The organism is Burkholderia sp. L-4 (assembly GCF_056856535.1).
In genome coordinates this window covers 1,695,724-1,753,394 of record NZ_JBXEOX010000002.1, presented here as the reverse complement: position 1 = coordinate 1,753,394, position 57,671 = coordinate 1,695,724, and the positions used below count along the sequence as shown (strand labels likewise).

The window sequence follows — 57,671 nt, the reverse complement described above, 5'->3', positions numbered from 1 at the left end:
CGCACTCGGCGAAATCGCCCCGCACGTGCGTATCCGCTTCGTATCGAAACCCGACCGCGATCCGCAGGCGCTGCGCGACGGCACGGTCGACCTCGAAATCGGCAAGCGCGGCGACGATGCGCCCGAGCTGCACACGCGCATGCTCTTTCACGACTGGCACGTCGCGGTGGCGCGCGCCGGGCACCCGCTGTTCGCGTCGGCGCGGATCACGCCGGCGCGCTACGCGGCCTGCCGTCACGTCATCTCGGCCCAGCTCGGCGATTTCAGCGGGCCGGCCGGCGATTCGGCCGATCGAACCGGCTCGGGCCCGCCCGTGCACGTCGTGGTGCCCGGCTACCCCGACGCGATGCGCGTCGCGGCCAGCACCGACCTGATCGCGCTCGTGCCGCGCTCGTGTCTCGGCAACGCCTTCTCGCCGGGGCTCACGGATGCCCTCGGGCTGCGCAGCTTCGAGATCCCGGTTCGCCTGCCGGCCATCCTCGTGTCCGCGCTGTGGCATCCGCGCATGCACGGCGACCCGGTGCAGCGCCGTCTGCGCGACGCGGTCATTGCGGTCTGCCAGCGTGCGTATCCGGATTCCCGGGCGCCGCGCGCGACGGCGCGCGGCGCCGGCACCCGCAAGGCCGGCTGACGCGCGGCCAACCCGCTGACCGCCCGGCGCCGATCCAGCCCCTTTCCTCGCTCCGCCGAATCCCCACCAGCGCAGCGCGCGCCGGCGGCGCGGGCGGGGCCTTCGGCTAAAATGCCGCACTTTCCACCTTGTCCGGCCCGCTCGCCATGCAACCCGCCTCCTCCGCCCAACCCGTCGCCCACGGCGCCGACGCCGCCGATGCGGCCCGCGACCTCGTTTACGGCCCGAACGACCGGCCGGCGCCGATGGTCGCGTTCGTCGCCGCGCTACAGCACCTGCTGGCGATCATCGTGCCGATCGTCACGCCCGGCCTGCTGATCTGCCAGGCGCTCGGCGTGCCCAGCCGCGATACGACCCTGATCGTGTCGATGTCGCTGGTGATTTCCGGCATCGCCACCTTCGTCCAGTGCAAGCGCTTCGGCCCGCTGGGCGCCGGCCTGCTGATCGTCCAGGGCACCAGCTTCAACTTCGTCGGCCCGCTGATCGCGGGCGGCAGCCTGATGGTCAAGCAAGGCACGCCGGTCGAGACCGTGATGGCCGCGATCTTCGGCGTCGTGATCGCCGGTTCGTTCGTCGAGATGGGCGTGTCGCGCATCCTGCCGTTCGTGAAGCGCCTGATCACGCCGCTCGTCACCGGCATCGTCGTGCTGCTGATCGGCCTCACGCTGATCAAGGTCGGCCTCATCAGCATGGGCGGCGGCTACGGCGCGATGGCCAAGGGCACGTTCGCGAGCGCGGAGAACCTGACGCTGTCGGGGCTCGTGCTCGGCACGATCATCCTGCTGAACCGCGTGCCGGTCGTCTGGGTACGCAGTACCGCGCTCGTCATCGCGCTCGTGATCGGCTACCTCGCGGCCGCGTTCCTCGGCCGCCTCGACTTCACGGGCATGCACCAGGCCGCGCTGTTCCAGGTGCCGACGCCGCTGCACTTCGGCATCGGCTTCTCGTGGTCGCTGTTCGTGCCGATGCTGATCATCTATCTCGTCACGTCGCTCGAGGCGATCGGCGACGTCACGGCCACCAGCAAGATCTCGAACGAGCCGGTCGAAGGCCCGGTGTGGATGCAGCGCATCAAGGGCGGCGTGCTCGTCAACGGCGCGAACTCGCTGCTGGCCGGCGTGTTCAACACGTTCCCGAGCTCGGTGTTCGCGCAGAACAACGGCGTGATCCAGATCACCGGCGTCGCGAGCCGCCACGTCGGCATCTGGATCGCGGGGATGCTTGTGGTGCTCGGCCTGTTCCCGGTCGTCGCCGGCGTGCTGCAGGCCGTGCCGGAGCCCGTGCTCGGCGGCGCGGCGATGGTGATGTTCGGCGCGGTGGCCGCCTCGGGCATCAACATCCTCGCGGGTGTCCAGCTCGATCGTCGCGCGCTGCTGATCATCGCGGTGTCGCTGGCGCTCGGCCTCGGCGTGTCGCAGGTGCCGGACATCCTCAACAGCCTGCCGCACGCGCTGAAGAACGTGCTGGAATCGGGGGTGGCGACGGGCGGCATCTGCGCGCTCGTGATGAACTGGTTCCTGCCGGAAAAGAAATGACCGGACGCGCCGCAGGGCGACGCGGCGTGCCTGACAGGCGGCGCCGCTGCGCGCGAACCTCGACGCGCCGAACGCGACGTCCGGCCGCCCGCTCTGCCGAAGCGCTGACGTGGAACCGGTCAGGATGACTTGCGGCCTGGCCGGTTGCAGCACGCGCGGCACCCGATGCTTGAGCCGCAGCCGGGTAGCCGGCGCGGCATGGCCCCGACGGCGCCTGGGCGCGCCGGCCAGGACAATCAAAAGTCAAACCCGGTCAGGCCACCTTGGTCGATCGATTCGTGCTGGTTAGAATCACGGTATGCCCCAAGTCCCCGCCCCCAACAACGCCCCCGCGGCAACGACCGTCCAGGTCAAGGAACGCGCGACCATCGTCTGCTACCGCGACGCGCGCGTGCTGCTCGTTGCGCGCACGGCGTCGCGCTGGGCCTTGCCCGGCGGCACCATCAAACGCGGGGAAACGCCGCTCGAGGCCGCGCATCGCGAGCTGTGCGAAGAAACCGGCATGACCGGCCAGGACCTGACGTATTCGATGCAGTTCACCGGGCTCGCGAAGATCCATCACGTGTTCTTCGCGGAAGTCGGCCCGGACCAGACGCCGCAAGCGAGCAACGAGATCGAGAAATGCAAGTGGTTTCCGATCGACGGTGTCGACGGGCTGCGCGCCAGTATTCCGACGAAGCGAATCGTCGAACTCGTCTACAACCACGAAATCCGCAAGGCGTAAGCGCACCGCGCGCGAGCGTGCGGTCGCCCCGCTCGGGTCGTCGTTCGTGGATCGGCGGCGCGCGAACGCTCAGTGCGTGCGCTGTCTTCGCAATTCGTGCGTGGAATAAACGACGAGAAAGATGCCGAGCATCGCGATGCCGGACGCCATGAAGTCGTTTGCGCTTCCCGCGCCGCGCAGCGACGCCGGGAGAATGCCCAGACTCAATCCTGCCCCAGCAAGAAGCAATCCTGCTGCTACGCCCCAGATCGGTCCGGTGATCTTGTCGGTTTTATTTTTCATACAGCACCCGTCTACAGTCGTGACCTGAACGGCATCGGCAAAAGGCGCCGCGTCTACCCTCAGTGGTTTCACTATAGCCGGAAAATAATTCACTGCGCGTCCGGACATTTACCGATCAAGTTTTACCGGTCGCGACCGCTTGACCGGGAAAATCGTGCCCCGTTCGGCCCGGGGGTCGACAAACGATCCGCGCGCCACCCGGCGCGCCCCTTCCGGTTCATTCCCGGCGCCAACCAGGCGGCCGCCCGCGGCCCACGTTCCTCGCCCGGCACCGATCGGTCTCACGCCATCGCGCCAGGTGTAATTGCCTGTAATTGCACCGTCGCACCAGACTGCCTAATTTCCACCTGTACCTTCGGCGCATCGATACGGGAAGCCCGCCCGAAGGGTCCGTGAGCGTTTGACCTCGAACCGGCACATGTCCGGCGTAACGCGGTTCGGAAACCCCGCACCTCGACCCGGCCCCCGGTCCGGGGGCGGGGATTCGGGCCGCACCGCGCGCGAATTTCCGCCGGACTCGCATGAAACACCACACGTTCTCAACTGGAGATGGAAATGATCAATATTCAGGACTCCCGAGTCATCAAGTACGACAACGACAGGAAGAGCGTCACCGTCTATCGCGATTTCGCGAACACGAATCTCTGGTACATCGTGCCGAAACCCCAGCTCGCCACCCAGACCGTCGACGGCATCACCCTTCCGGCGTTCGCGCTGACCGAGTTCAGGACGAACAGCGGCTCGGCCGGCACGGTGACGTTTACGGCCGAACTCGTGATCGACCCGGAGGCCTACCAGGCCGTGAAGAACGTCCTGGGCCAGGGCATCGAATTCGGCCAGTTCGTGTGGAACGACGCCCAGGCGTTCCTGACGCTGACGCTTCCGTCCACGGCGCCCGATACGCAGCTCAACGTCACGCCGTCCAATTTCGGCAGCAACGCGGCGACGTTCATCATCGACCTGAAGACCGCCGCCGACGTCAAGGCGATTCGCGACATCTTCGACTCGGGCGTCGGCCTGTCGACCTGGTCGATCCAGTATGTCGCCACGACGCTGAGCCAGCTGCCGGCCGTCAAGGCCACCGTGACCTACGACTGCGCGATCGCCGCCAGCTACCAGAAGACCGTCCACATCGACCGCAACGTCTGGGGCAGCGAGACCGGACGGCGCACCACGATCCGCGAATACATGCAGAAGTCCGATTCCGGCAAGGTCGACCTGGCGTGGTCGGTCCAGCCATCGGACGAGTTCCGGCAACGCGTCCACGACTGGGCGTTCACGACGCTCGAGGGGCTGGTCCAGGCCGCCGCCGACGATGTCGCGCGCCGCCTCGGCGCGAGCGCGGCCGACGATTTCAGCATCAACTCGATCGGCTCGTTCCAGCGCGTCTACCAGGAAAACGAGGTCATCGACTGGACGATCATGCCGCAGGGCTTCCTGCCGACCTTCGACAAGACGGTCTGGAGCCGGCTGGACAAGACGGTCGACAACCGCACGCTGGATGTGTCCGTGACGATGTCGGCCGACCTGAAGAACGCGGGCATCAGGAAGGTCACCGTGACGATCGACTATCCGGGCAAGGGCCAGCCGGAATCCAACGCATTCACCGCCGACACGGCCAATACCTGGCATTACGAATCCAACGGTTTCTTCGGCGCGAACAAGCAATTCGTATCGGAATACACGTACTGGTACCAGGTCGAGCCCGAAGACGGCGATGCCTTCACGTCGCCGCCATTCAAGAGCAGCAGCGACCAGCTCCAGATTTCCAACACCGACCTCGGCTACCAGCAAGCCGAGTTCATCTGCTCGAACATCGCATTCGCATCGGAAAAACCGGGCAACAACGTCGACTTCGTGCTGATCGACTTCACGTACCTGCCGACCGCCGGCTCCAAGCTGTTCGTCGATCAACGCAAGGTCACCAAGAACGCCCAGGCCGTGCAGTTCCGCAGCCACAGCTATCAGCCGAGCGGCGCGAACTACAGCTATGCGGTCACCTACGTGCTGACGAACGGCGACATCATCGTCAACCAGCCGCAGTCGGTGTACCCGGTGGTGAACAGCCAGACCCTGACCGTCTACAGCATGATCGCCCCCGCCGACTTCACGGTCACCGTCATGAACGACACGATTCCGGGGGGCAGTATCGCGCTGCCGGCGATCACCGGCGTCTCGCTGACGACCGGCTACACCGACCAGCCGGACAGCCCGGATCGCCAGACGCACAAGTTCCACGAACTGGGGATCGAGGACTACTACACCGGCACGTGGGAATACCAGGCCGTCAAGCGCAGCACCTCGACCGTCCAGGTCGACGGCACGGTCTATTACCGCGACAAGAACAACACGCGCAAATCCGTCGCGGTCCGCAAGGTGCGCTACGGCAACACGCCGTCGTTCGCACTGGACGTGTTCCCGGTCCAGTTGCCCTTCACGGTGACGTTCGATCCGTCGCTGGTCGACTGGAAGACGTACATCCAGGTCGAAGTCCAGATGTACCGCGCGTCGGGGTCGGGCAAGACCGACATCGACTCCTGCATCTTCAAGCCCACGACGCTGTCGAACGGCACCACGATCCTCCCGTCGCCCTACTACTACACGTTCGCGCGCGAAGTCGATGCGTCGACGGAATTCCAGTACGCGACGACCTACTTCGAAGCCGGGACCAACCGCGGCGTCGAAGGGCCGCAGGGCAGTTACGACAACAACACGCTGGTGCTGCCCCACGATACCAAGGGCGGGACGAAGCCGGTCTATTCGGTACGGCTGCCGGCAAGCGACGTCCTGACCCGCGACCTCGACGAGACCGACAAGGCCGACGAGACCGACCTGGTCTGACCGCCCTCCCGACCGACCCAAGCGCGCGACCATGACAACGCTCACCTACACCGTCAAGCTGGCGACCGAATCCGGCCCCGCATCGCCTCCCGCCCCCCGGCGGGCGACGCTGCTGCTCGAGTTCAAGGATCCGGTACGCAACGCTTACCAGCAAGCGACGCTCGTCCTCGACACCGACACGCCGCGGCGCACGTGGCAGATCGACGTGGCCGCGGCCGACACGGGACAGGCGTTCTACGCCTCGGTGCTCGATTACGAGGCCGGCGAACAGGTCGCGCGCGCTCCGGTCCCCTTCGTCGGCACCGAGGCCACGATCGGCGGCGCCGCCGAACCCGTCTCCGTCACGGCGCTGCTCGACGCGCTCGACTGGACGGCCGTGTCCTCGGTACAGGTCGCCGTCGGGGGACAGTCCCACACCTTCACCCGCGAGCGGCCGTATGCGTGGTGCTTCGCGCTGCCCGGCCCGGGCATCGTCGAATGGGCCGCCGACTACGCGATGACGGACGGCACCCGGCGATCCGGCACGGGCGTGGCCACGCAAGGCATCGCCATCATCCCCGCGCCGCCGGCCGACGTTCGCTTCTCGATCGCCGCCGCCGACGTCGACGCATTCGCGGTGGCCGCCGTCGCGTTGCGCGTGACCGGCTACGACGGCGTGGTCAGGACTGCAGAACTCGCCAAGACGCACCCGAGCGTGACGCTCTCGCTGCCGTTCGCGCCGCCGGAACAGGCATGGTTCGTCTACGACTGGACGGTCACCTATACCGACGGCACGCCTGCGTGGACCGCGCCGGGCCGCGCGAGCGACGGCGCGCGGTCGATCGTGCTCGACGATTTCGGCCGCATCCTGCTGGCCAGCGACGCCATCGACTTCGACGTGGTCGAGAAAGTGACGCTGACCTGGCAGTACGACAACCAACCCAAGACGGCCGAGTTGTCCCGCGCGCAACGGTCGGTCCTGCTGCGCCCCGGCCAGGACTACGATCTCGCGCGGCCGCTGGTGGCCGGCCTGACCTATGTGCTGTCCAGCGGATCGACGAACCTCGAGGGCGAGGCCGTGCCGCAGGGCCGCTTCGAGGTGCCCTATCCGCTCAGCACGCGGCTGGTGCGCGTCTTTGCGCCCGGCATGCTGACCACGCCGCCGCTCTACAGCGCGATGCGCCTCACGTCGGTCCAGACGCTCGAACTGGGCTCCGGCTGGCAACTCCAGACCGGCCTGCCGCAGATCAACCTCACCCCGAGCGCGCCGACCTGGGAAACGCGCGTCGCCGCGGTCGAGCCGGAGCGGGTCGTGCTGAGCTTCGCGGGCACGGCAACGCCCGACGGCGGCGGCAGGCCGAAGCCGATCGCGCTGACCCGATCGCCATTCGAGCTGACGCCCGCCGGGCCGGAGATCGCGCTCGCGACGGTCCAGGTATCGGCGCAGTCCGTCTCCTGGGAGCGCTACGTGCGCGTGGAAGCGAGCCTGTGGACCGGCAGCGATGCCGCACGTGAAAACGAACAGACGATCTCGTTCGACCGCAACAGCGCCGATGCGTGGTGGGCCTACCTGCCGCCATCGGGAACCTACGGCCCGTCGTTCCGATGGTCGGCGACCTACTATCCGGCCGACGGCACGTCGCCGCGGCACAAGGCACCGACGTCCAGCGACAACCCGCGCCTGTCGCTGCCGCCGACGCTGTCCTGAGCGCGGCCTTCACGCACGAACGCCCACCATGCCCATGGCCGAACTCCACCCGGCAGTGCAGCGAGCGCTGGCGCTGGCGTCCTCGCACGGGACGCCCGCACGCCAGGCCGCGGCGCCCGCGCCGGACACCGCGCTGCGGCACCTGCTGCGCGACCGTTCGCCGGCGGAACCCGCCGCCTGGAACGACAGCAAACTGGGACGCAGCGGCTTTCCGGTGGAAATCTCCATCGCGTTCGGCCGCCCGGAACTGCGCTATACCGTCGAGCCCGCCGGCCCCGACACGCCGCCCGCGCGCCGGTTGAGTCGCGCGGGTGCCGCGATCGCCGCCCTGTCGGACGAGTCGATCGAACCCGCGGACCTCGCGACGATCGCGTCGTTCCAGGACAACGCGGCGCTCGCCTACGGCGCATGGATCGGCGGCCGGCACGGCGACGGCAAGCCCCGCTTCAAGCTCTATGCGGAGGTGCCCGGGCGCGGCGCCGAGCACGCGCTGGCCTGGGGCACCCGCCATCTCGGCGACCTGTCGGGCATCGTCCGGCGCGGCGCGTGGCCCGTCATGGCCGGCTGGCAACCGGCGGGCCGGCGCGCCGAGCTCTACCTCCGCACGCGCCGGCTGTTCCGCGCGGATGTGCCGCTGCTGATGGCGGCGGCACGACTCGAGCACCGCGCAGACGAAGTGCTCGGCCTGCTGCAGGATGCCTGCTGCAGCGCGATCGAGGCCGCGCTGCCGGCGGCCGATTTCGGCGTCAGCATCGGTGCCGGCCCGGACGGCGCGTCGACGTTCACGCTGTATGCGGTCGCCAACGACCTGTTCGGCGGCGACGGCCGCATCCGCGAAACGGTGCTGCGCGTGGCCGCCGCCCGCGGATGGGACACGCACTTCTATCGCGCGCTCAGCGAACCGCTGGCCGGCGCGAGCGGCTTCGTGACCCGGCACGGGATGTTCGGCATCGTCGTGGCATCGGACCAGCCGGCGACCGTGGCCATCGGACTGACACCGGACCATCCCGAGACGTCGTCATGAGCGCCGCGTTGCCCGCCCGCGCGAGCCGCGCCCCGGTCCACGCGCTCGATGCGCTCCTCTCCGCGCAGGCGCCCGGCGGCGCGTTCCCGTCGCGCGTGACCGTCGGCGACCGGCGCTACGCGGACGAGAACGCCTTCGTCACGGCCCTGATCCTCGACGCGCTTGCGCGCCTGCCGGCCGGGGCGGCCGATCGCGCGATCGCCCGCGGCCTCGACTTCCTCGAAAGCTGCGCCTCGCTCACCTGCCCGGGCGCGTTCCATTTCTATCCGCCCGGCCGGATGCCGTCCTGGCTGGGCGTCGACCTGCCCGCGGATGCCGACGATACCGCGCTCGCGCTGACGCTGCTTGCCCGCTTCGGACGGCGCACCGCGGCCGAGGCCTGCGACGCGCTGGAGCGTGTGCTGCATCCGTGGCGGCTGCACCACCGCCCGGAGTCCGCCGATCCGTGGATCGCGCAAGGGGCGTGCCGGACCTGGCTCGACCGCCGTGCGGCCCCCAATCCGGTGGATGCATGCGTGAACGCGAACGTCGCGACGGCGCTGACCTCGCTGGGCGGCGCCGGCCACGCCGCCTGCCGCGCGGCGCGCGACACCGTGCTGGACGCCATCGCGTTCGTCGCGGAGAACCCCGCGCATCGCGCGCGGCTGACCGCCTTTTACCCCGACCTGTGGGAACTCGTGCATGCGCTGCGCCGCGGCGCCCGGCACGGCGTCACCGGTTTCGCGCGCGCGGCCGCGCAGCTGGCCGGGATGCTCGGCCCCCACGCCGGCGCGCAGGCCACGGTCTGCTCGTCCACCGACATGCGCTGGCGCTGGACAGCGCCCCTGTTGCAAACGGCGCGCACGCTCACGCGTGACACGCCCTAGCCGTCACCGCCCACCCTTTCACTGGAGAGATCCCATGCCTGGCGTTCATACCGTCCCACCGTCGCTGTCCGCTTCGCTCTACGGCAACGCACCCGATCCGAAATCGGGCCTGCAGGTCAGCACCCGTCTGATGGAAAGCTACGAGATCATCCGCCCGGTCACCGGCGCGAGCGACATCTCGACGTTCCTCAATGCCGCCGGGCGCCTCGATATCTATTCGTCCGGCACCGCGCAGAAGGTCTACCGGATCCGCGCGGACAACCAGTCGGACACCGGCTGGACCGAAACCGACCTCGGCGTCACCGCGAGCCAGATCAGCCCCTGTCTCGCGCGCAGCAACGACTACGACAACCCGAATCTCCTCGGCATCGGCGCCAGCGGCAAGCTGACGCTGAGCCGATGGCAGGACGGCCGCTACGCGCAGGCCGACTGCCAGCCCGCCGGCGCGAAACGCCCGCTCAAGCAGATGCTGTCGACCCGGAATTTCGGCAACGTCTACGTCAACGTCGTGCTCGACAACGACGAAGTCGGCAGCAGCTATCTGCGGCCGGACGGCACCTGGGGGTCGACCGACTGGGTACCGATCCGCAAGAGCCAGGGCAGCCCGGACAACGCCACGGTCAAGCGCATCGCGATGTGCGCGAACGATCCGGTGCAGCAGTCGCTGTTCGCCATCGGTCCGGACAACGCCGTGCTGTTCGCGCAGAGCGACTTCCGCTTCTCCTACTTCACGACGCTCGGCTACAAGAAGGCGATCGACCTCGCCGTCGTGGCCGACCAGGAGAAGCGCCTGAACATCTTCATCGTCGATACCGACTTCGGCATCTGGCAAAAGCGCGAGAAGAAATACAGCACGTCGGGCATCCAGTTCGACGACTGGGTGCTGGTCAGCAACGCGGCGCCGGTCACGGGCCTGCGGGCGGTCATCAACGCAGGCGGCCTGCTCGAGGTCTTCGCGATCGGCAAGGATCAGCGGCTCTACCATACGCGGCAGATCAGCAGCGGGCTCAACAAGGTGAGCTGGTCGAGCTTGTTCGAACTCGGCAACCCGGTGCCCAACACGAAATTCACCGTCGGCCGCAACGCCGCCGGCTACTCGGAAGCGTATTCCGTGTCGTCGGACAGCAGGCTGTACCGCTTCTGGCAGGACCCGAAGACGACCCAGTGGACCAACGAGGAAATCCGCCTGCAGGGCACGGGCGAGATGACGTCGGTGCCGACCCATGCCACCGAGATCACGGTGCTGGACGACGCCGGCCAGCTTGCCGTCAACGCCCGGGTGCAGATCGATGCCGCGTCGATGGTGCCGCTGCGCATCAACGGCCTCTACTACCAGGCGAGCCCGGACTACACGATCCCGGTGCTGTCGGGCGGCGGCGGCAAGGTGGTGATCGAGCGCTTCACCAACAGCCTCGCGAGCCCCAGCTACCACGTCCGCACGCAGTTCATGCAGCCGGGCGAAGGCGTCACCGTGGAGCCGAACGGCGCGCTGCAGGAGAAGATGCACGCGGTCGACACCGACGCCGTCTGGAACGCGAAGACCGCCTCCGGCGCCTACCTGCTGGCCGGGGATTTCCGGACCCGCGAAAACGCCGAGAACGTGGCGAAGATCATGCGCCAGTCGATGTCGTTCGGCATGCCGGCCAACGCGTCGGCCCGGAGCCTGCGCTACCTCGGCGCCAACCGCTCGCTCGTCGGGCTGCGGCATACGACGCGTGGCACGGCCGACCCGTTCGCGCTCGTGCCGGAAGACGTGCCCGCCCAGCACTGGCGGGTGTCGTTCACCGATACCGGCGTGCACTACGACGACCTGACCGCGGACCAGGCCGGCGCCTACCTGTTGCGCTCCCGCGCGCTCGCGTCGTCTGGCGACGAAACCCTGGCGAATGCCGGCTTTCTCGGCATCGACTGGGGCGACATCTGGAACGCGATCAAGAACGGCGTCGGCCGCATCATCGACGGCCTGAAGGAATTCGTCGTGACGACCATCGTCGATCCGGTCACGCGCCTCGTCAACGAGATCAAGGTCGTCTTCAACTTCCTCATCGACGGCGTGACGTACCTGATCGACAAGACCATCAAGCTCTTCCAGCAGGCGTTCGACATCGTCGAGGGCATCTGGAACAAGCTCAAGGTGTTCTTCAAGGAACTGTACGAGTGGCTGGCCTTCTTCTTCGCGTGGGGCGACATCAAGCGATCGGCGGAGGCCACCCGCCATACGTTCGACGCGACCTTCGACTACCTGCTCCTGGCGGTCGAGGCGGTGAAAGGCCAGGTGGCGGCCGGTTTCGACCACCTGCAGACGGAGATCGACAAGGCCGTCAACACGTTCCTCGCGCAACTCGACCCGAAGCTCGGGATCGGCCAGTACGCGGACGACGTCGATCGCCCGGACCCGCGCATCGGCGAGTCGACCAGCCACAACGTGCTGCTCAATGCCTTTTCGGATAACTACAAATCGACCCGCGTGTTGTCCCGTGGCGATGCGCTGGCCGTCGCCGCCGATCCGCTCCAGGGCCTGTGCGAAAAGCTGAAGGCAGTCGCCGACAACTTCGAGTTCGGCCAGGGCAAGAACGCGTTCCACGACGCCGCCGCCTACTTCGAACAGATCGGCCGCACGCCCGATCGCGTGCTCGACCTGCTGTTCGCCGGCACCGTCAAGGTGATGGAGGCCGTCACCCAGTTCGCGTTGAGCGCGGCCAAGGGCCTGGTCCTGACGATTCTCGACCTGGTCGCCGACGTGATCGGCGCGGTCAAGGACCTGTTCGACACCGAATGGGAAATCCCGTTCGTGTCGCAGCTTTACAAGCTGATCACCGGCTCGTCGCTGAGCTTCAAGGTGCGCGACCTGTTCTCGTACGTCGTCGCCATCCCCGGCACGTTGCTGTACAAGCTCGTGAAGCATGAAGCGCCGTTCCCCGACGCCGCGAGCGTCACCCGCTTCAAGTCGTCGTTCACCGCGCAGTGGCTCGCCGAGCAGAGCGGAATCGCGCCGAAGTCCGAGGTTTCGCTGATGGTCAGCGCCGAGCAGAAATCGGCCATCGCGGTCTTCTTCGGCGTATCGGCGTCGGTCTGCATCTTTGCCGCGACCATTCTCGACACCATCGAGATCGCGCTGCAGACCGAGGAGGTCGAGGTCGAGGCGATCGGCACCGGCTCGCTGTTCATGGGCTTCGGCTCCGCGTTCTTCAGCGTGCCATGGATGATCGCGAGCGACGCGGGCGGCTTCTCGTGCAACGACGGCAAGGGGCTCAACAACCTGCTCTGGCTGTTGAACACCGTCGTCGGGTACGGACGGGCCGCGGCGCTCAAGATCGCCGGCAAGAAGTACAAGATCCCCGCGGAAGTGGATCAGGTCACGGTGAATCTGTGGGGCTGCGCGCGGCTGGCCCTGACGATCGTGTGGGCCGTGAAGAGCGGCGAGGAACTGGATGGCGTCGAAGCGGCGGAGGCGTTCGTCGACACGATCACCGGTCAGGTGTTCCGCTTCCTGGGCGTCAAGGCGGTGGTCGCCGCGACCGAGGGCATCTCGCTCCTCGCGCTGCTCGTGATCGTCGGCCTGGGCGGCATGACGACGACCGCGCTGCATCTGGCCGCGTCGCTGAAATCCGACGAGGCCGTCGCGCGGCGCCTGCCCGCCCAGGCGCTGGCGTGACGCCGGCCGGTCGTCGCGGCACGATCGGGCAGCGCGACGGCATGAAAGCGGCCGCGCGCGGCGGCATCCGGTCCGGCGGGCCGAGGCCGCCGCGCGGCCGCGGTCGACGCAGTGGCGGGCCGTCGTGCCGCGGCGACCGGCCCGTCAGAGAAACAGCAGCGCCTCGTTCAACTCCGTCTCGCGGCTCGGCTGGCCCCGCCAACCCAGTCGAACGGGAACCGAATAGAGCCGTTGCGCGCCGAAGCGCGGCCAGAAATGGCACAGCCCCGGCGCGATCACCTGCACGACGGACAGGCCGAGGTCGGGTCGCGTCTTGTCGACGACGAGCACGTCCATGCCGGCCGCCGCGATGCGCCCGACACCCTGCGCGATCGCAGCCGGCAGCGACGCGGCGCCGATCGGCTGCCACGTCGAGCGGCTCGTGCGGGGCAAATCGGCCGCCGGATACAGGAATCCGGTGTCCGCCAGCTTGCCGCGATCCCACGGGTCCGGCGCATCCGCGGCGACATCGAGCAACTGGTTGACTTCGGTCAGCGCCCGGTTCACTGCGATGGCGCCGTCCGGATGGCAGCCGAAGCCGATCGAGAAGCGCCCGTCCTGCGGATTTTCCGCGAGCGCGGCCACGGTCGGCACCCCGAGGTCGGCGGTGATGTCGAGCGCCCACAAACGCCATCCGAGCGTCGCGTATTCGCGCACGAGCGCGTCGAAATACGGATCATCGAAACTCGACAATTCGATGCCGGGCCGCGCGATCCGGTTGTACCACCAGATCGCGACCGCATCGCGCTCGATCAATTCGAGCATGCCTTGCAGGATCGCCTCGTCGAGGCTCGAGCCCGCCGCGCAGCCGTTGGGGTTGTGCACGCACGCGGCCGGCGCCCGCGCGCTGTCCGGCGTTTCCGCATAGCAGTAACTCAGCGGCACGAGGTGGCGCCGGCCGGTCACGAGCGACCAGGCCGGCGTCCAGTCGATGACGTCGTGCGCCGTGAAGCGCGGCGGCACCTGTTTCCGGACATCGCGGGTCAACGCGTTGATCGCGTCGCGCGCGTCGAATTGCCGTTCGCTGAACTGCTGAAGGGCGTTCACGTGGATCGGGGCGGCGTCGTATGCGGGATCGGCGAGCAGGCTTTCGAGGCTTCCCGTCAGCGTCGCCTCGTCCCCCTGGTACACGCTGCTGAATCGCTCGAGCGCCTCGCACAGCGCGCTCGCGCGGGCCTGATCGTCGGTACGGCCCTTGCCGGCGCAGATCCTGTCGAAGCGGTTGCTGCCCGGCACGGCCGCCGGGCACACGAGAAAGCCCGACGCGTAGACCTTGCGCAGGCCCGCGTGCCGCTTCGGCATCGGATGCAGGTAAGCGATCGCGCCGCTGACCGGCGAGACCAGATGGGCATGACGCGCGAACACCTGCTGCGGATCGGCGATGCGGTAGCCGCCGTCGGCGCGCGCCAGCGGTTCATGATCGGCGAGACGCGGCGCGCGCGCCGCCTGTTCGCGCATCCACCCGGGATTGCCGCAGCACGGGCATTGCGGACGTTTCAGCACGCGGTGACGCTCGGCGGCCAGCGTGTCGATGCGCTGCGCCACGATATGGGTCTGCGCCCGTGCCGACGCCGCGGGGTTGACGGCGATCTGCTCGACCGTCGCCGCCACGAGCGCCGCCGCGGCAAAGGCCGCCGCACGCGACGCCGCCGGCGGCAGACGCGCCGCGTCGCGGCCGTGATGGCGCGCGAGCAGCGCTTCGACGGGCCGGTTGATGCGAATCCAGTAGCGCACGCATTCGATGCACGGCGCGTCGGCGAGCGCGTCGCCGCCGGCCAGCAACGGTCCGATCAGCGTCTGCACGCCGCCCGTCGTCACGACGAGCAACGCCCCGCCGCGCGCCGCGACGCGGGCGGCGCACGCGGCGAGATCGTCGCGATCGTGCGTATCGGCGATCGCGACGGTCAGCCCGGCCTCCGTCACGACGTCGATGCCGGCTGCGTCGAGCGCGCGCCCGAGCGCCGTATCGGCGACACCGAACCGCTCGATCGCGACACGCAGTTGCGCGACGTGCCCGCAAGCCGCGTCGCCGTCGAGCCCCGCACGCTCGAAGAAGCCGCGCGCCGCATCGTCGTCGTGCGGCAGGTCCGCGCGCACGTACCCGCGACGCACCAGTTGATCGAGACGCGCGAGCACGTCCCATTCGCCGAACGCACCGGCAAGCGACGTCACGGTCTCCGCGATCGTCATCCGCGCCCGCAGGCACGCCGCGATCCGCACGAAAATCGCGCCGGACAGCATCACGCGCTTGAATTCGTCGACGACGAACAAGGTCTCGGGCCCGGCATCGAGCACGAGCAAATGCGGCTTGAAGCGCAACACGCGCGAAGGGTCATCGAGCATCGTCGGGTTCCATGCGGCGGGTAAACGAACGTCGCGCGGCGCCGGGGCCGCGCGACGGTACACGGCGCGGCCGCGCCGCGTCAGCAGCAGGTGAACAGGTAACTCGGCCCGGCGTCGCAGTAGGCCGCGAGCGCAACGGCCTCCTCGTCGAGGCCCAACGGCTGCTCCGGTATGCCGACCGTCATCACGTTGCGCGGCAGGTGCCAGCTCCCGCCGCCGTTGGCATGGCGCTTCCAGCCATGATCGCCATGGGTCTTGACGACCTCGATGTCGACGATCCACGGACACTGGTAACCGAAGTATTTCGCGAGCGTCTCCAGCGGCCGCTCCAGCAGCTCGTCCTTGAATTCCGGATCCCGCCACGAGAGCGCGATCGCGCGCAGATAGACCTTCTGGAACTCCAGCATCGATTCGAGCGTCGGATTCGCGTTGTTGTTGGCCATGTCGGTTTCCCCGCGGTCATTCCATGATGGTGATGTGGTTCGCGTTGTAGGCGGCCAGCGCCTGCGCGAATTGCGCTTTGTCCGCCGGCGCGGGCGGCAGGTACAGCGTGAGCTTGTTTCTCCGGCCGGCCGTCCAGTCGCCGTTGACGGTCGGCGTCCACTCGGACGATTTCGGCTGCACCTTCAGGTCGAGCCGGAACGGAAAGTGATAGTCGAAATGCTCGCGCAGCGCCTCGATCGGGTCGGCCTCGAGTTCGTCGAGAAACGCCGGCGAATGCCACGCCAGCGCGATCGCCCGGATGACGGTTGCGCGGTATTCCAGAAACTGCTCGTACGTCGGTAGTCGAAGATCCTTGCTCATCTCTCTGTTCTCCTGATGGACGAATGGAACCACTTACGGCAACGACTGCAACAGCGTTCCGGCGAGCCTGGCGACGCGGCCCATGCCCGCCGCTGTTGCAATTTCGACTGCGCGCCGGCACGCGTCCAGCGCGGCCACGCCGCCGCATCGCGGATCGGCCAGGCGCAAGTATTCGCATTTCTTCATCAGCAGTTGCGCTTCGTAATAGCGCTCCCCGGTCGATTCGCACCGTGCGAGGCATTCGTCGATCCGGGCAAGCGCGGCGCCGTACTCGCCGCGCGCGGCATCCAGTTCCGCCAGCAGCGACGCGTAGTAGGTCAGCCCGAGCCGCCCGCCCGATCGCCGCTGCGCGTCGAGATGCTCGACGACACCCGCGCGATCCCCGGTCGCCCACGCACGAATGATCGCCGCGTAGTGCTCGACCGCGCGCAGCCGGTGAATCTCCGACAGGCGCAGAATCGCGTCCGACAGCGCGAGCGCCGCATCGCGATCGCCCGCAAGCTGGTACGTGCGCGCGAGGTACATCATCGTGACGCCGAGCGTCGGCAAATGGTCGAGGCAGGTCGCGCAATACACCGCGTCGTGCGCCATCGCGAGCGCGGCACGCGGATCGTCGTCCATGCACCAGCGCACGCTTGCGAGCGACGCCATCGTCCATGCACGCGTATCGAGCCCGAGGATGCGCCGGTGGTTCGCGTCGCGCCGCACGTCGTAGCCCGCGAGCACCGCCTCGAACGCGGCGCGGGCGCGCGCATAGTGACCGTCGACCCACAGGCTCATGCCGCGCATCGCGTCCGCCGCGACCCGAACGCCGGCATCGCCGCGCTCGGTCGCGAGCGCGTCGAGCCGCAAGCCGATCCCGCGCACGGTGGGACGGTCGCCCGCGACGTGGTAGTAGGTCGACAAGGTCCACAGCGCGCTGATCTCGAGCCCCGGGTCGTCGAGCGTCCGCACCTGCCGCAGCAGCAGCTCGGCATGCTCGCGCACCTGCGGGTCCGCCCAGCCGAACCGTGCCATCGTCGCGTGCGTCAGCGTCGTGCGGATGCGTGCGCTGTCGTGTTCGCGTTGCGCGTAGTCGGCATTGCCGAGCCATTCGAACACGGCTTGCCCGTAGCGGATCGCGTCGTCGTACCGCGCGCCCTCGAGCGCACGGCGCGCCGCGTCGATGCCGTGCGCGATCGCGTCGGCCAGGGCACCCGCGCGCGCGAAGTGCCCGGCGACACCGAACGTGTGCGCACCGGCGCCCCGATCGGCTTCCGCGATCAATGCGCGGCCGACCCGCGCATGGTTGCCGCGCCGCACGGCGGGCGGCATCGATTCATAGGCCGCGTCGCGGATCAACGCGTGGCGGAATGCATAGAACACCCGATCGCGCCGATGTTGCGCGTACACGATCCGCTCTTCGAGCAGCAGCCGCAGATGCCCGTCGAGCGTGGTCCGATCGTGCGGCGATGCATCGGCGAGCAATTGCGCATCCACCTCGAGCCCGATGGTCGCGGCGAGCTGCGCGGTGTCGCGCGCATCGTCGATCCGGTCGAACGCGAGACCGAGCATGCCGCCGAGACTCAGCGGAAGCGGAAAGGGATCCGTTGCCCGCGGCCCCGCGAGCGCGCCGTCCGCGCCGCTCGTCGTCAACTCGCGCGCGACGGCCTCGATGAACAACGGGATGCCGGCCGTGCGGCGGGCAAGCGGGTCGAGCCAGGCCGGATCGGGCACGCCCTGCCCGAGGTACGCCGACATCAGGCGCTGCGCGTCGGCACGCGGCAGGCGGCGCAGCACCAGGCGCTCGGTCGCGGCGCGCCACCGGCCAAGCTTCTCGGGGCGTGACGTGAAGACGACGGCGAGCGCCGCCGCGCGCGGCGAGCGCTGCAGGTAGGCGAGAAAATCCTCGGTCGCGCGGTCGATCCACTGGACGTCCTCGACGACGAGCAGCACCGGCGCGCCGTTGCCGAGCGACACGATCAACTGTTCGAGGACGTCGAACAGCGCGTGCCGTTCGCGTACGCTCGACCACAGGAACCCCTTCGCATCGCACGGCAGCCCCAGCCAGGTGGCGAGCGCGGCGCGGGCCGCCGCATGATCGCACTCGAGCGGCGCGATCATCGTGTCGATCGCGTCGAGCGCGCCGCCGGCCGGACTGTCGGCGTCGATATGCCAATGCGCGCCGATGAACCTCAGGACCGGAAACAACGCATGATTCTCGCGCTCCGGCAGGCACCCGCAATGCGCGAACGCGTGGCCCTGGATCCGCACGGCCTCGCACAGCTCGTGCACGAGGCGCGACTTGCCGATTCCCGCTTCACCGACGACGAGCCGCGGCACGCCGTGCGGCGCAGGCTCGCCGCGCATCGCGCGACGGTATCGCGCGAGCGTCTCCTGCCAATGGCGCAACAGCGCGTCGAGCTCGTGGGTGCGGCCGACCATCGGTACCCGCACGCCGGTGTCGAGCGAATCGAACGGCGTATCGGCGCGACGCTCGCCGAGCAATTCATGGACCGGCTGCGGCAGAAGGCCCGCGCGCGCCAGCCGCAACGCGGTCGGCCGATGGTCGGCATGCCGATCGAGCGCGAGCCGCGCATCGTCGCTGACCAGGATCTGCCCGGGTCCGGCGAGCCTCAACAATCGCGACGCCGCGGCGGGCGTCGATACGCCCGACATGTGCGATGCATGCGCGAGCACCTGCCCGACGTGAATCGCGGCGGCCACTTCGACCCGCCAGCCGTCGCCGCCGCCGATGCCGCCGGCCGTCGCCGGTACCGGCAGCCGCGCGCGCTCGGCCACCCGCACCATGTCGAGCGCCGCGCGCGCCGCGCGGCGGGCGGGCCGGTCGATGTCGCCCTGCAAGCCGAAATGGAACAGCAGCGTATCGCCGAGCCGCCCGCCCGCGTGCGCGCCGTAGCCGATGGCGATGTCGGCGCACTTGGTCAGCCATTGCTCCTCGTAGCCGTCGAGCAGGTCGCCATGATCGGCTCCCGCGTGGCGTTGCCGGCCCTCCCCGGCAATCGCCACGCAACAGCACAGCGTGGTGACCTGCCGGTACTCGCCGGCCGCCGCGATCGTGTCGCCGCGCGGCGCGAACGGGTGCGGGCGCAGCTGCCGGCCTGCACGGCCGGCGTCGAACTGGCCGACGAGCGCCGCGAAGTTCAGCGCGCGGAACTGCCGCGCCAGTTCGTCGGCCGACGCGGCGCGCTGCTCCGGATTCTTGTTCAGCGCGCGCCGCAGCACCGCGCCGAGCGGATGCGACGCGATCGACGGCGGGAGCGCGACATCCACCGGGCTGAGCTGCTGATAAAGAATGTCGGCCACGCTCGCGCCGTGCATGACGACATTGCCCGTCAGGCATTCGATCACGACCAGGCCCCATGCATAGAGGTCGCTTCTCGGCGTCGGCAGCTCGTTGCGCAGTTGCTCGGGCGCGCAATACGACGGCGAACCGAGCACCTCGGTCGCCAGCGTCGCGGTCTGGCGCGCGACGTCTTCGGCGCCGGGCAGCAATGCGCCGATGCCGAAATCGAGCAGCTTCGCGTGCGGCCCGTCATCGGCGATCGCGATCACGATGTTCTGCGGTTTCAGGTCCCGATGCACGATGCCGCGCCGATGCGCGGCCGCGAGCGCGTCGAGCACTTCCGTCATCAGGCGCCCGGTGTCGACGGCCGACAGCGGCCCCTGCGCCGCGAGCCGGTCGCGCACAGTCAGGCCCTGCACCAGCTCGAATACCGCGAACAGCCGCCCGTCCGGCGCTTCCCCCCGGTCCAGCAGCGCCACGATGTTCGGGTGCCGCAGCGCTTCGCACAGGCTCGTCTCGCGCCGAAAGCGCGCGCGCTGGTGCGCGCGCTCCGACGCGGTCCGCGCGGCATCGTCGCGCATCAGCTTGATCGCGACCGCCTGCCCCGTTTCGCCGCAGGTCGCGCGAAACACCACGCCGTTGCCGCCTTCGCCAAGCAGCGGGCCGAGCCGGTAGTGCCGCTTGCCGGCAAGCTCGGCGAAAGGCGCGACGGGCTGCCGCGATTCGGGCGTGCGGGACACGGTCGGCAACATGGCCTGTTCCCCCGCGCTCACGAGTAATGGACGACCGGGCCCGACACGGGACGAAGTGCGCCGATACGCAGCGCGACGCCCGGCACCGACTGGCATTCGAGATGCTCGCCGCGCATGATGCGGAACGGAAAATCGCCGAAGCGGACGCTGCCGCGCCGGCGCTCGACGAGCTGGCTCGCGTCGAGCCCCGGCAGCGCCGCGAACTGGCTGCGCGCGCGGTGAATCTGCACGTTGACATGGGACGGATCGATACCCAGCATGTGCGCCAGCCGGCCGAGGTCGATCCAGCCTTGCGAGACGGCGTCGTAGCCGGCCTGCATGTCGGCCGAGCGGGCACGCGCAAGCGTGACGAGGCTGTAGTGATGAGCCCGTTCGCCGAGGTCGACCACGCCGCCGCGCACGTGCAGCAGCATGCGCACGTGCTCTTCGTTGCGGCTGACGAAAAATTCGAGCAGATGCCCCGGCAGGGCGGGATCGGCGGGCGCGGCGAGCATCATCGTCGAGCCGCGGCTCACGAGCGTCACGCACCACGTGCAGTCGCCGCTCGACACTTCGTCGCCGTCATGGAGCGTGCGTGGCGGCAACGTATCGTCGCACAGCCATTCGCCGGCCGCCGACCGGACGATCGTGATCGGCCGCGCGGCACGGGCAGGCAAGGTCTGGCTCGGCGCAAGCACGATCGGCGGCGCGGCGCCGCGTATCGGCCACAGCGTATCGGCCGGATCGTCGAGCGCATCGACGCGCCACGGCGCGGTACCGGCCTGGCCGAACCGGATCACGTCGCCGGGCCGCAGCACCGCGTGCTCGCCGTCGCGCAACGGCACGCCCGATACCGACGTGCCGTTGCTGCTGTGATCGTGCAGTTCCCACAGACCGCCGCTCCAGCGGATATGGGCATGGACCCGGGACACCGATGCGTCCCGGATGACCGTATCGCAGCGCGCGGCATCGCGGCCGAACACGTGATACGCGCGCAGCAGGCACGCTTCCCCGGAAGAATCGTTCTTGAGTATCGCCATGACCGCCCCGTGTCGGATTCACCCGGATCGATGGCGTGACGCATCGACATTGCCGGGCAAGCGATTGATTCACCAATTGCGAACGATGCCGCCTGTTCGCCGCCTCTTCACTTTTCTTGTCGTCTTTCCGTCAAACCGTCGCTCATCCGGAACGTGTCATTTACGTTAATTGAATTATCGACCGCTTTGTTTTTTAGGACCGGGCAACGTGATGAAAATCCTGCCAAATAAAACCACGCACAGCAACCGGAATAATCAGTTCTCGATTTCGGAATGCAACGCCTTACATTGTCGACAGATTTCCGGAAAAGTTGAAGGGTCGAGCAGCGCGGCACGCACGGCGCGACGGCGTTGGCATCCTGTCCGCCCGACGTCCGACAATGCGCCCGGCCAAGCTTGCAAACCCGCGTCACAAAACCGGTCCGATCGGAATCGGGATCAAAATCAGTTTGATAGTTTCTGGAAATCGCACAATCACCATTAGCGTTTTGATTGCGATATTCTTCACTTATTCAATTATCGACGCACACCGCTTCAGTCCACGAAAGATAATCCTGCTTTACAGGCCAGGCCCACGGCAATTCACCCTTCTTTTATTTCGGGATTCGAATCGGAAAAATTCTGCGGACCCGCGACGGCAGGGATGGATTTTCCTCGTTCGCGACAAGCAACGCGTACGCCGCCTTGCCGTCACCGCTTGCTGCTCGGTGCGTGGTTCCCACGAGGAAGATTCAAGACGAGCGAATCAAGACGCGATGCGCCGTGCGGCGCGCACCGATCGCGGGGAATCGCGGTGGCGGAAGGCAGCCAGAGTCGAACTGACCCGGGAGTGTCTGACACCCCCAACCGGGTTTGAAGCCCGGCCGTACCACCGGATACGAATGCCTTCCGTGGGAAAAGAACCCAAGAACAACGAGCGCCTACGCCTGAATACCCACCCAACCGCTGTCAGGCCGCAGGTAGTGAAGATCGCGGTGGAAGCGAGTATACCCAACCCGGTCGAAGAACTCGAGAATCTGGATCGCACGCTTGCGGCCGAGCCCCGTCGCATCACGAAATGTCGCGGCATCGAGCCCGCCGCCGCGCGACGGCGCGAGATGCGCGACCAGCGCCGCCAGCTCGCGCGCGACGTCCGCGTGATAGAACAGGTCGCGCACGACCTGGTGCACGTCGCCGCGCCGCGCGAGCTTGCGCAGCAACGCGCGCACCGCGTCCTCGGCCGCGCCCGTGTCGCGCGCCAGGTCGCGCACCCACGGCGGATCGAAGCGCCCCGCCTGAATCAGCGGCAACAGTTGCCGCGCGAGTGCTTCCTCGCGCGGCTCCAGGCTCACCGAATGCGACGGCAGATGCAGCCACGGCCCGCTGCGCGCGACTTCGCCGCCGGCCACCAGCGCATCGACGAGCGCGCGCCATAGCGCATCGCCGACGAGCGGCGCGGCCATCCGCCGCAGGCGCGCGGCGTCGAGCCCCTGCTCGTCGGGCATGCGTTCGTGATACGTGCGCAGCGTGTCGATCGCCCGCGTCTGCAGCGTGCGCCAGTGCGCATGCGAAATCACCGCGCCGTCGTTCGACGCGGCGTCGCGCTGCCCGATCGCCCGCGCGTCTTCCGGCAACGCCAGCGCATTCGGCGCGAAGCCCGTCAGATGCGTGAGCGTTGCGCGCGCAATGCCGAGCGGAGCCTGCGCGAGCAGCGCATCGAGACGCCCTTCGTCGAGCCACGCGGCCAGCGCATCGAGCCACGCGCGGCGGGCAGGCGTACGACGCTTGCGGGCCGGCCCGAACGGATCGAGCACCCGGCCGCCGCCGACGGTGCGCGTCGCCTGCGGATTACGGACGATGAACCGGTCGCCCGGCAGCGCGAACACCGGTTCGTCGAACACCAGTTGCACGCGCATCCGTTGGCCGGCCGCGAGCGTGTCGCCGTCGAGCAGCGCGACATGGGCGACGCGGTGCAGCGTGCCGAGATGCACGTGCAGCGGCGCCCAGTGCGTGAGCGACAGCCCTGCATCCGCGAGCAGCGTCAGCTCGACGTCCAGACGCGGCGACGTCGCGGCGAGCCGCGCATCGGCGACGGTATCGCCGCGCTCGACGTCGGCCTTGTCGACACCGGCCAGATTCAGCGCGCACCGTTCGCCCGCGCGGCCGATCTCGACCGGCCGGTTCTGCGCATGGATGCTGCGCACACGCGCCGCGCCGCCGGTACGCACGATCGCGAGCGTGTCGCCCGTCGCGACGCGGCCCGCGAACGCGGTGCCCGTCACGACCGTGCCCTGCCCCGCGAGCGTGAACACGCGGTCGACCGCGAGCCGGAACAGCCCGTCGTCGCGGCGCGCGCGCCACGCGATCGCCGCGTCGGCCAGGTGACGCTTCAACGCGGCGACACCCGGATCGTCCGCTGCCGTCGCCTGCGTTTCGAAGATCGGCACGCCGGCCAGCGTCGAGTCGTGCAGCCACGCGGCGATCTCGTCGCGCACCTCGGCCACACGCTCGCCGTCGACGCGATCGCATTTGGTCAGCGCGACGGCACCATGCGTGACGCCGAGCAGTTGCAGGATCGCGAGATGCTCGCGCGTCTGCGGCATCACGCCGTCGTCGGCGGCAATCACGAGCAGCGCGAAGTCGATCCCGCACGCGCCCGCCGCCATCGTATGAATCAGCTTCTCGTGGCCCGGCACGTCGATCAGGCCGAGCACGTCGCCGTTGTCGAGCGGCGTATACGCGTAACCGAGCTCGATCGAAATCCCGCGCGCCTTCTCTTCCTTCAGGCGGTCGGTATCGACGCCCGTCAGCGCGCGCACCAGCGTCGTCTTGCCGTGGTCGATGTGTCCCGCGGTCCCGACGATCATGCAGCGGGCCCCGCCAGCGGCGAGCATTGCGCGACGAGCGCCGCTTCGTCGGCGGCTTCGAGGCAGCGCAGGTCGAGCCGCAGCGCGTTGTCCGCGATGCGGCCGATCACCGGACGCGGCCATTCGCGCAACCGCTTCTCGAGCTGCACGAGCGCACGGCCGCCGCGCTTGCCGTCCGCCGTGCGCACGACGAGCCCGGCACTCGGCAACTGGTCGACCGGCAGCGCGCCGCTGCCGATCTGGCTGAACATCGGCTCGACCGTCACGTCGAAACCGCTGCCGAGCGCGGCCTGCAATACCGGGCGCACGCGCTCGGCCGCTTCGGCGATCTCGCGCTGCGGCCGCGTCAGCAGACGCAGCGTCGTGAGCCGGTCGCGCAGGAACTCGGGCGACTGGTACAGGCGCAGCACGGGTTCGAGCGCCGCGAGCGTCAGCTTGCCGACGCGCAGCGCGCGCTTGAGCGGGTGTTTCTTGATCTTCGCGATCAGCGCGCGGTCGCCGACGATCAGGCCGGCCTGCGGCCCGCCGAGCAGTTTGTCGCCGCTGAACGTGACAACGTTTGCCCCGGCGGCGACGGTTTCCTGCACGGTCGTTTCATGCGGCAGCCCCCATTGCGACAGGTCGGCAAGCGTGCCGCTGCCGAGATCGACGGCGACCGGCACGCCGCGCTCGCGCGCGAGCGGCGCGAGTTCGGCGAGCGTCGCCTCCTTCGTGAAGCCGCTGATCGCGTAGTTGCTGCAGTGCACCTTCATCAGCAGCGCCGTGCGCGGGCCGATCGCGTCCGCGTAGTCGCGCAGGTGCGTGCGATTGGTCGTGCCGACCTCGCGCAGCTTCGCGCCGGCGCGGCTCATGATGTCGGGAATGCGGAATGCGCCGCCGATCTCGACCAGCTCGCCGCGCGACACGACGACTTCCCGCTTCGTCGCAAGCGCCGACAGCGTCAGCAATACGGCCGCCGCGTTGTTGTTGACGACGGTCGCGGCTTCCGCACCCGTCAGTTCGCACAGCAAAGCGTCGATCAGGTCGTCGCGATCACCGCGGCGGCCCGTGGCCAGATCGAATTCGAGGTTGACGGGCTGCGTGAGCGCGTCGACCACCGCGCGCACCGCGTCGTCGGGCAACAGCGCGCGCCCGAGATTCGTGTGCAGCACGGTGCCGGTCAGGTTGAACACGGCACGCACGGCGCCCGTGCTCTGCGCGGCCAGCGTGCGCGCGAGGGTGGCGGCGATGCGCGGCTCGTCGAGCGGCTCGGCTGCGGCCGGATCGTGCTGCGCGGCGGTGCGCCAACGCTCCAGTTCGGCGCGCACGGCGTTCAATACGCGCGTGCGGCCATAGTCCGCGATCAGCGGTTGCAACGGTGCCGACGACAGCACGCGCTCGACGGACGGCACGCGCGCCAGCACCGCATTCAATTCCTTCACACCCGGTTCGGTCACGTCGTTGTGGCTCCAGTCTCATGCTTCGCAGTCGGCCGGCGCCGGCGCTCGCGCGCCGCCCCCGGCCCGTGCCGTCAGTCCGCTTCCCGCGCGACGTCCGGCCACAGCAGCGGGTTCGGCGAACTGCGCTGATAGCCGGCCTCGTTCATCAGCAGGTCGAGCGTGAGACTGGCGAGATCGTCCGCCAGCGGCTCGAACTCGTAGTCCTTCTCCTGATAGCCGATCTTGCGATAGGTCTTGCACTCGTCGCACGACTCGGCCTTGACGGCTTCGCTGCCGCCCTCGATCCCGTGGTACGCGATGCCCTTGGTCGAATCGCAGTGCGAGCACTTCGTGCGCACCATGTGCCACTCGGTCGTGCACAGCCCGCACTGCAGGAACCGGTAGCCCTGGTACGGGCCGCCGACCCGCACGACGCTCGCGACCGGATGCGTGCCGCACACGGGGCACAGCCCCGGCTGGTCGAGATACGGGACATCGGCCGGCGTCACGCGGCTCGCGAGGTCCGTCCAGACCACCTGCAGCGCGGCCATCAGGAACGGCGCGGTGGCCGGGTCGACTTCGGCGAAGCGCAGCGCGAGAATCGCGTCGGCCTGCGCGTCGAGTTCGGCGGGCGCCATCAGGCGCAACCGGTCGAGCAGTTTCGCGAGCTGCGGATTGACGAGCCCGGCGCCTTCGACGCGGTCGAGCAGTTCGTACAGCACGGCACGCCAGCGCGCGTCGCGCTCGCCGTCGAGCGCCGGCAAGAGCGGCATCGAGTGCTCCTGCGCACGCGCGATCGCTTCCTTCGACGGCAGCGGCAGGTCCAGCGTCTGCAGCGTGGCATGCTGCGCGTCGGCGACGGTGGCCATCAGCCGCAGGTAGCCGCTGATCGGGTTCAGGTCGGCAAGCTTGCGCAGCCGCGCGGCGCGCGCCGCGAACGCGGTCGCGCGCTCCGGCAGGCGAAAGCGCGGAATGGCCGAATGATCGAGTGCCGAGATCTCGGTCGGTTCGAGAATGCGTTGTGTCACAGAAATGTCTTCCAAAAAAACAAGCGCCGACGCATCGGCGCTTTCGGGCAGTTCCGGCGAAGGCGCGGAGCGGCCCGCCGCGATCGGCGAGGCGCTCCGCTCCAGTGCGTTATTTCACGCTTTCACGGAACCACTTCGGGTGATGCTTGCGGGCCCAGCCCAGCGTGACGGTGCCGCGCACCATCGCGCCGATCGAGCCCTTCACCCACAACGCTGCGTAAATGTGCACGATGATGCTCGCGATCAGCACGAAGGCCGCCACGGCATGCACGACAGCGGCCGCGCGGATCACCCCGATCGGGAAGTAGAACGAGAAGTAGCGCCGCCAGATCACGACTCCCGACAGCAGGAGCAGCAGCAGGCACGCCACCAACGTAAAGAATAGCAGCTTCTGCCCGGCGTTATAGCGCCCGACAGGCGGCAGCTTGTCTTCCTGGTTGGTCAGCACGTCGCCGATCTGCTTCAGCCACTGGCGATCGTCCACGTCGAGCGTGTTGTGGTGCCAGAAGCGCACGACGAGGATCGCGAACGACACGAACATCACGAGCCCGACGAACGGATGCAGGATCCGCGTCCACTGGCCGCCGCCGAACAGCGCGGTCAGCCAGAACATCGACGGATGGAACAGCGCGAGCCCGGACAGCGCGAGCAGCACGAACGTAATCGCGGTGATCCAGTGGTTCGTGCGCTCGTTCGCCGAGTAGCGGACGATCAGGTTGGGGTCGTCGTGGTTCATTTCGCGTCCTCCTTGATGCGTCGCGCCTCGTCGCGCGCGGCCGATTCTTCCTCTTCGCTCACCTCGTTCGGACCGACCCGGACATAGTGGAAGAACCCGGCAAGCGCGGTCAGCGCGAGGCCGGCGACCGCGAGCGGTTTCGCGATGCCCTTCCACAGCTTCACCATCGGGCTGATCGACGGGTTGTCGGGCAGCCCGTGGTACAGCGACGGTTTGTCGGCGTGGTGCAGCACGTACATCACGTGCGTACCGCCGACGCCCTGCGGGTCGTACAACCCCGCATGCTCGAAGCCGCGCTCCTTCAGGTCCTCGATCCGCTCGGCCGCGTGCTGCTTCATGTCCTCCTTGGTGCCGAACACGATCGCGCCGGTCGGGCAGGTCTTCACGCAGGCCGGTTCCTGGCCGACCGCGACGCGGTCGGAACAGAGCGTGCACTTGTACGCGCGATGATCCTTCTTCGAGATCCGCGGAACGTTGAACGGGCAACCGGTCACGCAATAGCCGCAACCGATGCAGTTCTCCTCGTGGAAGTCGACGATCCCGTTGTTGTACTGCACGATCGCGCCCGGCGACGGACACGCCTTCAGGCAGCCCGGATCCTCGCAGTGCATGCAGCCGTCCTTGCGGATCAGCCACTCGAGGTCGCCCGCCGGGTTCTCGTATTCGGAGAACCGCATGACCGTCCACGAATGCTCGGTCAGGTCGGCCGGGTTGTCGTACACGCCGACGTTGGTGCCGACCTCGTCACGCAGGTCGTTCCATTCCATGCACGCCGTCTGGCATGCCTTGCAGCCGATGCACTTCGATACGTCGATCAGCTTCGCGACGCTCCCGGTCACCGGTTCGCGCACCGTGGGCGGTGGCGTCGTGGTGGCCGAGACGCGCTTGATATCCAGCGATTGCAATGCCATCTCTTTCCCCTTACGCCTTTTCGACCTTCACCAGGAACGACTTGAATTCCGGTGTGTACGAGTTGCCGTCACCCACGGACGGAGTCAGGGTATTGGCGAGATAGCCGGGCTTCGTCAGACCCTTGAAGCCCCAGTGCAACGGGACGCCGACCGTCTGGACCTTCTTGCCGTCGACCGTCAGCGGCTTGATCCGCTTCGTGACGAGGGCGACCGCGATGATGTAGCCGCGCTTGGACGACACCTTCACGCGCTCGCCGTGCGCGACGCCGACTTCCTTCGCGAGGTCTTCGCCGATCTCGACGAATTGCTCGGGCTGGATGATCGAGTTCAGCCGCGCATGCTTGGTCCAGTAGTGGAAATGCTCGGTCAGCCGGTACGTCGTCGCCACGTGCGGGAACTCCACCGCCTTGCCGAACGACGCGCGGTCGTCCGCGAACACGCGGGCAGCCGGGTTGTTCAGCGCCTGCGGGTTGTTCGGGTGCAGCGGGTTCGCGTCGAGCGGCGTCTCGAACGGCTCGTAGTGCTCGGGGAACGGACCTTCGTTCATCCCCGCGCGGGCGAAGAAGCGCGCCACGCCTTCCGGGTTCATGATGAACGGCCCCATCCCGTTTTCGGGCGGCTCGTCCGCCTTGAAGTCCGGCACGTCGGCGCCCTTCCACGCGCTGCCGTTCCAGCCGATCAGCGTGCGGGTCGGGTCGAACGGCTTGCCGGCGACGTCGCACGACGCGCGGTTGTACAGGATCCGCCGGTTCGCCGGCCACGCCCACGCCCAGTTCAGCGTCTGGCCGATGCCGGTCGGGTCGGAGTTGTCGCGCCGCCCCATCTGGTTGCCGGCCTGCGTCCACGCGCCGCAGAAGATCCAGCAGCCGCTCGCGGTCGTGCCGTCGTCCTTCAATTGCGCGAACGCGGCCAGCTGCTCGCCCTTCTTCACGAGCGTCTTGGCCGGATCCTTCGGGTCGGGCAGGTCGGCGAGCGCCTTGCCGTTGAACTCCATCGCGAGCTCTTCGGGCGTCGGGCTTTCCGGGTTCGCGTACGGCCACGTCAGGTTCACGATCGGGTCCGGATACTTGCCGCCGTCCTTCTGGTACAGCTTGCGCATGCGCAGGAACAGCCCCGACATGATCTCGAGGTCGCTTTTCGCGTCGCCCGGCGGCTCCGCGCCCTTCCAGTGCCACTGCAGCACGCGGCTCGAACTCACGAGCGAGCCGTTTTCCTCCGCGAAGCACGTGGTCGGCAGACGGAACACCTCGGTCTGGATCTTCGACGCATCGACGTCGTTGTAGTCGCCGTGATGCTTCCAGAACTCGGACGTCTCGGTCGCGAGCGGATCCATGATCACGAGCCACTTCAGCTTCGCGAGGCCCGCTGCCGTCTTCACCTTCGACGGCGCCGCCGCGAGCGGGTTGAAGCCCTGGCAGATGTAGCCGTTCATCTTGCCGGCATTCATCAGCTCGATCACCTGCAGCAGGTCGTACTGCTTGTCCAGCTTCGGCAGGTAGTCGTAGCCCCAGTTGTTCTCGGCGGTCGCCGCGTCGCCCCACCACGACTTCATGAAGCTGACGTGGAACGCCTTGTAGTTCTTCCAGTAGCTCAACTGGTTCGGCCGCAGCGGCAGTTGCGTGCGCTTCTTGATGTAGCCGTCGAAATCCTGCTCGGACTGCATCGGCAGCGTCATGTAGCCCGGCAGCAGGTTCGACATCAGCCCGAGGTCGGTCAACCCCTGGATGTTCGAGTGGCCGCGCAGCGCGTTCATCCCGCCGCCGGCGATGCCGATGTTGCCGAGCAGCAACTGCACCATCGCGCCGGTGCGGATGATCTGCGCGCCGGTCGAATGGTGGGTCCAGCCGAGTGCGTACAGCACCGTGCCGGCGCGGCCGGGAACGGCCGTGGTCGCGAGCATCTCGCACACCTTCAGGAATTTCTCCTTCGGCGTGCCGCAGACCTGCTGGACCATGTCCGGCGTATAGCGCGCGTAGTGCTGCTTGAGCAGGTTGTACACGCAACGCGGATGCTGCAGCGTCGGGTCGACCTTCGCGAAGCCGTCGTCGCCGCGCTCGTAGTCCCAGCTCGATTTGTCCGGGTACGCGTGCTTCTCCGCGTCATAACCGGAGTAGATGCCGTCGTTGAACGCGAAATCCTCGCGCACGATGAACGAGAAGTCCGTGTAGTTCTTCACGTACTCGTGCTGGATCTTGTCGTTCGTCAGCAGATAGTTGATGACCCCGCCCAGGAAGACGATGTCGGTGCCGGTGCGGATCGGCGCGTAGTAATCGGCCACCGAGGCCGTACGCGTAAAGCGCGGGTCGACGACGATCAGCCGCGCCTTGCGGTGCGCCTTCGCCTCGGTTACCCACTTGAAACCGCACGGATGGGCCTCGGCTGCATTGCCGCCCATCACGAGAATCACGTCCGCGTTCTTGATGTCGACCCAATGGTTCGTCATCGCTCCACGGCCAAACGTCGGGGCAAGACCTGCCACCGTCGGGCCATGTCAGACACGCGCCTGATTGTCGAATGCGAGCATCCCGAGACTGCGGACAGTCTTGTGCGTCAGGTAGCCGACCTCGTTGCTGCCCGCCGACGCGGCCAGCATGCCGGTCGTGAGCCAGCGGTTGACCTTCGAGCCGTCTTCGGCCGTCTCGACGAAGTTCGCGTCGCGGTCGGCCTTCATCAGCTTCGCGATGCGGTCGAGCGCGTCGTTCCACGAAATCGGTTCCCACTTGTCCGAGCCGGGCGCGCGATACTCGGGGTGCGTCAGGCGGTTCGGGCTGTGGATGAAGTCGATCAGGCTGGCGCCCTTCGGGCACAGCGTGCCGCGATTGACGGGATGGTCGGGATCGCCTTCGATGTGGATGATGCTCGGCTGCGCATTCTTCGCGCCGTCTCCGAGGCTGTACATCAGGATGCCGCAACCCACTGAACAGTAAGGACAGGTGTTGCGCGTTTCGACGGTGCGCGCCAGCTTGTACTGTCGGACTTCGGCAAGCGCTTCGGACGGAGAAAAGCCCATCAGGGCAAGACTCGATCCGGCAAGCGACGTGGCCGTCACCTTCAGGAACTGGCGCCGGGACATTTGTAGCATGGCGGTCTCGGCGTTATTGTGGGGTGGGGTGAAACTGAAAGGAATTATAGACAGTTCAGGCAACTATGATCGAATCCTCGGATCAATACCGAATAATCCGATGAACCCCGACGATCCGCGCGCCGCGCACAACCGACCCGTCATGAAACGACAGATCACTTCCGAAGCAACCCGTCTCGCCCAGCAACAGGCCAACTGGGCCCTCACCGCGTTCAAGCGCTTCTCGTCCGACCGCTGCTCCGCGATGGCTGCCGGCATCGCGTTTTTCTCCGCGTTCTCGCTCGCGCCGACGCTCGTGATGGTGATCGCGGTGGCCGGCTGGTTCTACGGCGACGATGCCGCGCGCGGCCAGGTATTCGAGCAGGCGCACCAGCTGATCGGCGACGACGCGGCGGCCAGCATCCAGACCATCGTGCAGAACGCGCACCGCGCGGGCGAGCGCGGCGGGCTGGCCACGCTGATCTCGTTCGCCGCGCTCGCGATCGGCGCGTCGGCCACGTTCGCGTCGCTCAGCGCCGCGCTCAGCGTGATCTGGCCGGCCACCGAGAACCGCTGGTCGAGCATGCTCGGGCTCGTGCGCGTGCGGCTGATCTCGTTCGGACTCGTGCTCGGCGTCGCGTTCCTGCTGATCGTGTCGCTCGTGCTCGATACCGCGATCACGTTCGTCGGCACCTGGCTGCTGGGCAATTCGCCGTATGTGGTCGTCACCAACCTCGTGCAGTTCTTCGTCGGCATCGCGGTGCTCGCGGCCGCGTTCGCGTCGTTGATGAAGTTCCTGCCCGATGCGCGCGTCGCGTGGCGCGACGCCGCGGTCGGCGGCATCGTGTCGGCGATCCTGTTCTCCGGCGGCAAGAAGCTGTTCGCGCTGTACCTCGCGCATGCGGGCACGGCCAGCGCATTCGGCGCGGCCGGATCGTTCGCGGTCCTGCTGATGTGGCTGTACTTCTCCGCGATCGTGCTGCTGCTCGGCGCGGAATTCGCGGCGGCGCGCGGCAACGCGCATCGGCCGGCCGGCGCCGCGGCGGCGGCGGCCGCAGAACCGCAACCCGGTGCCGGCAACGACCTCACGCGCGGCGACTGACGGCGCCCGGCACAACGCACGCCCGCCCCTCCGCCGCCCCGCTGCCCCCGCCGCGCCCTTGCGCGGCGGACCCACGCACCTTGCGTGCCCATACGAACATTGCTGCAACGGCAAACGTTTGCACACCCTCGTTTCCATGACGGAACCCCGCAAAACAGGCACCAGGCCGTCCGGTGCATCAACTTTTGAAACAATCGCGACGCAGCAATTGTCAACTGTTTCAAAAACAGGAACAGTCGTTGATGTGCTTGATATATATGGACTTTTTCACGCTGTTACCTTTTCGAGACACTTTATTTTTTAAGCTTTCTTGCGTGTATGGCACTGAGCTATTCTCCAATCCGCAACAAATAACGATGAATCACTTGCGTGGAGAAACTCAACGATGAAGAAACTTGCTCTCTCGACCCTCTCGCTCGCCCTGCTGGGCGCTGCCGGTGCTGCTCAGGCTCAGTCGAGCGTGACGCTCTACGGCGTGATCGACACGTCGATCACGTACGTTCACGGTAACGACGGTCAAGGTAACAATTCGTGGTCGATGGGTAGCGGCAACCTGCAAGGCAGCCGCTTCGGCCTCAAGGGTTCCGAAGACCTCGGTGGCGGCCTGAAGGCGATCTTCCAGTTGGAAAACGGCTTCAACTCGGCATCGGGTGCACTGGGCCAGGGTGGCCGCATGTTCGGCCGCCAGGCTTTCGTCGGCCTGGAAAGCAGCCAGTACGGTACGCTGACGCTGGGTCGCCAGTACGACCCGCTGGTCGACCTGGTTCAGGCAGTCACGGCTGACAACTACTTCGGCAGCGTGTTCGCCACGCCGGGCGACGTCGACAACAACGACAACAGCCTGCGCGTCAGCAACGCGATCAAGTACACGTCGCCGGTCTGGGCAGGCCTGCAGGTCGAAGCGATGTACGCACTCGGCGGTGTCGCCGGCGCAACCGGCAAGGGTCAGACGTGGGCGGCAGCTGCAGCCTACAACAACGGCCCGCTCGGCCTGGCTGCTGGCTACTTCCACGCCAACAACTCGTCGCCGCTGAATGCAGTTGGCCAACGCACCGGCTGGGCCGGCACGTCGGACGCGATCTTCGACGGCTCGGGCAGCTTCATCAACAACGCGTACACGTCGGCATCGTCGATCGGGATCGCGCAAGTTGCCGGCCAGTATGCATTCGGCCCGGTGACGTTCGGCCTCGGCTACAGCAACGCACAGTACAAGGCTGACGCGAACTCGGGCTTCGGCACGAACCAGAAGTACAACACGGGTCGCGCATTCGTCACGTACCAGGCATCGGCACCGCTGCTGCTGGGCGTCGGCTACATCTACACGAAGGGTAGCGGCCAGACGGACGCCAAGTACCATCAGGTTTCGCTCGGCGCGGACTACTCGCTGTCGAAGCGCACCGACGTGTACCTGGTTGGCGCATACCAGCACGCCAGCGGCCACAACGCCGACGGCACCGATGCGCAAGCGTCGGTCGGCTCCTACGGCATCGCCGGCAAGAGCTCGCAGGAAATCGTCGCGCTCGGCCTGCGTCACAAGTTCTAAGAAGTACGTTTCCGGCGTGCACGGCGTCTCCGACGCCTTGCGCGCCGACCTGGAAAGCCAGCCCCGGTTTCGGCCGCGGCTGGCTTTTTTTCGTCCGTCTCCCGCGCGCCGGCAGCCGCTGCACGGGCCGGCGGCCGGAACCCAAGCCCCACGCACGCCGACCGGCCGGCAGCGGCGCCTGGCGGCTGCAAAGCGCCGGGAACGCCGTTTGCGGATCGCCGCGCCGGTCGCCATCCGTGCGCCGAGCGACTATCCTCCGCACTGCCGGCGCCGCTCGTCCGGTGCGATCGCAATGTGCCGCAGCGTGTCGATTTCGGCAACCGTCGTCCGTCGTGTCGATGGCGGCACGCGATTCGCGCGTCGCCCTATTCATACAGGAGATACGCCATGACGATTCAGAAGATCACGCCCTTCCTCTGGTATTCGACGGAAGCCGAAGAAGCAGCGGCCTTCTACGCCGGCATCTTTCCGGATTCGCGCATCGTGCGCGTCACGGCAGTACCCGGCACCGACGGCACACGGATGGTCGAATTCGAACTGTTCGGCCAGCCGTTCTTCGCGATGAGCCACCCGCGCACGGAGACGTTCAATCACGCGATCTCGCTGCTGGTCAGTTGCGCCGACCAGGCCGAACTCGACCGCTACTGGAACGCGCTGATCGACAACGGCGGCACGGCCGACGCCTGCGGCTGGCTGAGGGACCGTTATGGCGTGTCGTGGCAGATCGTTCCGGAAGCGCTCATCCCGATGATGGCCGACCGCGACCCGGTCAAGGCGGCGCGCGTGGCCGCGGCGATGATGCGGATGGTCAAGTTCGACGACGCCGCGTTGAAAGCCGCCTTCGCGGGCACGGCGGGCTGACGACACCCGCCGGGCTGCGGCGCATGCGTGACCGATCGCCGATCGCACGACCGGCATCCGCCGCTACGCCCGCAGCATCGACTCGACGGCCCGCCGTGCGTAGCCGATGAAGGCGGCGAGCGGTTCGCCGGCCAGGATTGCCGCGCCTGCGTCGCCCCCGAGATAGGCGTCGCGCGCGGCGGCCACCACCGGCCGATACGCGTCCGGCAGGCGCGCCAGCACCCATGCCGCGGCAACGTCCTTGGGGGCGATCGTGCCGGTCGCGGCGCTGTACCAGATACGCGCGAGTGCGAGCACCACGTTGCACTCGTCGCCGCGCCAGTCCGGCTCGGCGTTCCATTGCGCAACGGTATCGAGCAGCGCGGCGGCGAAATCGCGCGCGGGCACCGGCTCGAACAGCGCGACCGCGGGCGGCCCGGCCAGCGCGACACTGTGCTGCCGCGCCTTCGTCAGCAGGATCGCCAGATCGTGATCGACGAGCGGCGGTTCGACGATGCCGGCCTCGAGATCGCGGCGCAGCCATTCGCCGAACTGCAGTTCGCGCCGCGCCGGATGACGCCACGGCACCACGTCACCGTGCGCGACGACGGTGACCTCCAATGCGCGCAAGCCGCCTGCGCCGTGCGGCGGCGCCGACACGGCGAGCAGATCGTGCATCAACGCGTGCCGCACCGTTTCGTCGAGTCGCGCCGCCACCGTCACCAGCAGGTCGATGTCGCTGCGCGGTTTCAAGCCGCCGTCGAGCGCCGATCCGAACAGGTGGATGGCTGCCAGCGTTGCGCCGAGATGCCGCTCGATCGCGGCGCGTGCCGTGCCGACCTGTCCGGCGATTTCGTCCGGGATGAATTCAGTCACGACTGCGCGCGTTGCGATGCACACGCAACGGCCGCGGCGCGAGCGGCGCATGGCCGGGCTGCGGCGAAACCACGTCCGGCGCCACTGCGGTTCGCAGTTCGCCTTCGGTATCGCGCGTGGGCGGCACGCGATGCAACGCGCGTCGCACGTCGTGGCGCGCATCGTCGCCGCGCCGCCGCTTCGCCGCTTCGCCGCCGCGCGAGTGGCGCGGCACAATAAAAATCCCCGCACGCTTTCGCGTACGGGGATCGCTGGACTCCGCAACGGCTGCCGACACGTATTCGGCAGTCGTTGCGCGGCATTACGCTGCCGCGTCCTTCAGCTTCTTCAGCGCACGAGCCTTCACGCGCACGCTGGCCGGCTTCGCCGGGAACCAACGCTCTTCGCCCGAGAACGGATCCTTGCCGAAGCGCTTCTTCTTCGCCGGCACGACTTGTGCCGTGATCTTCAGCAGACCCGGCAGCGTGAATTCGCCTGCGCCCTTCTTGTGGACCGAGCCCAGCACGACGTTCTCGAGTGCGGCGAGCACTGCCTTGACCGCCTTCACTTCGACAGCTGCGCGCTCAGCGATGTGCGTTGCGAGCGATGCCTTCGTGAACTTGTCCTTCAGCGGCGTCGGAGCAGCCGGTGCTGCCTTCGCGACAGCCTTCTTGGCCACTACTTTCTTCGCGGGCGCAGCCTTTTTGGCAGCCACTTTCTTGGTCGCCGGTGCGGCAGCCTTCTTGGCCACCTTTTTTGCGGAAGTCGCCATGTTTCTCCTACCAGGTGTGGTCGTTGGATACACGAAGCGTGCAACGCGCGCGCTTCAACGCCGGATTCTACAAGCGCCTTGACGCTTCGTGCAGTACTTTTATGCGTTTTCGCGGGGTTTCCCGCAGGTTTTGTTGCGCGCGACCGACTTCATCGACGCTCGAGCATCAAAAAAGGCCTTCACGTATACGTCGGAACGCGAATTACGTTCGATATTTGCGCACCTATACTGGGCACGCTCAATGCCCGGATGCCTCCATGCGCGAAGTCAGATACGTCAAAGGACTCGACGGCCTGCGAGCCCTCGCCGTCATCCTCGTTTTCCTGTCCCACAAGGGCCACGTCCTTGCCGTCGACGTCGGCAAGCTCGGTGTGTGGACGTTTTTCCTCATCAGCGGATTCCTGATCGTCGGCGAGCTGCATCGCAACCGCCAGGCCGTCGAACGCGGCACCATGACGCGCCGCCACGCGCTCGCGCTGTTCCTCGCGAAGCGCGCGCTGCGGATCTTTCCCGTGTACTACCTGCTGCTCGCCGCGCTCGCGATCGCGCACGCGCTGTTCTACCAGCGCGGCGTCAACCTGGGGCTCGCGTGGCACGCGGTGTTCCTGTCGAATTACTGGATCGGTGTCGTGAAGGACGGCTGGCCCGGCTCCACGTCGCACTTCTGGAGCCTCGCGGTTGAACAGCAGTTCTACCTGATCGCGCCGCTCGCGCTGCTCGCGGTACCGGCCGCGCGACACGTCGCGCTCGGCATCGCGGCCGTCGCGCTGTGCGCGCTCGCGCATCTCGCGCTCTACCTGTCCGATGCGTCGCCGGTGCTGATCTACGCGTTTTCCCCGTGGAATTTCGCACTGATCGCGCTCGGCGGCGTCGGCGCGATGGCGCTCGCCGATCGCGGCACGGCCGCCGTGCGTCGCGTGCCGCCCGGCTGGCTCGGCGCGGCCGGCGTCGTGTTCTTCCTCGTGCTGCCCGCGTGCACGACGCTGCCCGACGCGGTCGCGGGGCTCGCGGACCTCGGCCTGTCCGCGTCGCTCGGCGCGCTGATGCTGTGGCTCGTCAGCGAGCCCGACCACCCCGTCGTCGCGCTGCTCGACTGGGGCCCGCTCGTCTATCTCGGCACGATCAGCTACGGCTTCTACCTGTTCCACAACCTGATTCCGACGCGCTTCGGCGTGCTGCCCGCGTCCTTCGCGCACGTGCCGATGCCGGCATTCGTCCGTGAGGCGCTGCCCGAGATGCTGCAATTCGCCTTCGCCGTGCTGCTTGCGCACCTGTCCTGGCGCTATCTCGAAAAGCGGCTGCTCGACTTCAAGAAGCCGATCGCCACGATGCTCGCCCGGCACTTCGCCACGCAACCGAGCGCGTCGCCGCGCTGAGCGTCACGCAGACGCGCCTCCGGTCCGACGACGGAAAAACAGCCCTGCCTTCGCGCACGTCGTGTGCGTGACGCTCTCGGAACCGCCGACGCATACACCTGGGGTCGGCCCTTCGGCACCGGTTTCAGCCGCGGCGCACCACCGCGCCGGTACCGCGCCCCCGCGCCCCACGCCCGAATCCGGTACGACACACCGCCTTCGCGCACCACGACCGCGCACGCACGTGCGGACGCAAAAAAGCCCCGGCGCCTGAGCGGCCGGGGCCAACGGAACAACCACCACCTGAAACGACGGAGCGCGCAGCGGCCTATGCGACAGCCGCCAGCGCGGGCAAACAGGTACGCAGGTAGGCCTCGAATTCGCGGCTCACTTCCGGATGCTGGAGCGCGAGCTCGACGGTCGCCTTGAGATAGCCGATCTTGCTGCCGCAGTCGAAGCGCGTGCCGAAGTAGCGATACGCGAGCACCTGCTCGTTCGCGAGCAGCGACTGGACCGCGTCGGTCAGCTGCAGTTCGCCGCCGGCGCCCGGCTTCAGCTTGCGCAGATGATCGAAGATCGTCGGCATGAACACGTAGCGGCCGACCACGCCGAGATTCGACGGCGCATCTTCGGGCGCCGGCTTCTCGATGATGCCCGACAGCTTGATGACGTCCTCTTCCCATTCGCGGCCTTCGACGACGCCGTACGAGCGGCTGTCCTCGCGCGCGATCGTCTCGACGCCGATCACCGAGCTGTGATAGTGGTCGAACACGTCGACGAGCTGCTTGAGCACCGGCTGCTCGCCATGCAGCAGGTCGTCGGCGAGGATCACCGCGAACGGCTCGCCGTGCACGAGCTTCTCCGCGCACAGCACCGCATGGCCGAGACCGAGTGCTTCCGGCTGGCGCACGTAGAAGCAGTTGACGTTGCTCGGCTTGATGCCGCGCACCAGTTCGAGCAGCTTTTCCTTGCCGCGCGCCTCGAGTTCGGCCTCGATCTCGTACGACTTGTCGAAGTGATCCTCGATCGCGCGCTTGCTGCGCCCGGTCACGAAGATCATCTCGGTGATACCGGCGTTGATCGCTTCCTCGACCGCGTACTGAATCAGCGGCTTGTCGACGACGGGCAACATTTCCTTCGGGCTCGCCTTCGTTGCCGGGAGGAACCGCGTGCCGAGACCGGCAACGGGGAACACGGCCTTGGTGACTTTCAACATGTTCGCATCCTGATTGCGTTGACTGCGCCGCGTCGACCCGCGACCCGGCGCGATTGTGTTCCGAACGGCATATCGAGAATCGACGGCACTGCCAATTCCACTCCGCTCATTATCGATATGGACGATTGCCCAATGATTCCGGAAAAAATATAATCCCTTCCATTCGGTCGATATTGCCGGACCGAGTGCCGATACAGAAACAAATTACCGATTTTCCGGATACAAATTCTTACGATTCGAATTCCTCGATATAGGGCACGCCGCCCCGTTCGAGACCCGGGCGAATCGGTTCGTTCTTCAGCGCCTCCCGGTACGCCGACAGCACGGCCATGACCAGCAGTACTGCAGCGCTCGCGATCCAATGCATGTCCATCTTGCCGCTCCTTGCATCAATCATCTGGAGCTTCAAACTATCAGAAAAAAATCGGTAAATAATTGACGCGCCCGCGGAACCGCTTTCAGACCGGGATAAATCCATCATGTGGAAAACCGTTATTTCCGGGCAAGATTTTTTTATTCATTGATCGAATTCTTGCGCATTACGATGGGGTGAAACTTCCCCTCCATCCGTCGCAAGGAATCGAATCGCATGCAAGCTTTCAGCGGATCGTCTCTGGCCGCGCCGCCCGTCACCGATCACAAGGAACACGTGATCGACGCGATGCGCGGCTTCGCGGCGCTGCTCGTCGCCTATTTCCACTGCCGGCAGGTCGTCTGGGTCGGCATGCAGAGCTTCCATCAGGCTTACGGTCATGCCCTGAACCCGGGCGTGATCGCCGGCTACCTGACCTTCCCGTTCGCGTGGGGCTCCGCCGGCGTGCCGATCTTCTTCGTGATCAGCGGCTACTGCATCCACCGCAACGCGGCGCTCAAGCTCGCGGCCAATCCCGCGTACCGGCTCGACGCGCCGAACTTCTGGGTGCGCCGGTTCGCGCGCATCTATCCGGTGCTGCTCGCGGCGCTGCTGTTCACGCTCGCGCTCGACTCGGTCAGCCTGCAGATCGAGCCCGTCAGCCACAAGATCCGCGACGTCGGCATCGTCGCGTTCCTCGTGAACCTGTTCTCGCTGCAAGGCGTGGCCGGCTACACGTACGGGTCGAACGGCGCGCTGTGGACGCTGTCGCTCGAGGTGCAGTTCTACGCGATCTACCCGCTGCTGTTCGCGCTGCGCCGGCGCATCGGCATGCCGGCCGTCGTGGCCGCGATCGCGCTCGTCAACGTCGCGTCGGCGTGGTTGCTCGAACGGCACGACCTGCAGTTCTTCACGTCGTACTGGCTGTCCTGGACGATCGGCGCATGGATCGCCGACGTGCGTGCGCAGCAGGCGCGCGGCGCGGCCGCCCCCGTGCCGTCGCGTGCGTGGTACGCCGCGGCCGCCGTGCTGCTGGCCGCCGGCTGCGGCGCGTTCCATTTCGGCCAGTACGGCGCGTTCCAGCTGTGGTCGGCCGGCTTCGCGTGCTTCCTGTACCGCGCGCTCGCCCGCCCGCCGCGCCCGACGCCGCCGCTGCGCGTGCTGAGCTGGTTCGGCGACTTCAGCTACTCGCTGTACCTCGTCCACCTGCCGCTGTTCGTCTGCCTCGGCTCGGTGCTGTTCCACTCCGAGCTGCAGCTGTCGATCTGGCCGTCGTTCGCGTTCATGGCCGCCGCGATCCCCGTCGCGTACCTGTTCTACCGGCTGTTCGAACGGCCGGCGATGATGTGGTCGGCCAGCTTCAAGCCGACGCGCCCGGCCCGCGTCGTCGCGCCGGGGCCCGAACGGGCCGTCTGACACAGTCGGCCGGGTATCGGCGCCCCCGTGCGGCGTGTCGCCGTGCGGGGGCGTTTTCATGGCCGGCACGCGGTTGCATGCCGGGTTGTGCGGGGATGGGCAGCCTGCCGCCGTCCGACCGCGCCAGGGCCCGCCCATGCCGTCCCCGGCCGGTTTCCGCCGCGCGGCTGCCCCGCTTCATGATCGCCACTCAGACGCGATCGTCCGGTCTTGCGCGTCATGCGCACCGCAAACCGCCCGGCCCGGCGCTCGCCGGACCCATCATGCCCGCTGAAAAGCAAAGCCCTCACGCGGCGCACCGCCGCATGAGGGCTCGTTTCCCGCCGGCGCGCGCCGGCAACGGCTACCGCTTCTTCGCCTTCGCGGCCTTCGCCGTATCCGCAAGGATCTTCTCGACGCGCTCCACATAGGTCTCGGTGCCGAAGCGGCGCACCGCCGTCGCGCGCCCGCTCGCGACGAGCCGCTCGCGCAGCGCACCGTCGCGCTTCAGCGTCTCCAGCGCGCTGGCCAGCGCGATCGCATCCCCCGGCTCGCAAAGCAGCCCGTTGTCGCCGTCCTCGATGATCTCGACGACGCCGCCCGCGCGGGCCGCGACGACCGGCCGGCGCGCGAGCATCCCTTCGACGATCACGCGCCCGAACGGCTCCGGCGTGATGGACGTATGCGCGACGACGTCGACCGCCGTCATGCAGGCGGCCACGTCGCGCTGGAACCCGAGGAAATGCACCCGCTCGTCCATCCCGTGTTGCGCGACGAATTCGTGCAGCTGCGCCGCGTATTCGTCCTCGCCGAACAGCGGCGCGCCGACCAGCACCACGTGCATGTCGGGATGCCGTGCGGCGGCCTCGAGCAGCACGTGCTGCCCTTTCCAGCGCGCGAGGCGGCTGAACGAGCCGACGAGCCACGCGTGCTCGGGCAACCCGAGGCGCGTGCGCAGCGCGGCCGGGTTGACGCCTTCCAGCGCGTCGAACGGCTCGGCCGAAATACCGTTGAACACGACGTCGACGTGCTGCGGCGTGAAGCCCGTCAGCGTGCGGAACGCCTGCGCGGACGCGTCGGAGTTCGCGATCACGCGCGTCACGCCGAGCCGTGCGCAATACTTGATCGCCAGCAACTGCTTGCTGCCGAAATGGTCGGTGCTGACGATGTCGCGCAGATGCCAGACGACCGGCTTGCGCGCGAGCCGCCCGGCCAGCGCGGCGACGACCATCGCGCGCTGCGTGTTCGCATAGATCACTTCGGCGCGGCGCGCGCGGCGCGCGACGTCGCGCACCAGCCGCACGAGCTGCTTCACCGCGCCGAACGACACGCCGCCCTGCTTGCGCACGCCGGCGAGCGCGCCCTGGTCGACCACGTCGACACGCGCGCCGATCTCGTCGAGCGCCGCGCGGAACGGGCCGTCGTCGAACAGCAGCACGTCGGCGTTCGCGCGCATGTGCTTCATGATCTCGAGCAGCGACAGCTCGGCGCCGCCGAGCACGCCGCTCTGGTCGAGCACGAGCGTCGCCGGACCGCGCGCGGCCGGCATCGGTGCGATCGCCGTGCCGCGCTGCGCGGTCGAACCGGGCAGCGCCGCCTCCACGTAGTCGAGGAAACGCCGCCGGAACGTATCGGCGGAGAACCGCTCCGCGTTCGTGCGGCAGGCGCCCGGCGTGAAGCGCTGCGGCGCGCGCTCGAAGTCGTCGACGGCCGCGACGATCGCGTGCGGCGTCTGTTCGTCGAAGAACAGCCCGGTCGGGTTCGGGTTCGACTGCGGGTCGAGCACGGTCTCGAGCGCGCCGCCCTTGCCGTACGCGATCACCGGCGTGCCGCACGCCTGCGCCTCGACGACCGAGATCCCGAAATCCTCCTCGGCCGCGAACACGAACGCCTTCGCGCGCCGCATCCGGTCGTGCAGCACCGCGAACGGCTGATAGCCCATGATCTCGACGTTCGGGCCGGCCTTCGCGCGGATCTTCTGCATCTCGGGGCCGTCGCCGATCACGACGAGCTTGCGCTCGGGCGTGTGCGAGAAAGCCTCGACGATCAGGTCGATCTTCTTGTACGGCACCATCCGCGACGCGGTCAGGTAGAAATCCTCCTTGTCGGCGTTCAGCGAAAACGCGTCGACGTCGACCGGCGGGAAGATCACCGCCGCGTCGCGGTGGTAGACCTTCTTGATGCGTCGCGCGATGAACGCGGAATTCGCGACGAAGCCGTCCACCGCGTTCGCGGTGCGCGTGTCCCAGTTGCGGATGTAGTGGAGAATCATCCGCGCGAGCAGCGATTTCGGCCCATGCGTGAGATTCGACTGCTCCAGATACTGGTGCTGCAGGTCCCACGCGTAGCGGATCGGCGAATGCACGTAGCTGATGTGCACCTGGTCCGGCCCCGTCAGCACGCCCTTCGCGACCGCGTGGCTGCTCGAGATCACGAGGTCGTACTCGGACACGTCGAGCTGCTCGATCGCGAGCGGCATCAGCGGCAGGTAGCCGCGGTACTTGGTGCGCGCGAACGGCAGCTTCTGGATGAAGGACGTCGTCACCGGCTTGCCGCGCACGAACGCGCGGTCGTCGAGAAAATCGACGAGGCTGAACAGGTCGGCGTCGGGAAAGCACGCGACGATCTGCTCCAGCACGCGCTCGGCGCCGGCATAGGTGACGAGCCAGTCGTGGACGATCGCCACGCGCAGCGCGCGCGACGGCTGCCGCGCGCTGGCGCGCCCGGCCGGCACGGGCCGGCGCAGGGCGGCGACGTCGCCGGCTTCGGCCACGGCGGCATCGGCCGTGGAGAGATTCAATACGGCGTGTTCCGCCAGATCGCGATTCATACGGTTTTCCTCGCATTGAGACGGACAAACAGGTCGCGCACGAGCGCACGCAACCCCGGCGTCATCGTGAGCGACCACGCGACGTTCAGCACCAGTACGACCGCGCACATGCCGATCGACTCGCCGAGCCCCGGCCATGCCTGCGCCAGGAACAGGCTCGCCAGCAGGAAGGCGAGGTGCGCGAGCATGTCGAGCACGATCGCGCGCATCCGGATCGCCGACAGGTACAGCAGCACGCCGTAGTCGACCAGCGCGCGCGCCGCGACGACCACCGCCGCGCCGATCAGCCCGAAGTGATGAATGCCGAACCACAGGCCGCCGACGAAGAACGGCATCTCGACGAGCCCGGCGAATGCCGCGCGGGCCGGATTGACCTGAGACTGGATCAGGATCCGCGTCACGCTCGCCTGGCCGACGAGCCACACGCTGATCACCAGCACGCGGCCGACCGGCGCCGAATGCGCGGCGAGATCGGCGCCGACCCACAGCGTGAGGAACGGCGCGAGCGCGAAGATCGCGACGATGCCGACCGGCGTGAACACGCCGTTCAGGAATTCGAGCGACTGGCGCGCGAGCGTGTCGGCATGGTCGCGGCCGACCGCCGACAGGCGCGGGAACAGCGTGCGCACGAGCGCGTTCGGCAGCATGTTCAGGCGCGTGACGAGGTTCTGCGGCACCGTGTAGTAGGTAACGAACTTCGCGCCCATGCCGGCGCCGAGCATCACGCGATCGAGCGTGTCGGCGATCATGCTGGTCGTGCTCGCGATCAGCATCCAGCCGCCGAAGTTGAACAGCCCTTTCGCGGTGCCCCACTGCGGCGGATCGATGCGCCGGATGCCGAGCACCTTGATGCTGGCCTGGCCGAGCATCACCGCCGCGATCAGGCGCGCGACGACGGCCGCCGCGAGCACCGTCTGCAGGTTCGGCGCGATCCACCACGCGGCGCCGAGCGGCAGCAGCTGGAACAGGAAGGTGCCGATCGTCTGGTTCGTGTTGAACACGCCGAACCGCTCGGCGCCGTTGATCGCGCCGGCGAACACCCACGACACGTTCGCGAGCGGAATCGCGAGCGCGAGCCACGGCAACGCGAGATACACCTCGTGCTGCATCGCGGCCGACACCTTCGTGAAGTACGCGGTGTAGACGAACGCGCCGAAATAGATCAGCAGCCCGCCGACGATGCCGGTGCCGAGATTCAGCCAGAACGCGCTCCAGAACACGCGCGCGCTTTCGTCGGCATTGCCGCTCGCGAGCGCCTTGGAGATGTGGTTCTGCGCGGCCATGCTCATCCCGAGATCGAGGATCCCGAAATAGCCGATCAGCGTCCACACGAGGCTGACGACGCCATAACGCTCGACGCCGAGCGCGTGGATGTAGGCGGGCACCGTCACCAGCGACACGAAGGTCGGCAGGATCAGCCCGATGAAGTTGATCGAAACGTTCTTGAGTATGCCTTTGTCCATGCTTGAGCCTTGAGTGACGTCGACGACGGCGCGCCGCCCGTCACGGTTTCCAGCGATACATGAGCACCTTGCCGCGCGCGTCTTCCTCGACGAACACGAGGTATTCGCCGTTCTCGCGCCGGAATGCGCTGATGCCGAACGGCACGTCGACCCAGCCGGATGCCTTGCCGACCTCGGCGCCCGGGCTCATCACGCCCACTTCCTTGCCGGTGTCCTTGTCGTACACGTGGATCTTGCCGACCGGCTCCACGGTGAAGATGTAGCGGCCCTCGACCGTGATCCCGATCAGGTCGAGGATCGGTTTCGCATCGAGCTGCCACGGCAGCGCGACCGTGTAACGCACCACGGGCGAGCCGGTCGACCACTTGTCGAAGCGCACCAGCACGCGCCCGACTTCCTTGTTGATGCCCGGCTGCGGCGGCGCATCGGCCGTGTAGCCGGTCACGTACAGCGTGTCGGTCTGCGTGTCGTAGATCGCGCGGCGCAGCTGCGTGAACGGCTGCGGCATCGGGTAGGTCGTGACCTTGTCGTACGAGTAGACCGGGTTGCCGGCCTTGTCGAGCCCGCCGTAAGCGAAGCGGTGAATGCCGCGTACGTCGCTCGTGCGCCAGATGTCGCCCTTCGTGTCGACCCACCAGCCCCAGCCGCCCGCCCTCGCCTTGGTCGTCGTGTTGGTCGTGAATTCGTCGGCGTCGAGCCGGCCGTTGCCGTTCGCGTCGCGCCACAGCCAGTCGCCGCCCGGCGGCTTGTTCGGCACCTTGTCGACCGGCCGCGCGCGGCCCGCGATCAGGCCCGACGGAATCGCGACCTCGCCGTCGCGCTTCGCGTCGAAGCGGTAGATCTTCAGGTGATCGGCGTACATGTCGGTCAGGTACAGGAACGTGCGGCCGTCGAGCCGCCGCGCGAGCGGCATGCCGGGATACTGATCGGTGTGAAACACCGGGTCGTCCGGATACTTGAAGCGGTTCGACAGGAAGCCGACGTATTTCCAGTCTTGGCCCGGCGGCTTCGACAGGTCGAGCTCGAAGCGCTTGTTGCCCGTGTACACGCTGTTCGGCCGCGCGGGGTCGAGCCACGCGCCGTCGACGAACAGCAGCCCCTGCACCTGCCAGCGCGGCTTGCCGTCCGGCGTGTAGCTTTCGAGCACCGCGCCGAGCCCGGCGCCGATCGTGTCGTGGCGCGGCCCGATGCCGTTCATCGACACGTAGATGTTGCCCGCGCGGTCGACGCCGACGCCCGTCAGCCCGTTGAAGCGCTGCGGCCCGGGACGCCCCGGCACGGGGCCCGCGAAAATGCCGCCGCGCTCGCCGAACGTGCCGGACTGCGCATAACCCTTGCCGCCTTTCGAGAAAATCAGGATCTGCTGGCGCGGCCCGTTGTCCGCGACGAGCACGCGCCCTTTCGCGTCGACCGCCACGTCCACGGCGTCGGTACCTTCCGGCAGCGCGGGCGCATCGTCGAGCTTGCGGCCGTCGGCGCGCACGTGCACTAGTTGCGCGGGCCCGGTCAGCGTATCGGTCAGCAGCCACAGCGTGCCGTCCCCGGCGAGCGCGATGCGGCCCGGCTCGTGCGCGCTCCACGTCCCCTTCTGCTGCATCGTCTCGGCGTCGTAGACATCCACGACGTCGCGCGACGGATTCGTCGCGAACAACGTCTTGTCGTCGGCCGCGAGGCCGCCCACTTCCGCCTTCGCCTCGCCCACTTCCGAGCGCGCGGGGGCCGGTACCTCGTTCATCATCATGAAGCTCGCGGCCATCCGCGCGCGGCCGGCGTCGGCGCGCCCGCCCGGCGCGACCTGCGGCGACGCGCGAAACGGCGCGGGCTGCTTCATGTCGCCGATCGTGCGCCGCGAGATGCCGAACCACTGCTTGCCCTTGTCCGGCCAGATGCCGGGCGACTGCAGGTGACCGCGCTCGTTGCCGACGCCGATCGCGACATACGCGTACTTGCCGTTCACCGCGATGGCATTGCCGCCGAGATTGCCCCAGCCGTGCGTGCCGCCGGCGAAGCCGAGCATCTTCCCGTCCTGGTAGACGCTCGCCTCGGCCCCGCTCTCGTCCCACGGCGCATTCGTATACACCTTGCCGTCAGGCGTCACCGCGATCGCGCGGATGTCGATTTGCGTCCAGCTGCCATCGCCATAGCCGAACGTGTTGCCGATCCACGACGTCGTCGCGGGCAACACCGTTTCGGCCGGCGCGGTGCTCGTCAGCAGCGCCGCGCCTACCGTCATGCCTACCAGAATCAGACGTCGCAATGCGCTTCTCCAGACTTGATGCAACAGCGGCCGGCGCCGCCGCGGATTACCGCCGGCGCACCCTGCCGCTAAATGGGTTTCAAACGTCGCGATGCAGGTTACAAGCAAAAATAATCACAAGAAATTTGGAAATATTTGGGGATGTTTCTGCCGGAGATATCGAAGCGAAACATGCAGTAATCGGCATCCGAAAACGGCAATATCGACCGCCTTGCGCTCGCCACCGCGTAGAAAATGCCGCTCCGCACCGCCTGCCGCGGGCCTCCGGCGTCAATCTTTCATCTCGCGACCGGAATAATCGGCATTTGAATGTTTTCCGTCAGATAAATGGCGCGCGTTTTTTTGCCGATTTCTTTTCCCTAGAATCGATTTCGACTCGATATTTCATTTAAAGGCATGCATTACGTTCACGCATCGGATGTGCGACACGCCGCGGCCCGCGCCGCGCGTCGCAAAGGAGCGGCGCGATGACGGGCACCTCGCGAACCGCCGACCTGACCCCGCCGCAACACGGCCGCATCGTGCAGCTCGACGGGCTGCGTGCGATCGCGGTGGGCGCCGTGTTCCTGCAGCACGCGCTGAAAGCGCCGCTGTGGATGGGCGTCGACCTGTTCTTCGTGCTGAGCGGCCTGCTGATCACCGGCATCCTGCTCGATCGCAAGGCGCGCGGGCAGTCGTACTTCAGCCACTTCTATGCGCGCCGCGTGCGCCGCATCCTGCCGCCGTACGTGCTGCTGCTGGTGGTGTCGACGCTCCTGTTCGGCGCGAGCTGGCTGCCGCACTGGCCGTGGTTTGCATTTTTCTCGACCAACATCGGCCTGTCGCTCGGCAGCATCGGCCACGACAGCCTGAACGTGCTGTGGTCGCTCGCGGTCGAGGAGCAGTTCTACATCTTCTGGCCGTTCGTCGTGCTGTGGTGCTCGGAGCGCGCGCTGCTGTGGATCGCCGCCGCGCTGGTCGTCGCCGCGCCGGTGCTGCGCGCGATCGCGACGCCGTGGTTCGATTCGTTCTGGCCGATCTACTACCTGACGCCGTTCCGGATGGACCTGCTCGCGGCAGGCGCCTTGCTCGCGATCGTGCTGCGCCGCGACCGGCGCGCGCTGGAGCCGTTCTACCCGCTCGCGATCGTCGGCGCGCTCGTGTCGCTCGCGATCCTCGGCTGGCTGCACCTGTCGTTCCCGCGCTTTCGCGCCGCGAACACGCCGCTGTCGAATGCGGCGCTCTACAGCATCTCGCTGCTGCTGTGCACGTCGATCGTCGTGATCGCGCTGCGCGGGCGCGGCCTCGTGCAACGCGTGCTGACGAACCCGATGCTCGTCTACGTCGGCACCGTCAGCTACACCGTGTACCTGATCCACCTGAGCGTGCTGTATGCGCTCTGGCCGCTGCACCTGAACCGTTTCGTCACGGCCGCGCTCGCGCTGGCGATCACGCTCGCTTACGCGACCCTGAGCTGGTACGGCTTCGAACGGCGCCTGACGCGCGGCCCCGCACGCCGCGCGCTGCCGGCCGCCGCCGGCACGACCGCCTGAATTTCACCATCCATCGTTTCTACCAGGACAACGCCATGAGCCAAACTCGCAAGAAGGCCATCATCACCGGGATTTCGGGCCAAGACGGTGCGTACCTGACCAAGCTGCTGCTCGACAAGGGCTACGAGGTCACCGGCACCTACCGCCGCACCAGCTCGGTGAATTTCTGGCGCATCGCCGAGCTCGGCGTCGACACGCACCCGAACCTCACGCTCGTCGAACACGACCTGACCGACGCCGGCTCGAGCCTGCGCCTGCTCGAACGCACGCAGCCCGACGAGCTGTACAACCTCGCCGCGCAAAGCTTCGTCGGCGTATCGTTCGACCAGCCGGCGACGACCGCCGAGGTGACCGGCATCGGCCCGCTGAACCTGCTCGAGGCGATCCGCGTCGTGAGCCCGAAAACGCGCTTCTACCAGGCGTCGACGTCGGAGATGTTCGGCAAGGTGCAGGCGATTCCGCAGACCGAAACGACCGCGTTCTATCCGCGCAGCCCGTACGGCGTCGCGAAGCTGTACGCGCACTGGATGACCGTGAACTACCGCGAGTCGTACGGCCTGTTCGGCAGCAGCGGCATCCTGTTCAACCATGAGTCGCCGCTGCGCGGCCGCGAGTTCGTCACGCGCAAGATCACCGACACGATCGCGAAGATCAAGCTCGGCAAGGCGACGCGCCTCGAGCTCGGCAACCTCGATGCGAAACGCGACTGGGGCTTCGCGCTCGAATACGTCGAAGGAATGTGGCGCATGCTGCAGGCCGACGAGCCCGACACCTACGTGCTGGCGACCAATCGCACCGAGACCGTGCGCGACTTCGTGCGGATGGCCTTCGCGGCGGCCGGCTACCAGATCGAATGGGCCGGCAAGGGCGAACAGGAGCGCGGCCTCGACGCGGCGACCGGCAACGTGCTCGTCGAAGTGAATCCGAAGTTCTACCGCCCTGCCGAGGTCGACCTGCTGATCGGCTGCGCGGACAAGGCCAAGGCCAAGCTCGGCTGGGCACCGAAGACGACGCTCGAACAACTTTGCCAGATGATGGTCGAAGCGGATTTGACGCGGAACCAACACCATGACACGTTCTGAAACCGGACGCCCGTCGCGCCGTGCGTTCGTCACGGGCCTGACGGGCTTCACGGGCCGCTACATGGCCGAACGCCTGCAGGCGGCCGGCTATGACGTCTGGGGCACGGTCGCGCCCGGCGCGCCGCGGCCCGACGATCCGGCGTTCGCGCTCTGCACGCTGCTGCCCGTCGATCTGCTCGACGCCGATGCGATGCGCGCGGCCGCGGCCGACGCGCGCCCCGATGCGGTCGTGCATCTCGCCGCGCGCGCGCACGTCGCGCAGGACGAGCCGTCGCAGACCTACGCGGTCAACATCACCGGCACGCGCAACCTGCTGGCCGCGCTCGCGGGCCTCGACCGCCGCCCGTCGGCCGTGCTGCTGGCCAGCAGCGCGAACATCTACGGCAACTCGACGGCCGGCGTGCTCGACGAAACCGTCGCGCCGGCCCCGGCGAACGACTACGCGGTCAGCAAGCTCGCGATGGAATATGCGGCGAAGCTGTGGGCCGACCGGCTGCCGATCGTGATCGCGCGGCCGTTCAACTACACGGGGGTCGGCCAGAGCGACGCCTACCTGCTGCCGAAGCTCGTCGCGCACTACGCGCGCAACGCCCCGCGGATCTCGCTCGGCAACCTCGACGTGAGCCGCGATTTCTCCGACGTACGCGACGTGACGGCCGCCTATCTGAAGCTGGTCGAAGCCGCACCGGCCGGCGAGACGTTCAACGTGTGCTCGGAGCGCGCGTATTCGCTGAAGGAAGTGCTCGCGATGCTGTCGCGCATCGCCGGTTACGTGATCGACGTGACGATCGATCCGCGCTTCGTGCGGCACAACGAGGTGAAAAGCCTGAGCGGGTCGCGCGACAAGCTGCGGCGCGCGGTGGGCGACTTGCCGGTCACGCCGCTCGACGAAACGCTGCGATGGATGGTCGACGCGATGCGCGACGCGCCGCCCGCGCACGCCGGCTGAACCGGGCAACGAATCGCACGCGCCGTCGCGTGCGCCGAAACGACAACGGGCCGCTCTTTCGAGCGGCCCGTGTCATTCATGCCGGCCCGGAAACCGGCCGCTCGACTCAGCCCTCGAGGCCGCGCGCCAGATCGGCGCGAACGTCGGCTGCGTGCTCGAGGCCGACCGCCAGGCGGATCAGCCCTTCGGTGATCCCGGCCGCCGCGCGCGCTTCCGGCGTGATGCGGCCGTGCGTCGTGGTGGCCGGATGCGTGATCGTCGTGCGCGTGTCGCCGAGGTTGCCGGTGATCGACACCAGCTTCGTACTGTCGATCACGCGCCAGGCGTTCGCGCGCTGCTGCTCGGGCGTGTCGCCCTTCAGCTCGAACGACACGATCGCGCCGCCCGCCTTCTGCTGGCGCTTCGCGAGCGCATGCTGCGGATGCGATTCGAGGCCCGGATAGAACACGCGCGCCACGGCCGGATGCGAATCGAGCCAGCGCGCGATTTCCAGCGCGTTCGAAGATTGCTTCTCGACGCGCAGCGACAGCGTCTCCATTCCCTTCAGCAGCACCCATGCGTTGAAGGCCGACAACGTCGGGCCCGCGCTGCGCACGAACGGGAACACCTTGCCCATGATGAATTCCTTCGAGCCGACCAGCGCGCCGCCGAGCACGCGGCCCTGCCCGTCGAGGAATTTCGTCGCCGAGTGCATCACGACATCCGCGCCGAGCTTCAGCGGCTGCTGCAGCACCGGGCTGCAGAAACAGTTGTCGACGACGAACAGCGCGTTCGCGGCCTTCGCGATCTTGCCGATCGCCTCGATGTCGGCGAGTTCGGTCAGCGGGTTCGACGGCGTCTCGAGGAAGAACATCTTCGTTTCCGGCCGCACGGCTTCCTGCCATGCGTTCAGGTCGGTCGGGTCGACGAAGGTCGTCGTGATCCCGAACTTGCTGAAGATCTGCGAGAACATCCCGAGCGTCGAGCCGAACAGGCTGCGCGAGCTGACCAGGTGGTCGCCCGCCTGCAGCGCGGACATCACGACCGACATGATCGCGGCCATCCCCGACGCCGTCGCGATGCACGCCTCGCCGCCCTCGAGCGCCGCGAGACGCTCCTGGAACATGGTGACGGTCGGGTTCGTGAAGCGCGAATAGGTGAAGTAGTCTTCCGAGTTCGCGAAGCGCTCGGCCGCATCGGCCGCGCTCGAGAAGCAGAAGCTCGACGTGAGGAACAGCGCTTCCGAGTGCTCGTTGAAGTCGCTGCGCAGCGTGCCTGCGCGCACGGCAAGCGTGTCGAAGTTGAGGGAGTCGTCCATGTTCCGTTTTCCGTATCCGATGGCCGCGCGCGTCGCGCAGGCCAGATCAAAACCAGGCCAAAAAAACAAAAAGCCCGCTATGCGTCGGCATCAGCGGGCTTCGGTGCGGTACGACAGCGATCGACTCGGGCCGGCTGCCGCCGGCCTTCGCTTTAGCTGTTTTGGGAAGGTGCCCCGCGTCCGCAAGCTGATATCAAATCGACGCAAGGCCACATCCTATCACGCCTCGATACAAGCGTGCGCCGGTGTCACTCGACCGACAGCTGCAGGTTCATCTGCGAACGTTCGGTGTCGCCGGCCGTATCGCGATCGGCCTGCGACGCCGGCGCGAGACGCGCGCGCTCGATCGCATCCAGATACTCGGGCGTCACGTCGCCGGTGATGTAGTTGCCGTCGAAGCACGATGCCTCGAAGCGCTCGAGCTTCGGGTTGATGTCGCGCACCGCGCGGCGCAGGTCGTCGACGTCCTGGTAGATCAGGTGGTCGGCGCCAATCATCTTCGCGACTTCCTCGTCGGTGCGGCCATGCGCGACGAGCTCGCCGCGCGTCGGCATGTCGATGCCGTACACGTTCGGGAACTTCACGGGCGGCGCGGCCGACGCGAAGATCACCGACTTCGCGCCCGCATCGCGCGCCATCTGCACGATTTCATGCGAGGTCGTGCCGCGCACGATCGAATCGTCGACGATCAGCACGTTCTTGTCCTTGAACTCGATGCTCATCGCGTTGAGCTTCTGGCGCACCGACTTCTTGCGCACGGCCTGCCCCGGCATGATGAACGTGCGGCCGACGTAGCGGTTCTTGAAGAAGCCTTCGCGATACTCGACGCCGAGCTTCGCGGCGACCTGCATCGCGGCCGGGCGCGACGAATCGGGAATCGGCATCACGACGTCGATCGGCACGTTCGGCAGCTCGCGCTTGATCTTCTCGGCGAGATAGTCGCCCATGCGCAGGCGCACGTTGTAGACGGGCACGCCGTCGAGGCACGAATCCGGACGCGCGAGGTACACGTATTCGAACATGCACGGATTCAGCGTCGGGTTCTCCGCGCACTGCTGGCTGTGGAAATTACCGGCCTTGTCGATGAAGATCGCTTCGCCCGGCTCCAGGTCGCGCACGAATTCGAAACCGATGCCTTCTACCGCCACCGATTCCGACGCGACCATCCATTCGGTGCCGTGCTCGGTCTCGAGCTTGCCGATGCAGAGCGGACGAATGCCGAACGGATCGCGGAACGCGAGCAGGCCGTAGCCGGCGATCAGCGACACGATCGCGTACGACCCCTCCAGGCGGCGATGCACGCCCGAGACCGCCTTGAACACCGACGCCGGATCGAGCTCGAGGCCGGTGGTCGACAGTTGCAGCTCGTGCGCGAACACGTTGAGCAGCACTTCGCTGTCGGAATTGGTGTTGATGTGCCGGCGGTCGATCCGGAACATCTCGTCCTTCAGCTGCTGCCAGTTCGTCAGGTTGCCGTTGTGCGCGAGGATGATCCCGAACGGCGCGTTCACGTAGAACGGCTGCGCCTCGGCCTCGCTCGACGCCGAACCGGCCGTCGGGTAGCGCACCTGGCCGATGCCGTAGGTGCCGGGCAGGCTGCGCATGTTGCGCGTGCGGAACACGTCGCGCACCATGCCGTTCGCCTTGTACATGTGGAAATTGCTGCCGTCCGCCGTCGCGATGCCCGCCGCGTCCTGACCGCGATGCTGCAGCAGCAGCAGGCTGTCATAGATCAGCTGATTGACCGGGGATTGGGAGATAACGCCTACGATGCCGCACATGGCATGTCCTTCAGAATGACAAAAACGGTTCCGTCCTGCCCAGCCGCGTCGTCACACGCGTACGTACTGGGCCATGCCGTCGGGCAGGAGCTGCTTCAGCTCGTGCACGCCCTGTTCGGCGAAAGGACGCAATAGCGCATTGCGCCAGAAATCCTGTTTGGGCAGTTCGGTCAGCCCGGCCGCCGCGACCAGCAGCACCACCAGCACACAGCCGCGGACGAGCCCGAACATCATGCCCAGCGAGCGGTCGACGCCGCCCAGGCCACTGGCCTGCGCGATCCGCGACAGCAGCGCGTTGGCGACACCGGCGACCAGCACGACGCCGATCACGAGCAGCGCGAAGGCGATCACCCACTGCGTCAGCGCGCCGCCCGGCCAATTCGCCGGAATGTACGGCACGACCAGCTCGACGTAGCGGCCCGCGATCACGACCGCCGCAATCCAGCCGATCAGCCCGAATATCTCCGATACGAAGCCGCGCCACGCCCCGCGCAGCGCCGACAACACAATCACCGCCAATACAGCGTAGTCGAAAGCCGTCAGCATCGTGTTACTGCGTCAACCCGGCTTCGCGCACCTTCGCGATCGCGGCGGAGGCCGCCGAGCGATCCGCGAACGGGCCCGCACGCAACAGTGTAGCCGTGCTGCCGTCCGCCTGCTTGCGATGCTCGACATATGCGGGCACTCCCGCCGATTTCAATTTGGTTGCCCACGAACGGGCCGTCGCGTCGTCCTTGAACGAACCGAGCTGCACCGCGAAGCGCGCACCGGCCGGCGATGCCGGCGACGACGCGTCGCCGCTGTCCGGGCTCGCGGCGTCGGCATTCGCGACGGGCGCGGGCTTCGGCGCGGCCGGTTTCGCCGCGGGGGCGGCCGGCTTCGGCGCCGGCTTCGGCGGCGTCACGCTCGCCGTGGTCGTCGTATCGGGTTTCGCGGCCGGCTTGGGCGCGGGCGCCGGTACGGGTGCCGGCGCGGCCGCAACGGCCGTGTCGGATGCCGGCGGTTCGTCATGCGCGACGCCTGCCTGCACGTCGGCCGCATCGTCGTCACGCGGCGCGACCGCCTGGTGCGCGGGCCGGTTCGGGATGTCGATCGCGATGTCGTCCGTGACGGGCTTCGGGTGTGAATCGAGCACCATCGGCAGCACGATCACGGCCGCCACGACGAGCGCGATCGCGCCGACGAGGCGACGGCGCGCGCGTTGCTTTTCTGGAAGGGTCGGATCGAGGAGCAGTGCGTCCGATTCCGGACGCTCGGTGCGGCGCGAGCGGCGCTCGACGCGCTCGGTGGTGCGCTCCGTGCGCACGTTCCGGGAGGTCCCGGTGCGACCGCCGCGCCGCGGGGGCGCGTCGTCGTCTTTTTTGCCGAACGAGAAAATTCCCATGAATGGCTGAGTCCGAAACTGCCCGTCAGTCAGTGTTGCTGCGATTTACGGTAGGCCAGCACGCCGGCAACCGTATGGAAACTGCCGAAAACCACGATTCTATCATTCTCGGATGCTCTTTTTAGTGCATCGCGAAACGCTTCTGCCGGCGACGCGTAACGCGTCACGCTCGAATCGGGCCCCTCCTCCACGCCGGCCTTGCGCAGCGCGGCTTCGAGCTGCTCCGCCGCTGCCGCGCGCGGCAGCGGCAGGTCGGTCACGCACCAGTGGTCGATCTCGCCCTTCAGGTGCTGCAGCACGCCGTCGATGTCCTTGTCGTGCATCGCGCCGAACACCGCATACGTGTACGGGAAGAAGCCCATGTTGCCGAGGTTCTGCTCGAGCACGGCCGCGGCGTGCGGGTTGTGCGCGACGTCGAGCACGATCGCCGGCTTGCCGGGCAGCACCTGGAAGCGCCCCGGCAGCTCGACGTTCGCGAGCCCGAGCCGGATGTCCTGCGCGGACACCGGCAGCACCGGGCGCAGCGCCTCCAGCGCGGCGAGCGCGGCCGACGCATTGATCAGCTGATTCGCGCCGCGCAGCGCCGGATACGCGAGCGCCGGATAGCGCTTCTCGCGGCCGAGGTAGCTCCATTGCTGGCGCTCCGCGCCCGCCTGCGCCTCGTAGCGGAAATCGCGGCCGACCAGCCACAGATCGGCGCCGATCGCCTCGGCGTGGTCGATCAGCGTTTGCGGCGCGGCCGGATCGCCGCAGATCGCCGGCTTGCCCGCGCGGAAGATCCCGGCCTTCTCGAACGCGATCTTCTCGCGCGTGTCGCCGAGGTATTCGGTGTGGTCGATGTCGATGCTCGTGACGATCGCGCAATCGGTATCGATGATGTTGACCGCATCGAGCCGGCCGCCGAGGCCGACCTCGAGGATCACCGCATCGAGCCCGCGCGACGCGAACAGGTGCAGGATCGCGAGCGTCGTGAATTCGAAATACGTGAGCGACACGGGCGCGGACAGCGACGTGCGCGCGGCCTCGACGGCCTCGAAATGCGGCAGCAGTTCGTCGTCGGTGACGTTCTGCCCGTTCACGCGGGCGCGCTCGTTGAATTCGAGCAGGTGCGGCGACGTATGGCAGCCGACCTTGTAGCCCGCGCGCACGAGGATCGTCTCGAGGAACGCGCAGGTCGAGCCCTTGCCGTTCGTGCCGCCGACGGTGATGACGGGGCAAGCGAATTCGAGCTGCAGCGCCGCCTTGACCTGCCCGATACGGGTCAGGCCCATGTCGATGCCGACCGGGTGCGCGCGTTCGAGGTGCGAAAGCCACGCGTCGAGAGTGGGAAAAGTGCTCATCGGATCAAATCTGGATCGGTACCGCCACTACGCCAAAAAACGAAGCGCGCCGCCTGACGCTGAAGCCAGGCGACGCGCAGAGTTCACAACCTTGCGCCGGTCAAGCCAGCGCGTCGGCCGGCTGTCGCTGCAGCAGCGCGAGCAACTGCGCGATTTCGTCGCGCATCTTGCGACGGTCGACGATCATGTCGATCGCGCCCGTCTTCAGCAGGAATTCGGCGCGCTGGAAGCCTTCCGGCAGCTTCTCGCGAACCGTCTGCTCGATCACGCGCGGGCCGGCGAAGCCGATCAGCGCCTTCGGCTCGGCGATCACGACGTCGCCGAGGAACGCGAAGCTTGCAGACACGCCGCCCATCGTCGGGTCGGTCAGCACCGAGATGAACGGCAGCTTCGCTTCGGCCAGCTTGGTCAGCATCGCGGTGGTTTTCGCCATCTGCATCAGCGACAGCAGGCTTTCCTGCATCCGTGCGCCGCCTGACGCCGTGAAGCAGATGAACGGCACGTGCTGCTCCAGCGCGTTCTGCGCGCCGCGCGCGAAGCGCTCGCCGACGACCGAACCCATCGAGCCGCCCATGAACGAGAACTCGAAGCAGGCCGCGACGACCGGCAGCGTGTGGATCGCCCCGCCCATCACGACCATCGCGTCGGTCTCGCCCGTCTCGTCCATCGCTTCCTTCAGACGATCGGGGTACTTGCGGCTGTCCTTGAACTTCAGCGTGTCGACCGGCACGATTTCCTGACCGATTTCATAACGGCCTTCCGGATCGAGCAGCCCGTCGAGGCGTTCACGCGCGCCGATGCGCATGTGGTGATCGCACTTCGGGCACACGTGCAGGTT

Annotated in this window: 42 protein-coding genes and 1 tRNA gene (2 of these 43 only partly in view); 17 read left to right on the top strand and 26 right to left on the bottom strand. The window is 67.6% G+C overall.

Annotated elements, in window-relative coordinates; translation table 11 throughout:
• The 3 genes from AC1VVG_RS24745 to AC1VVG_RS24735 form a co-directional block, all read left to right on the top strand.
• Positions 1-631, top strand: partial view of a LysR family transcriptional regulator gene (locus AC1VVG_RS24745; protein WP_482837209.1) — the 3' portion only. Its footprint begins 347 nt before the window's first position; 631 of the gene's 978 nt are visible here — the last part of the coding sequence; its start codon lies off the left edge, out of view; it ends in the stop codon at positions 629-631.
• 146 nt (positions 632-777) lie between these two features.
• Positions 778-2,166 (top strand): nucleobase:cation symporter-2 family protein, encoded by a 1,389-nt coding sequence (locus tag AC1VVG_RS24740; RefSeq protein WP_049028406.1) that lies wholly within the window; start codon positions 778-780, stop codon positions 2,164-2,166.
• Positions 2,167-2,464: 298 nt separating this feature from the next.
• The gene (locus tag AC1VVG_RS24735) at positions 2,465-2,890 is read left to right on the top strand and encodes an NUDIX hydrolase (protein ID WP_034185852.1); all 426 of its coding nucleotides are present in this window, start codon (positions 2,465-2,467) and stop codon (positions 2,888-2,890) included.
• A 69-nt stretch (positions 2,891-2,959) separates the two neighbouring features.
• On the opposite strand, the gene AC1VVG_RS24730 is transcribed toward AC1VVG_RS24735, so the two are convergent.
• Positions 2,960-3,172 (bottom strand): hypothetical protein, encoded by a 213-nt coding sequence (locus tag AC1VVG_RS24730; protein ID WP_034185851.1) that lies wholly within the window; start codon positions 3,170-3,172, stop codon positions 2,960-2,962.
• Between the two features lie 555 nt (positions 3,173-3,727).
• Here AC1VVG_RS24730 and AC1VVG_RS24725 point away from each other — a divergent pair.
• The 5 genes from AC1VVG_RS24725 to AC1VVG_RS24705 are packed head-to-tail and all read left to right on the top strand — an operon-like array spanning position 3,728 to position 13,245.
• Positions 3,728-6,013: a hypothetical protein gene (locus AC1VVG_RS24725; RefSeq protein ID WP_124609795.1), complete on the top strand. Its 2,286-nt coding sequence runs from the start codon at positions 3,728-3,730 to the stop codon at positions 6,011-6,013.
• A 31-nt stretch (positions 6,014-6,044) separates the two neighbouring features.
• Entirely contained in the window at positions 6,045-7,700 is a 1,656-nt protein-coding gene (locus AC1VVG_RS24720; RefSeq protein WP_482836518.1) for a hypothetical protein, read from the top strand.
• Positions 7,701-7,728: 28 nt separating this feature from the next.
• A complete protein-coding gene (locus AC1VVG_RS24715) occupies positions 7,729-8,724 on the top strand; it encodes a hypothetical protein (protein ID WP_482836516.1) in 996 nt (331 codons plus the stop codon).
• Positions 8,721-9,590: a prenyltransferase/squalene oxidase repeat-containing protein gene (locus AC1VVG_RS24710; RefSeq protein WP_482836514.1), complete on the top strand. Its 870-nt coding sequence runs from the start codon at positions 8,721-8,723 to the stop codon at positions 9,588-9,590. Before AC1VVG_RS24715 ends, AC1VVG_RS24710 begins: the two co-directional genes overlap by 4 nt.
• Positions 9,591-9,624: 34 nt before the next feature.
• The gene (locus AC1VVG_RS24705; protein WP_059558316.1) at positions 9,625-13,245 is read left to right on the top strand and encodes a DUF8189 domain-containing protein; all 3,621 of its coding nucleotides are present in this window, start codon (positions 9,625-9,627) and stop codon (positions 13,243-13,245) included.
• 144 nt (positions 13,246-13,389) lie between these two features.
• Here AC1VVG_RS24705 and AC1VVG_RS24700 read toward each other — a convergent pair whose 3' ends face one another.
• The 12 genes from AC1VVG_RS24700 to fdnG all read right to left on the bottom strand — a co-directional run bounded on the left by AC1VVG_RS24700 (position 13,390) and on the right by fdnG (position 31,509).
• Positions 13,390-15,627, bottom strand: a complete 2,238-nt coding sequence (locus AC1VVG_RS24700) for a TOMM precursor leader peptide-binding protein (protein ID WP_482836512.1) — start codon at positions 15,625-15,627, stop codon at positions 13,390-13,392.
• 80 nt (positions 15,628-15,707) lie between these two features.
• Positions 15,708-16,070 (bottom strand): BMA_0021/BMA_0022 family TOMM bacteriocin, encoded by a 363-nt coding sequence (locus AC1VVG_RS24695; RefSeq protein ID WP_069245918.1) that lies wholly within the window; start codon positions 16,068-16,070, stop codon positions 15,708-15,710.
• Between the two features lie 16 nt (positions 16,071-16,086).
• A complete protein-coding gene (locus tag AC1VVG_RS24690) occupies positions 16,087-16,431 on the bottom strand; it encodes a BMA_0021/BMA_0022 family TOMM bacteriocin (protein WP_049029779.1) in 345 nt (114 codons plus the stop codon).
• Between the two features lie 33 nt (positions 16,432-16,464).
• Complete coding sequence (locus tag AC1VVG_RS24685) at positions 16,465-20,469, bottom strand: TOMM system kinase/cyclase fusion protein (RefSeq protein ID WP_482836510.1); 4,005 nt, start codon at positions 20,467-20,469, stop codon at positions 16,465-16,467.
• Between the two features lie 17 nt (positions 20,470-20,486).
• Entirely contained in the window at positions 20,487-21,488 is a 1,002-nt protein-coding gene (locus AC1VVG_RS24680; protein ID WP_124609409.1) for an FHA domain-containing protein, read from the bottom strand.
• A gap of 794 nt (positions 21,489-22,282) precedes the next feature.
• Positions 22,283-22,378 (bottom strand) — tRNA-Sec (locus AC1VVG_RS24675).
• Positions 22,379-22,408: 30 nt separating this feature from the next.
• Entirely contained in the window at positions 22,409-24,334 is a 1,926-nt protein-coding gene (selB, locus tag AC1VVG_RS24670; RefSeq protein ID WP_175028754.1) for a selenocysteine-specific translation elongation factor, read from the bottom strand.
• Positions 24,331-25,770, bottom strand: coding sequence for an L-seryl-tRNA(Sec) selenium transferase (selA, locus tag AC1VVG_RS24665; protein ID WP_482836508.1), 1,440 nt, complete (start codon positions 25,768-25,770; stop codon positions 24,331-24,333). Before selA ends, selB begins: the two co-directional genes overlap by 4 nt.
• 74 nt (positions 25,771-25,844) lie before the next feature.
• The gene (gene fdhE / locus AC1VVG_RS24660) at positions 25,845-26,780 is read right to left on the bottom strand and encodes a formate dehydrogenase accessory protein FdhE (protein ID WP_197423874.1); all 936 of its coding nucleotides are present in this window, start codon (positions 26,778-26,780) and stop codon (positions 25,845-25,847) included.
• A 109-nt stretch (positions 26,781-26,889) separates the two neighbouring features.
• Positions 26,890-27,516: a formate dehydrogenase subunit gamma gene (locus AC1VVG_RS24655; protein ID WP_482836506.1), complete on the bottom strand. Its 627-nt coding sequence runs from the start codon at positions 27,514-27,516 to the stop codon at positions 26,890-26,892.
• On the bottom strand, positions 27,513-28,427 hold the full coding sequence (gene fdxH / locus AC1VVG_RS24650; protein WP_034185837.1) for a formate dehydrogenase subunit beta: 915 nt from the start codon (positions 28,425-28,427) through the stop codon (positions 27,513-27,515). Before fdxH ends, AC1VVG_RS24655 begins: the two co-directional genes overlap by 4 nt.
• Positions 28,428-28,437: 10 nt before the next feature.
• Complete coding sequence (gene fdnG, locus AC1VVG_RS24645; RefSeq protein ID WP_482836504.1) at positions 28,438-31,509, bottom strand: formate dehydrogenase-N subunit alpha; 3,072 nt, start codon at positions 31,507-31,509, stop codon at positions 28,438-28,440.
• A 142-nt stretch (positions 31,510-31,651) separates the two neighbouring features.
• On the opposite strand from fdnG, the gene AC1VVG_RS24640 reads away from it, so the two are divergent.
• The 3 genes from AC1VVG_RS24640 to AC1VVG_RS24630 all read left to right on the top strand — a co-directional run bounded on the left by AC1VVG_RS24640 (position 31,652) and on the right by AC1VVG_RS24630 (position 34,994).
• Positions 31,652-32,590 (top strand): YihY/virulence factor BrkB family protein, encoded by a 939-nt coding sequence (locus AC1VVG_RS24640; protein ID WP_069705112.1) that lies wholly within the window; start codon positions 31,652-31,654, stop codon positions 32,588-32,590.
• A 385-nt stretch (positions 32,591-32,975) separates the two neighbouring features.
• Positions 32,976-34,133: a porin gene (locus AC1VVG_RS24635; protein WP_034185834.1), complete on the top strand. Its 1,158-nt coding sequence runs from the start codon at positions 32,976-32,978 to the stop codon at positions 34,131-34,133.
• Positions 34,134-34,520: 387 nt separating this feature from the next.
• A complete protein-coding gene (locus AC1VVG_RS24630; RefSeq protein ID WP_059558330.1) occupies positions 34,521-34,994 on the top strand; it encodes a VOC family protein in 474 nt (157 codons plus the stop codon).
• A gap of 63 nt (positions 34,995-35,057) precedes the next feature.
• Here the strand turns inward: AC1VVG_RS24630 and AC1VVG_RS24625 are convergent, their stop codons facing one another.
• Entirely contained in the window at positions 35,058-35,849 is a 792-nt protein-coding gene (locus AC1VVG_RS24625; protein WP_059558662.1) for an AadA family aminoglycoside 3''-O-nucleotidyltransferase, read from the bottom strand.
• A 301-nt stretch (positions 35,850-36,150) separates the two neighbouring features.
• Positions 36,151-36,600 (bottom strand): HU family DNA-binding protein, encoded by a 450-nt coding sequence (locus AC1VVG_RS24620; RefSeq protein WP_034185832.1) that lies wholly within the window; start codon positions 36,598-36,600, stop codon positions 36,151-36,153.
• 257 nt (positions 36,601-36,857) lie between these two features.
• Here AC1VVG_RS24620 and AC1VVG_RS24615 point away from each other — a divergent pair, with 257 nt between their 5' ends.
• Positions 36,858-37,976, top strand: coding sequence for an acyltransferase family protein (locus AC1VVG_RS24615; protein WP_034185831.1), 1,119 nt, complete (start codon positions 36,858-36,860; stop codon positions 37,974-37,976).
• A 307-nt stretch (positions 37,977-38,283) separates the two neighbouring features.
• On the opposite strand, the gene galU is transcribed toward AC1VVG_RS24615, so the two are convergent.
• Positions 38,284-39,171, bottom strand: coding sequence for a UTP--glucose-1-phosphate uridylyltransferase GalU (galU, locus tag AC1VVG_RS24610; RefSeq protein WP_034185830.1), 888 nt, complete (start codon positions 39,169-39,171; stop codon positions 38,284-38,286).
• A 229-nt stretch (positions 39,172-39,400) separates the two neighbouring features.
• Positions 39,401-39,544 (bottom strand): hypothetical protein, encoded by a 144-nt coding sequence (locus AC1VVG_RS24605; RefSeq protein WP_006479318.1) that lies wholly within the window; start codon positions 39,542-39,544, stop codon positions 39,401-39,403.
• Positions 39,545-39,760: 216 nt separating this feature from the next.
• On the opposite strand from AC1VVG_RS24605, the gene AC1VVG_RS24600 reads away from it, so the two are divergent.
• The gene (locus AC1VVG_RS24600) at positions 39,761-40,939 is read left to right on the top strand and encodes an acyltransferase family protein (protein ID WP_034185829.1); all 1,179 of its coding nucleotides are present in this window, start codon (positions 39,761-39,763) and stop codon (positions 40,937-40,939) included.
• Positions 40,940-41,282: 343 nt separating this feature from the next.
• Here AC1VVG_RS24600 and AC1VVG_RS24595 read toward each other — a convergent pair whose 3' ends face one another.
• Genes AC1VVG_RS24595 through AC1VVG_RS24585 form a run of 3 tightly spaced genes read right to left on the bottom strand, consistent with a single transcriptional unit; the run spans position 41,283 to position 47,444 of the window.
• Entirely contained in the window at positions 41,283-43,748 is a 2,466-nt protein-coding gene (locus AC1VVG_RS24595) for a glycosyltransferase family 4 protein (RefSeq protein WP_034185828.1), read from the bottom strand.
• Complete coding sequence (locus AC1VVG_RS24590) at positions 43,745-45,211, bottom strand: flippase (protein ID WP_034185827.1); 1,467 nt, start codon at positions 45,209-45,211, stop codon at positions 43,745-43,747. Before AC1VVG_RS24590 ends, AC1VVG_RS24595 begins: the two co-directional genes overlap by 4 nt.
• 40 nt (positions 45,212-45,251) lie before the next feature.
• The gene (locus AC1VVG_RS24585) at positions 45,252-47,444 is read right to left on the bottom strand and encodes a hypothetical protein (protein ID WP_482837208.1); all 2,193 of its coding nucleotides are present in this window, start codon (positions 47,442-47,444) and stop codon (positions 45,252-45,254) included.
• A gap of 23 nt (positions 47,445-47,467) precedes the next feature.
• Here AC1VVG_RS24585 and AC1VVG_RS24580 point away from each other — a divergent pair, with 23 nt between their 5' ends.
• The 4 genes from AC1VVG_RS24580 to AC1VVG_RS24565 all read left to right on the top strand — a co-directional run bounded on the left by AC1VVG_RS24580 (position 47,468) and on the right by AC1VVG_RS24565 (position 51,031).
• Entirely contained in the window at positions 47,468-47,860 is a 393-nt protein-coding gene (locus tag AC1VVG_RS24580; protein WP_080287701.1) for a hypothetical protein, read from the top strand.
• 75 nt (positions 47,861-47,935) lie between these two features.
• Positions 47,936-49,000 carry an acyltransferase family protein gene (locus AC1VVG_RS24575; RefSeq protein WP_482836501.1) on the top strand — a complete coding sequence of 355 codons (1,065 nt, stop codon included), beginning with the start codon at positions 47,936-47,938 and terminating at the stop codon, positions 48,998-49,000.
• Positions 49,001-49,035: 35 nt separating this feature from the next.
• A complete protein-coding gene (gene gmd / locus AC1VVG_RS24570; protein ID WP_034185824.1) occupies positions 49,036-50,082 on the top strand; it encodes a GDP-mannose 4,6-dehydratase in 1,047 nt (348 codons plus the stop codon).
• Positions 50,069-51,031 carry an NAD-dependent epimerase/dehydratase family protein gene (locus tag AC1VVG_RS24565; protein ID WP_069705039.1) on the top strand — a complete coding sequence of 321 codons (963 nt, stop codon included), beginning with the start codon at positions 50,069-50,071 and terminating at the stop codon, positions 51,029-51,031. The genes gmd and AC1VVG_RS24565 overlap by 14 nt, the downstream gene beginning before the upstream one ends.
• Positions 51,032-51,137: 106 nt before the next feature.
• Here the strand turns inward: AC1VVG_RS24565 and AC1VVG_RS24560 are convergent, their stop codons facing one another.
• From AC1VVG_RS24560 to accD, 6 genes are all read right to left on the bottom strand, one after another.
• Positions 51,138-52,328, bottom strand: a complete 1,191-nt coding sequence (locus AC1VVG_RS24560; protein WP_059558338.1) for an O-succinylhomoserine sulfhydrylase — start codon at positions 52,326-52,328, stop codon at positions 51,138-51,140.
• 248 nt (positions 52,329-52,576) lie between these two features.
• Positions 52,577-54,109 carry an amidophosphoribosyltransferase gene (gene purF / locus AC1VVG_RS24555; RefSeq protein ID WP_034185821.1) on the bottom strand — a complete coding sequence of 511 codons (1,533 nt, stop codon included), beginning with the start codon at positions 54,107-54,109 and terminating at the stop codon, positions 52,577-52,579.
• 51 nt (positions 54,110-54,160) lie between these two features.
• Positions 54,161-54,655 carry a CvpA family protein gene (locus tag AC1VVG_RS24550; RefSeq protein WP_482836498.1) on the bottom strand — a complete coding sequence of 165 codons (495 nt, stop codon included), beginning with the start codon at positions 54,653-54,655 and terminating at the stop codon, positions 54,161-54,163.
• A gap of 4 nt (positions 54,656-54,659) precedes the next feature.
• The gene (locus tag AC1VVG_RS24545) at positions 54,660-55,493 is read right to left on the bottom strand and encodes an SPOR domain-containing protein (RefSeq protein WP_034185819.1); all 834 of its coding nucleotides are present in this window, start codon (positions 55,491-55,493) and stop codon (positions 54,660-54,662) included.
• A 29-nt stretch (positions 55,494-55,522) separates the two neighbouring features.
• Positions 55,523-56,833 carry a bifunctional tetrahydrofolate synthase/dihydrofolate synthase gene (folC, locus tag AC1VVG_RS24540; RefSeq protein WP_482836496.1) on the bottom strand — a complete coding sequence of 437 codons (1,311 nt, stop codon included), beginning with the start codon at positions 56,831-56,833 and terminating at the stop codon, positions 55,523-55,525.
• Between the two features lie 100 nt (positions 56,834-56,933).
• A protein-coding gene (accD, locus tag AC1VVG_RS24535) for an acetyl-CoA carboxylase, carboxyltransferase subunit beta (RefSeq protein ID WP_006484412.1) crosses the window boundary here: on the bottom strand, positions 56,934-57,671 show its 3' portion. Its footprint extends 135 nt past the window's final position; only the last 738 of its 873 coding nucleotides appear in the window; the start codon falls outside the window, past its right edge — the gene reads right to left on this strand; it ends in the stop codon at positions 56,934-56,936.

Coding starts and splice junctions, on each gene's coding strand:
- AC1VVG_RS24740 (WP_049028406.1), top strand. CDS start 778: ATGCAACCCGCCTCCTCCGCCCAACCCGTCGCCCACGGCGCCGACGCC.
- AC1VVG_RS24735 (WP_034185852.1), top strand. CDS start 2,465: ATGCCCCAAGTCCCCGCCCCCAACAACGCCCCCGCGGCAACGACCGTC.
- AC1VVG_RS24730 (WP_034185851.1), bottom strand. CDS start 3,172: ATGAAAAATAAAACCGACAAGATCACCGGACCGATCTGGGGCGTAGCA.
- AC1VVG_RS24725 (WP_124609795.1), top strand. CDS start 3,728: ATGATCAATATTCAGGACTCCCGAGTCATCAAGTACGACAACGACAGG.
- AC1VVG_RS24720 (WP_482836518.1), top strand. CDS start 6,045: ATGACAACGCTCACCTACACCGTCAAGCTGGCGACCGAATCCGGCCCC.
- AC1VVG_RS24715 (WP_482836516.1), top strand. CDS start 7,729: ATGCCCATGGCCGAACTCCACCCGGCAGTGCAGCGAGCGCTGGCGCTG.
- AC1VVG_RS24710 (WP_482836514.1), top strand. CDS start 8,721: ATGAGCGCCGCGTTGCCCGCCCGCGCGAGCCGCGCCCCGGTCCACGCG.
- AC1VVG_RS24705 (WP_059558316.1), top strand. CDS start 9,625: ATGCCTGGCGTTCATACCGTCCCACCGTCGCTGTCCGCTTCGCTCTAC.
- AC1VVG_RS24700 (WP_482836512.1), bottom strand. CDS start 15,627: ATGCTCGATGACCCTTCGCGCGTGTTGCGCTTCAAGCCGCATTTGCTC.
- AC1VVG_RS24695 (WP_069245918.1), bottom strand. CDS start 16,070: ATGGCCAACAACAACGCGAATCCGACGCTCGAATCGATGCTGGAGTTC.
- AC1VVG_RS24690 (WP_049029779.1), bottom strand. CDS start 16,431: ATGAGCAAGGATCTTCGACTACCGACGTACGAGCAGTTTCTGGAATAC.
- AC1VVG_RS24685 (WP_482836510.1), bottom strand. CDS start 20,469: ATGTTGCCGACCGTGTCCCGCACGCCCGAATCGCGGCAGCCCGTCGCG.
- AC1VVG_RS24680 (WP_124609409.1), bottom strand. CDS start 21,488: ATGGCGATACTCAAGAACGATTCTTCCGGGGAAGCGTGCCTGCTGCGC.
- selB (WP_175028754.1), bottom strand. CDS start 24,334: ATGATCGTCGGGACCGCGGGACACATCGACCACGGCAAGACGACGCTG.
- AC1VVG_RS24655 (WP_482836506.1), bottom strand. CDS start 27,516: ATGAACCACGACGACCCCAACCTGATCGTCCGCTACTCGGCGAACGAG.
- fdxH (WP_034185837.1), bottom strand. CDS start 28,427: ATGGCATTGCAATCGCTGGATATCAAGCGCGTCTCGGCCACCACGACG.
- AC1VVG_RS24640 (WP_069705112.1), top strand. CDS start 31,652: ATGAAACGACAGATCACTTCCGAAGCAACCCGTCTCGCCCAGCAACAG.
- AC1VVG_RS24635 (WP_034185834.1), top strand. CDS start 32,976: ATGAAGAAACTTGCTCTCTCGACCCTCTCGCTCGCCCTGCTGGGCGCT.
- AC1VVG_RS24630 (WP_059558330.1), top strand. CDS start 34,521: ATGACGATTCAGAAGATCACGCCCTTCCTCTGGTATTCGACGGAAGCC.
- AC1VVG_RS24620 (WP_034185832.1), bottom strand. CDS start 36,600: ATGGCGACTTCCGCAAAAAAGGTGGCCAAGAAGGCTGCCGCACCGGCG.
- AC1VVG_RS24615 (WP_034185831.1), top strand. CDS start 36,858: ATGCGCGAAGTCAGATACGTCAAAGGACTCGACGGCCTGCGAGCCCTC.
- galU (WP_034185830.1), bottom strand. CDS start 39,171: ATGTTGAAAGTCACCAAGGCCGTGTTCCCCGTTGCCGGTCTCGGCACG.
- AC1VVG_RS24605 (WP_006479318.1), bottom strand. CDS start 39,544: ATGGACATGCATTGGATCGCGAGCGCTGCAGTACTGCTGGTCATGGCC.
- AC1VVG_RS24600 (WP_034185829.1), top strand. CDS start 39,761: ATGCAAGCTTTCAGCGGATCGTCTCTGGCCGCGCCGCCCGTCACCGAT.
- AC1VVG_RS24595 (WP_034185828.1), bottom strand. CDS start 43,748: ATGAATCGCGATCTGGCGGAACACGCCGTATTGAATCTCTCCACGGCC.
- AC1VVG_RS24590 (WP_034185827.1), bottom strand. CDS start 45,211: ATGGACAAAGGCATACTCAAGAACGTTTCGATCAACTTCATCGGGCTG.
- AC1VVG_RS24585 (WP_482837208.1), bottom strand. CDS start 47,444: ATGACGGTAGGCGCGGCGCTGCTGACGAGCACCGCGCCGGCCGAAACG.
- AC1VVG_RS24580 (WP_080287701.1), top strand. CDS start 47,468: ATGCGCTTCTCCAGACTTGATGCAACAGCGGCCGGCGCCGCCGCGGAT.
- AC1VVG_RS24575 (WP_482836501.1), top strand. CDS start 47,936: ATGACGGGCACCTCGCGAACCGCCGACCTGACCCCGCCGCAACACGGC.
- gmd (WP_034185824.1), top strand. CDS start 49,036: ATGAGCCAAACTCGCAAGAAGGCCATCATCACCGGGATTTCGGGCCAA.
- AC1VVG_RS24565 (WP_069705039.1), top strand. CDS start 50,069: ATGACACGTTCTGAAACCGGACGCCCGTCGCGCCGTGCGTTCGTCACG.
- AC1VVG_RS24560 (WP_059558338.1), bottom strand. CDS start 52,328: ATGGACGACTCCCTCAACTTCGACACGCTTGCCGTGCGCGCAGGCACG.
- purF (WP_034185821.1), bottom strand. CDS start 54,109: ATGTGCGGCATCGTAGGCGTTATCTCCCAATCCCCGGTCAATCAGCTG.
- AC1VVG_RS24550 (WP_482836498.1), bottom strand. CDS start 54,655: ATGCTGACGGCTTTCGACTACGCTGTATTGGCGGTGATTGTGTTGTCG.
- AC1VVG_RS24545 (WP_034185819.1), bottom strand. CDS start 55,493: ATGGGAATTTTCTCGTTCGGCAAAAAAGACGACGACGCGCCCCCGCGG.
- folC (WP_482836496.1), bottom strand. CDS start 56,833: ATGAGCACTTTTCCCACTCTCGACGCGTGGCTTTCGCACCTCGAACGC.